Genomic DNA, 55,146 nt, shown 5'->3' with positions numbered 1-55,146 from the left:
CGGATATGCGGGCCGAAATGGCGGTGCTCCAGCAGGCGCGCCTCCAGCGCCGGGCTCGACCGCGCGAAGCAGAAGGCCGCCAGGATCATGAACGGCACTGTCGGCAGGAGCGGCAGGAAGGCTCCGACCGCCCCTACCCCAAGCGACAGGAAACCGCAGGCAAGATAGAGATGCCGCCGCATCAGGCCGCGGGCAGCCGCAGCCGGACCAGCACTCCGCCCAGATCGTCGCTTTCCTCCAGCGCGACGGACCCGCCATAGATTTCCGCGACGTCCCGCACGATGGCGAGGCCAAGGCCTGTTCCCGGCTTCCCCGAATCCAGCCTTACGCCCCGGTCGAAAATGCGCGTGCGGTCTGCCTGCGGAATGCCCGTGCCGTCATCCTCCACCAGGATTTCGACCATCGCCCCCTTGCGCCCTACGGTCGCGAACACGCTGCCCCCGCCATATTTGGCGGCGTTCTCGATCAGGTTGCCCAGCATCTCGTCCAGGTCCTGCCGTTCGACCCGCACGGCGGCTTCCTTGTCGCCATCCATGTCGATGCGGACTTCGGGATAGAGCCGCTGGACGGCCCTTTCCACCGCATCCAGGCTGGCCCATACTTCCGCCCGGCTCTGCGCCGCGCCGCGCCGTCCGACCGCGCGCGCCCGCGCCAGATGGTGGTCGACCTGCCGTCGCATCGTCGTCGCTTCCCGGATGACCGTATCGCCCAGATCGGGCGATTGCGCGGTCGCGGCGTTCATGATCACGGTCAGCGGCGTCTTGAGTGCATGGGCGAGATTGCCCGCATGGGTCCGCGCTTCCTCCGCCTGCCGCTCATTATGAGCGAGCAGGGCATTCAGTTCCTCGACCATGGGCAGCACCTCGGCGGGCATCGGCTCGGTCACGCGATTCTTCTCGCCCGCGCGCATCCGCACGATTTCATGCCGCACCTTGCGCAGCGGCCGCAGCCCGTAAATGGTCTGCAACGTCGCCAGCACGATCAGCCCCAGCGCCAGCAGGGCAAAGCTCTCGAACAGGGTCGATCGCAGCGTCTTGATCTGCGCGTCCAGTCCCTCGCGCGCCTGCGCCACCATGAACATCCAGCGCGTGTCCGATCCGGGCAGGATGATGCTGCGTTCCATCACGCGCAGGTCTTCGCCCGGAAACTGGTTGCTGTCATAGATGTGCGGGGCGTCGTCATGATGCTCCGGATTGACCTTCAGCGCCCGGTCCCACAGCGAACGCGACCGCCAATCCTCATGCCCCTTGCCGCTGATCTGGTAATAGATGCCGCTATTGGGCTCCAGGAAACGCTGGTCGGCAGGCTCGCGGTTGAACAGCACCTCTCCGTCCGGCCCGATCTCGGCCGACGCGATCATGGCGGTCAGGACATAGTTCATGCCGTCGTCGAAATTGCGCGTGATCGCGTCGGACAGCACCCGATCCAGTGCCAGCCCGCCGCCCAGCAGCAGCAGGCTGATCCACAGCGCCGCGATGCCGATCATGCGGCGGCTGAGCGATCCGGTCGAGCTAACTTGCGGCTGGTCAGTCAAAGACGCAAAAGCCTTTGTTTCCGTTCGCCCGAAGCCCGAACGGAAGATGAGCGATTACCGCCCCGGTTCATCCAGGCTGTAGCCCAGGCCCCGGATCGTCGTGATGACGTCCGCGCCCAGCTTCTTGCGGATGCGGGTCACGAACACTTCGATCGTATTGGAATCGCGGTCGAAATCCTGATCGTAGATATGCTCGATCAATTCGGTGCGGCTCACCACCTTGCCCTTGTGGTGGAGGAGGTAGGACAGCAGCTTATATTCCTGCGCGGTGAGCTTCACCGGCTCGCCCTTCAGCGTCACCTTGCCCGAGCGCGTATCCAGCCTTACGTCGCCCGCCGTCAGTTCGCTCGACGCATTGCCCGATGCGCGGCGGATCAGCGCGCGCAGGCGGGCGATCAGTTCCTCGCTCTGGAAAGGCTTGGCAAGATAATCGTCGGCGCCCGCGTCCAGCCCGGCCACCTTGTCTGACCAGCTGTCGCGCGCCGTCAGCACCAGCACCGGGAAGCTGCGTCCCTCCTTGCGCCAGCGGTCCAGCACGGTAAGGCCGTCGATGGTGGGCAGGCCGAGATCCAGGACGACCGCGTCATAGCTTTCGGTCGCACCCAGAAAATGCCCGTCCTCGCCATCGTCGGCCAGATCCACGGCATAGCCCGCGCCTTCCAGCGTGTTGCGGAGCTGTTGCCCAAGGCTAGGTTCATCTTCGACGATCAGCAGACGCATATGGCCCCGTTTCTGTTGTTATGCCCGACGCGCGCCTGTCAGCGCGCCCAGCCGATTATATCGCCCGTGCGACCGTCCGCATCAACCCATAGCACCTTGCCGTCCTTCACATATTTCAGGCGGTATCGATTGGTGGACGGGTTGAATTCGCTGCCCAGATAGGTGGCGCCGCCCATGGCGGCATCCACCCGGCGCTTGATGACGGAAAATGGCATGACCTGCCCGTCCAGCATCGCGCGGCGCGCGGCATCCTGCTCATCGCGCTGGCTGCTGGCATAAGCGGAAGGATTCGCGGCGAAAAGCACCGCCATGGCCCCCAGGCCTGCTATCAGTCTGAACCGCTTCATTTCCATGACCTTGGCATAGCCGGGAGCCATTGAACAGGTGGTGAATGACGATGAAGGGTGGGTAGCGCGCGTTCCGCCTGCCGCCCTCTTCCTGGGGCGCACCCTGCCCTGCCCGCGCAGGAGCCCGACACGGTCGATGATGGGGATTGACCTGAAAGCGGCCATGCGGCGGCTCTTGCGATCTCGGCCTTGCCTCCAAAGGAAAAGGGCTCCCTCCTTATGGAGAGAGCCCTTTTCATCATCCTTATGCGTTGGCCGGTCAGGCGGCGAGCTTGCGCAGCACATATTGGAGGATGCCGCCGTTCAGGAAATAATCCAGTTCGTTGACGGTATCGATGCGGCAAAGCGCGGTGAAGGTGAAGGTGGAACCGTCCGCGCGCTTCACGATCACTTCGACATCCTGGCGCGGCTTCAGGCCGGCGACATTCTGGATGGTGAAGGTTTCGTCGCCGGTCAGACCGAACGTGTCCTTGTTCTGGCCGTCCTTGAACTGGAGCGGCAGCACGCCCATGCCGACCAGGTTCGAACGGTGGATACGTTCGAAGCTCTCTACGATGACGGCGCGCACGCCCAGCAGGTTGGTGCCCTTCGCCGCCCAGTCGCGCGACGAACCGGTGCCATATTCCTTGCCGCCGATGACGACCAGCGGGGTGCCGTCGGCCTTGTGCTTCATCGCCGCGTCGTAGATCGGCATGACTTCGCCTTCATAGCGGGTCATGCCGCCCTCGACGCCGTCCAGCATCAGGTTCTTGATGCGGATATTGGCGAAGGTGCCGCGCATCATGACCTCGTGATGGCCGCGGCGCGCGCCGTAGCTGTTGAAGTCGGCCTGCGCCACCTGACGCTCCTGCAGCCACTTGCCCGCCGGGCTGGTCGCCTTGATCGAACCGGCCGGGGAGATGTGGTCGGTGGTGATCGAGTCGCCGAAGATCGCCAGCGGCTTGGCCTCCACGATGTCGGTGACCGGCTTCGGGGTCATGGTCAGGCCCTCGAAATAGGGCGGGTTGGCGACATAGGTAGAGCCGGCGCGCCAGCTATAGGTGTCCGAACCGGTGACGTCGATCGCCTGCCAGTGGGCGTCGCCCTTGTAGACATTGGCATAGCGCGCCTGGAACATCTGGCGGTCCATGCAGCCCGCCATGGTCGAGGCCACTTCGTCGTTGGTCGGCCAGATGTCCTTCAGGAACACCTGCTGACCGTCCTTGCCAGTCCCGATCGGCGTGGTGATGAAGTCTTCGACCACCGTGCCCTTCAGCGCATAGGCGACGACCAGCGGCGGCGAGGCCAGGAAGTTGGCGCGCACGTCGGGCGACACGCGGCCCTCGAAATTGCGGTTACCGGAGATGACGGCGGCGGCGACCAGGCCGTTTTCGTTGATCGCCTTGCTGATCGGCTCGGCCAGCGGGCCGGAGTTGCCGATGCAGGTGGTGCAGCCATAGCCGACGAGGTTGAAGCCGACGGCGTCGAGATGCGACTGGAGCCCTGCCTTTTCCAGATAGTCGGTGACCACCTGCGAGCCAGGCGCCAGCGAGGTCTTGACCCAGGGCTTGGGCTTCAGGCCCAGTTCGTTCGCCTTCTTGGCGACGAGGCCCGCGGCGACCAGGACGCCGGGGTTCGAGGTGTTGGTGCAGCTGGTGATCGCGGCGATGGTGACGTCGCCGTCGCCAATGTCGAAATCCTTGCCCTCGACCGGAACGCGCGCCTGGGCCTTCTTGTAGACCTTTTCCATGTCGGCGTTGAACACATCGTCCACTTCCGGCAGAGAAACGCGGTCCTGCGGGCGCTTCGGCCCTGCGAGGCTGGGGACGACGGTGCCGAGGTCCAGTTCCAGCGTGTCGGTGAAGACCGGTTCGACCGATGGATCGATCCAGAAGCCCTGCTCCTTGGCATAGGCTTCGACCAGGGCGATATTCTCTTCGGTGCGGCCGGTCAGGCGCATATAGTCGAGCGTCTTGTCGTCAATGCCGAAAAAGCCGCAGGTCGCGCCATATTCCGGCGCCATGTTGGCCAGCGTCGCACGGTCGGCCAGCGACAGGGTGGCAAGGCCGGGGCCGAAATATTCGACGAAGCGGCCGACCACGCCACGGGCGCGCAGCATCTGGGTGCAGGTGAGGACAAGGTCGGTGGCGGTGACGCCTTCCTTCAGTTCGCCGGTGAAGCGGAAGCCGACGACTTCGGGAATGAGCATGGAGACGGGCTGGCCCAGCATCGCGGCCTCAGCCTCGATGCCGCCCACGCCCCAGCCCAGCACGCCCAGGCCGTTGATCATGGTGGTGTGGCTGTCGGTGCCGACGCAGGTGTCGGGATAGGCGACGGTGACGCCGTCGGGGCCTTCGCTCGACCAGACGGCCTGCGCGATATTTTCCAGGTTCACCTGATGGCAGATGCCGGTGCCCGGCGGCACGGCGTAGAAGTTGGCGAGCGACTTCGAACCCCATTTCAGGAAGTCGTAGCGCTCCATATTGCGCTGATATTCGATTTCCACATTCTGTTCGAACGCCTTGGGCGTGCCGAATTCATCGACCATGACCGAGTGGTCGATGACGAGGTGGACGGGAACCTGCGGGTTGATCTTGCCGGCGTCGGCGCCCAGCGCGGTCATCGCGTCGCGCATGGCGGCCAGGTCGACCACGCAGGGGACGCCAGTGAAGTCCTGCATCAGCACGCGGGCGGGGCGATACTGGATCTCCCGCTCCGCCTTGCCCTTGTCATTCTGCCAGTCGACGATCGCCTGGATGTCGTCGGTGGTGACGGTGACGCCGTCCTCGAAACGGAGCAGGTTCTCCAGCAGCACCTTCATCGAGAAGGGCAGGCGCGAAACGTCTCCAAGCTTCGCGGCCGCCTTCTTCAGCGAATAATAGGCGATGTCCTTGCCGCCGACCTTCAAAGTGTCGCGCGTGCCGAGTGTGTCCTGTCCGATGGCGGTCATGAGTCGTGCGTCTCCTCGCAGTTGCCCGGCCAGGAGCAGGCAGGATGACGCTATTCCACCAGAGGCTCGCCGGACGGCGAAAAAAGACCGGACGGCAAGGTGGCGGGATGCGCCCCAACTCACGGCCGAAGCGGATATGTCCCGATGCGCGCCGCCATAGCGCCTGCGCGCCTCAAGTCAAATGCGAAGGCGCGAAAATGGGACGGTCCTCGATAATCTTTCTTGTAGACGCGGTCCTCCGGGGCGGGATACATTGGGTTGCAGCCGCGTTCTGGTGCAAGGAGCGGGCTTTGCAGAGATGATAAAGGGTCGCTCGCTCTGACGTTCGTCGTTGCATCAATGCTGATGTGAAGCTCGGGGGAAATTTCCGAATTTTACGTCGATGCCGAGATATATGTCTGAGGAGGAAGAGACGATGCGCCCAGTTTCCAGCCTCGCGACCGGCAAGTCTTTCGACCCGGCCTTAAGGGGTTACATCATCCACTATCATCCGGGGGAAGCCAATCACTGCCCCAGTTGCGGCCGCAGCCAGTGGATGGTCGGCCGGCTGATGGCCGAATGCGCCTATTGCGAAACCGCCCTGCCCCTGGAGAACAACCGTGGTTTCGGAGCCTGCGCCCGTTTCGTCAGCACGCATGACGTCATGGCGTCCGGCGATCCGCGCGACTCGATCAATCCCTGATCGGAGGAGGGCTGCGCGCCGTCAGGCCGCGGCCACCCCCTCCACCTCCACTATGCCGTCGCCGGCATAATAGCCCTGAACCCGCACCCGCTTTTCCACATGGTCGACGGGCACCCGCAGCAACACCAGGCGGAAACTGCCGCCCAGATCGCGCTGGAGCAGAAAACCCGCCTCGTCGCGGACCAGCCGCCCGGTTTCATCCACTCCAGCACCGATCTCCGTCATGGGTCATCGGTCTATCGCGTTCTTGATCCCCTTGCCAGCCATCAGGCCAAGGACGAGGAAGATGACGAACAGTGCGATCGCCAGCACGAACAGGAACTTCGCGATACCCACGAAGGCGCCCGCCGCGCCGCCGAAGCCCAATATGGCCAGCACGGCGGCGATCACGAGCGAAATAATGGCCAGACGGATCATGCGACACTCCTTCCGGTGAAAGACCTGCTCCTTCCAACGGATGGCGGGACCGCCGGTTCCTGACCGCGGTCAGGCGATCAGAACCAGAAGCGCACGCCCATCACCAGGCTCGTCGTTGCAGCCCGCTCTCCATCCCGCCGGGTGAAGCGGGCGGTGTCGCCCAGCTTGCGTTCCCAGTTGACCCCGACATAGGGCGCGAATTCACGCGCGAATTCATAGCGCAGGCGCAATCCCAACTCGATGTCGGAAAGACCCGAACCGATGCCGAGTTCCGGCACGTCCTGCGCCGCGAGGTTGATCTCCACCGCCGGTTGCAGGATCAGGCGCTGGGTAATGCGCTGGTCGTAGCTGCCCTCCAGCCGCAGATGCGCGTCGCCCTTGTCGGACAGAAAGGCCTGCGCGCCGACCTCGAACCAATAGGGGGCGAGGCCCTCTATCCCCACCACCGCATAAGTCCGCTGCGGATCGGGGCGAATGTCGTGGCGGACGCCGGCTTCCAGGTTGAACCAGGGATCGATGGCGCGGCTGTAAAGCGCCTGCACCTCCGCGCTTTCCAGCGGGCCGCCGAATTCGCCCTCTCCTTCGGTCTTGAAGGCGAAACGGTCGATGTCGCCGCCTATCCAGCCCTCCCCTTCCCAATGATAGCCGTCGGCGCCCCTGCCCATGCGATATTCGAGCCGGTCGAGCATCAGCCGGGAGAAGGTCATGCCGCCGCTTTCCTTGAGCATGGCGGCACGGGCGCGCGCCATTTCGGCGGGGTTGTAAAAGGCTTCCGAGGCATGATCGGACGGCATGGGAGGGGCTACCCCCTCGGGCGCGCCGTCATCGGGCGCGGGCTGGCCGTGACCGGCATGGGCGTCCCCGGCAGGCGGATGGTCGGAATGATCCTCCTGCTGCATGGCGCCGTGGTCCATCCCGCCATGATCCTGCGCCCAGGCCGGCAAGGCGCCGGAAGCGAGCAGCAGCGCGGCCAGGCAAACCGGCGCCTTCATGCCGCGTCCCCCGCGTACCGCACGGTCACGACGCGCATCATCCCCGTGTGCATGTGCATCAGCATATGGCAGTGAAAGGCCCAATCGCCCAGCGCGTCGGCGGTAAGGTCGAAACTCACCTTTCCCCCCGGCAGCACGTTCACCGTGTGCTTGAGCGGATTATGGTCGCCCGCGCCAGTCACCAGTTCGAAGAAATGGCCATGCAGATGGATCGGGTGCGGCATCATCGTGTCGTTGATCAGGTTGACGCGCACCCGCTCCCCATGGCGGAAGGGAATGGGGTCCGCCCCATCCGACAGCTTCACCCCGTCGAAGGACCACATATAGCGCTCCATGTTCGCGGTCAGGTGGATGTCGAGCGTCCGGGTCGGCGGACGCCTGTCCGCATGGGGAGTCAGCGATTTGAGATCGGCATAGGTCAGCACGCGATGGTCGACGGTCTCCAGCCCCGTCGGGCGGTCGGCGGTCCTGTCGGCCGGCATGGGCGAGAGCGTCGCGACGCCGGGCCCCATCTTCACCTGCGGCGCCACCGACCTGTCGCGCATCTTCATCGAATGGCCGGCCATGCCTTCATTGGCGGGCTGGCTGAGATCGATGACTCCGCCCTGCCCCATGTCCATTCCGGACATGTCCATGCCCATGTCCTTCATGCCCAGCAGCGGTCGGGCGCGCAGCGGCGGCACCTCCGCCGCAAGGCCCATGCGCGGCGCCAGGGTCGCCCGAACGAGGCCCGATCGGTCTATCGCTTCCGCGATCAGGGCGTAGGGCTTCGCTTCCCCGGGCTGCACCACCACATCATAGGTTTCCGCGATGCCGATCTGGAACTCGTCGGTCTCGACCGGCTGCACATGCTGGCCGTCGCACTGCACCACCGTCATCGGCAGGCCCGGCAGCCGCAGGTTGAAGTTGGTCATGGCCGCCGCATTGATGATGCGCAGCCGCACCCGCTCGCCCGGCGTGAAGAGGCCGGTCCAGTTCTCCGCCGTGCCATGGCCGTTCACCAGAAAGCTGTAGGTCGATCCGGTGATGTCGGATATGTCGGTCGGGTCCATCCGCATGGCGCCCCATTCCATGCGCTCCTTCGCGTTCTGGTCCTTCCCGGCCAGCAGCCCCGCCAAGGTCTGCTTCTGCATGTTGAAATAGCCGCCCATCTGTTTGAGGCGCTTCAGCAGGACGTGCGGGTGGACCGGGCTCCAGTCGGACAGGATGAGGACATGCTCGCGCGTGGCTTCCACCGGATCGGTTCCCGCCGGATCGATCACGATCGGCCCATAATGGCCGACGGCCTCCTGCATGCCGGAATGGCTGTGATACCAGTAGGTGCCGGACTGCCGGATGGGGAATTCATAGGTGAAGGTCTCGCCGGGGCGGATGCCGGGAAAGCTGATCCCCGGCACCCCGTCCATCTGGAAGGGCACGATCAGGCCGTGCCAGTGGATCGACGTATCCTCCCGCAGCCGGTTGGTGACGGACAGGCGGACATTCTGCCCTTCCTTGAGGCGGATGAGCGGCGCGGGCAGCGTGCCGTTGATCATCACCGCGTGCGCCGAACGCCCGCCGGTCGAAAAATGCCCCTCCGCCACGGTCAGGGCGATGGCCTCGCCGCTCAGCACTTCCGGGGCTGGGGCCGGGGCCGGGGTCAGGCCGGCCGTTCCGCTCCGCGCCCAGGCGGGGAAAACCCGGCTCAGCGCCAGCGCGCCGCCCAGTCCGCCAAGATTGCGGACGAGGGTGCGGCGATCGACATCGGGAAGGGTGAAGGCCATGGACAGCTCTGCAATAAGGACGGTTTCCCCCTATACGCGGCCCGTCGCCCCATCCCTCAATCCTTCGGCCAATTTGTTGCGCGCCCTGTAGAGGCGTGTTTCGACGGCTTTCTCGCTGATGCCCAATATCTGCGCCGCCTCCGCCTGGCTCATTCCCTCGATGGCGCGCAGAACCAGCACGTCCTTGAGATTGCCGGGCAATGCGGCGATGGCTGCATGGATATGCGCCAGCTCCGCCCGGGACTGGACAGCCTCCTCCGGCGTCGGCATGCCGTCCGCCACGGCGCCTGCTTCCTCGATCGGCCGGGCGAAGGTGAAGAAGCGCCGCACCGCCCGCCGCCGCGCCCAGTCACGGCATTTATTCACCGCGATCCGCGCGATCCACAGCCGGAAGGGCCGCGCGCCATCATAGCGGCCAAGCGCGGCGAAGGCGGAGATGAACGTCTCCTGCGTGATGTCGAGCGCCTCCGTCGCATCGCCCGCATGTCCCCGCGCCAGACGGAACACGGCGTCGCGATGGCGGCGCATCAGCTCGCCATAGGCGCTCTGCTGCCCGGCGAGCGCCAGCGCGGCCAGCTCTGCATCGCCGCGTTCGGTGAGCGACGGGCTCACCGCTCCGGCGGGACGGGGGCTGGCCGGGTCAGCGCCTTGACGATGGCGGCGTCGAACTGCGCCGCCTGATCCGGCCGCAGCACGGCGCGCATCGCGAAGATATGCTTCAGCGTCTCCTTCTGAAGCATGCCCATGACGTGATGCGACCGGTCGACGGCCTCGGCCACTTTCGGGCCATAGCCATGCTCCGCCGCGATCGCCTGCGCCAGTCGCGCATTGTCGGCGCGCATCTCCGCCTCCATGGCCTCGCGCCGCCTCGCGAAATCAGCCTCCAGCGCGTGAATGCGCCGTTCCTGCGCCGCATCCAGTTCCAGCTTCTGGTGGATCAGGGCATGAACCTCGCTTTCGACGCGCGGTTCCGGCGCGATCCAGGCCCGCGCCACCAGCACCGCCGCCAGCGCCGCTGCAAAGGCGACCAGCGCGACCAGCCCATAGCGTGCGGTTCCCCTCATGCCCTTACCCCCCGCATGACTCACTGCCCCAGCAGGCGGGAGGGTGCGTAATCCGACATGCCGATGATGGCGGGCCGGGACGCCGCCTGCGCCGGGCTGCCGGGCACCACGCTGCCGATCCACCCGATGCCGACCGCGACGATCCCCGCCAGCGCGAGGCTGCGCCGCGCCACGGCCCGTTCGCGGCGCGAGACGACGCCTGCCATCACCGCGTCCTCCAGCCTTTCCAGACGCGGATCGGCGGGGGCGTTCCGCATCTGGGCGGCCACCTGGCCCAATAGCTGATCGAGGTCGCTCATCACTTTCACTCCACATAGCGGCTTCAAGCCGGCGGGCATCATCCGCCACGCCGGAAATCACCACAAACACCATGTCCTGTCGCCTGCAATACGCAGGGCGCTTACCGACCCCTCATGCAAAAATTCCTGCGCTCCGGTCGAGGGGTCGGAAAGCGCAATGCGTAATGGTCCGTAACCGCAATCTATCGGGAGCCTATCATCATGCGTCGCAACCTGTTCACCCCCGCCATGCTGGCCGCCGCCTTCGGCCTTGCCGCCCTCCCCTCCGCAGCGCTGGCGCATCCGAAGCTGCTTTCCTCCAGCCCGGCGGCGGACGCCACCGTCTCCAAACCCACCCGGCTGACGCTCAGCTTTTCCGAAAAGCTGCTCGCGCCCTTGAGCGGCGTGGACCTCACCATGACCGGCATGCCGGGCATGGCCGATCATGCGCCGATGCCGATCAAGGGCTTCAAGACAGCGGTCGACGGGGACGGGAAGACCATGATCGTCACCCTGCCCCGGGCGCTGCCGGCCGGCAGCTACGACCTCAACTGGCACATCGTCGGCGCCGACCAGCACAAGATCGCGGGCAAATACAGCTTCTCGGTCAAATAAGGTCGATGGACTGGCTTCTCGTCACTGCCCGTTTCGCCCTGTACGCCGATCTTGCAGCGCTTGCCGGCCTGCCGCTGTTCTGGTGGAGCATGGGCGGAAGCGCGCGGCGCGGGGCGATCGGCGCGCTGGCGGTGGCCGGGCTTGCGCTCTCCGCCCTGTGGCTGCTCGCCAGCGCGGCGGCCATGGCGGGAACCCCGTTCCTGCCCCCCGACTGGGGCGTCGTCGGGATATTGCTCAAGGAAACGCCGCTTGGCATGGTGCTGGCGGTGCGGGCCGTCGCGCTGCTGTCGATCCTGCCGCTGCTGCTCCGGCAGGGCGCCGGATGGAACGCCGCCCTGGCCCTGCCCGCCGCCATCGCCGCCGCAACCCTGGCCTGGTCGGGCCATGCCGCCGCCAGCGAAGGCCTTGCCGGCAGCGCCCACCGCATCGCGGACGCGCTGCATATGCTGGCCGCCGCCGGATGGTTCGGTGCGCTGCTGGCCTTGCTGCATGCCGTGCTGTCGGGAAGGGAGAGCGGACGAACCGCCCATATGCTGGAGCGTTTCTCCCTGTTCGGCACGATCTTCGTCGCGACGCTGATCCTGACCGGCGCATTCAACGCAGTGATGATCGTCGGTATAGCCCAACTGCCCGCGCTTCTGCATGGCCTTTATGGCTGGCTGCTTCTCACCAAGCTGGCGCTGTTCGCCGGCATGCTGCTGCTCGCCGCCGCCAATCGCTGGTGGTTGACGCCGATGCTGGAGAGGAACGGAGGCGTTGCCCATCTGCGCCTGTCGCTGCTGGCGGAAACCAGCCTGGCGGTCCTCATCCTGGGACTGGTCGCGGCGCTTGGGACCCTGGATCCACTGGCTTGAAATGTGGGTGATGAGGGGAGGATTGGGATTGGCGATTTCAAGACCTTCCTTCTCCTTGAGGGAGAAGGATGGAAGCCTTGGCGACGAAGGAGCCTGGGCTGATTTAGAGGAGGGAAGCGGGCTTGCGGTCCGCGCGATCCGTTGGATCGCGCTCCCCTCACCCAGCTACGACCAGGCAGCAAGCTGCCAAGTCTGCGCAGCCCTCTCCCTCAAGGGAGAGGGATAAGGTGGGCGTCAGATTACCACCCATTTCCCCGTCGCACCGGCGGTTGCTTCAGACCCAACCTTCCAGCACCTGATTGGGCGGCCGGTGGCCGTCGACCCAACTGCGGATATTGGCGATCACCCGTGCCCCGGTGGCGTCGCGCCCTTCGATTGTCGCGGACCCCATATGCGGCAGCAGCACCACATTGGAGAGGTCCAGCAACCGGGCGTCGACCGCCGGTTCATGCGTATAGACGTCCAGCCCCGCCCCTGCGATCCGTCCTTCCGCAAGCGCCCCGATCAAGGCCGGTTCATCCGTGATCTCGGCTCGCGAGGTGTTGATCAGATAGGCGTCGGACCGCATCAGCGCGATCCGCCGGGCGTCGATCATCCCGCGGCTGTCGGCGTTGAGCGGGCAGTGGATCGACACGATGTCGCTGCCCGCCAGCAGAGACTCCAGATCGCCATGCCAGTGCGCCTGCAATTCCTGCTCCACTTCGAAGGGAAGGCGGTGGCGGTTGTGATAGGCGATGGAAAGGCCGAAGGCCGCCGCCCGGCGCGCGACCGCACGGCCGATGCGGCCCATGCCGATGATGCCCAGCTTCTTGCCGCCGATGCGGTGCCCCAGCATGCCCGACGGGCTCCAGCCGGTCCACGCGCCAGAGCGCACCAGCTTCTCCCCCTCCGCCAGACGGCGCGGCACCGACAGGATCAACGCCATCGTCATGTCGGCGGTGTCTTCGGTCAGCACGCCGGGCGTGTTGGTGACGATGATCCCCTTCTGCCGCGCGGCATTGAGGTCGATATGGTCGACGCCGCTGCCGAAGCTGGCGATGAGTTGCAGCCTCTCCGGCGCGGCCTCGATCAGCGCGGCGTCGATCTGGTCGGTGACGGACGGCACCAGCACGTCGCATTGCGCCATGGCGCGGGTCAGCGCGGCGCGATCCATCGGCACGTCACCGATGTTGAAGACCGTATCGAACAGATCGGCCATGCGCGCCTCGACATTGGGAGGCAGGCGGCGCGTAACGATGACGCGCGGCGTGGCGGGGCGCGGTTTCTTGGCCATGTCTGGCCGCTATTCCCCGTGAGGACGATGGTCAAGCGCTTATCCATATCCGCAAGAGAGCGGTTGTCGGTCATGGCTGCGAGCGGCTATGGTCCGGCAGTCAGGCAACGGGGACGATATGGGCATGAAGGGCTATCTGGGCGCGGGCATGATCGCGGCGCTGTGCTGGGCGGGCGGGGCATGGGCCGCGCCTGCGAAGCCGGTGCCCTATTGGGCGTCGCTGACCCAGGCCGAGGCGCGCATGCGCGTGGGCCCCAGCCTCGATTACCCGTCCAACTGGGTCTATCGCCGCCGCGACCTGCCGGTGAAGGTGGTGCAGGTGCTGGGCCTGTGGCGCAAGGTGGAGGATTCGACCGGCACGCAGGGGTGGATGCATGTCCGCCTGCTGAGCGACACCCCCACCGCCATCGTCACGGCGGACATCGCTCCGATGCGCGATTCCCCCAGCGAGGACGCCCGCGCCCTGTTCCGCGCGCAGAAGGGCGTGGTGGGGCGGCTTTCCTCCTGCGGCAAGGGCTGGTGCGCCTTCGACGTAGGGGGGCAGAAGGGCTTCATCCGCGCCAGCGACATATGGGGCGCGACGGGGTAGCGCCGCTCACTCGCCCTCTTCGTCGAACCGGTCGGCGTGCATCAGCCGCTTCACCAGCGGCGCCAGCGCCATGACGACCAGCCCCGCACCGACCGACCACCAGCCGATCCTGCCATAGACCGCCAGCACATCGCCGCGGGAGGCCGCGCCGCCCTCTCCGCCCGTCGCCGCCGCAATCAGCCCGGCGGCATATTCGCCCAGCGCCATGGCCAGGAACCAGATGCCCATCATCAGGCCGATCATCCGCGACGGCGCCAGTTTCGACATGGCGGACAGGCCGACAGGGGACAGGCAGAGTTCGCCCAGCGTGTGGCAAAGATAGAGCAGGAAGATGAACAGCACCGGCGTCAGCGTGCCGGGCGCGCCGGTCCCCGCCACCAGGATCAGGAAGCCCGCGCCCACCAGCGCCAGCGCAATGCCGAACTTGGCAGGAGTGGAGGGTTCCCACCCCCGCTTCGCCAGCCAGATCCACAAGCCCGCCATCACCGGTCCGAACATCAATATATAGGCGGCGTTGACGGACTGGAACATCGAGGCAGGCACGTTGAAGCCCCAGATGTTCCGGTCCGTATAGCGATCCGTGAACAGGCTGAGCGACGATCCCGTCTGTTCGTACAGGCCCCAGAAGAGCGGGTTGATGACCAGCAGGAACAGCGCCGCCAGCATCCGGTCGCGGCCGATCCGCTCCATCCGGCCGAACGCTTCCCAGAGGATGTACAGCACGACGGCGACGCTTGCCGCCGCCAGCATCCAGCCGACGATCACATGATTCTGGATCAGGAACCAGCACAGCGCGATGAACGCCAGGCTGGAGAGATAGACCAGCCATTCGCGGCTGAGGATGCCGCCGACACGCTGCCTGAGGCGCTCGGGATCGCGCGGCTCGCCCTTGCCCTGAAGCAGCGGCCTGCACAGCATGAAGCCGATCACGCCCGCGATCATGCCGACCGACGCCGCGCCGAAGCCCCAGTGCCAGCCCCATGTCTGGCCCAGATAGCCGCAGATGACCGGGCCTATTGTCGCACCCAGGTTGATGCCCATGTAGAAGATCGTATAGGCCGGGTCGCGTCGCATGTCGTCGCGCGGATAGAGCTGCCCCACCAGTGCCGAAACGCTGGATTTGAGGAAGCCCGTACCCGTGATCACCGTCGCCAGGCCGAGCCAGAACAGGCCAAGGCCCATGGCCCCCGCATCGTCGCTTTCCATGCCCAGGATGATGTGCCCGGCGGCGATGACGACACCGCCGAACAGCACGGCCTTGCGCTGGCCGAGATAGCGGTCCGCCAGATAGCCGCCCATCAGCGGCGAGATGTAGATCAGCGACATATAGGCGCCATAGGCGTAGCTGGCGTCGCGATCGGAAAAGAGGAAATGCTGCGTCAGATAGAAGATCAGCAGCGCACGCATGCCGTAGAAGGAGAAGCGTTCCCACATCTCCACGAAGAACAGCAGGAACAGCCCACGCGGATGGCCGAGCCAGGTCCTGCCCGCTCCTGCCCCGGCGGGCGTTGAAATGGAGGTCGCCATCCGGCCCCTTATCCTATCTTGTTGCGGGCCCTGCGAAACGCATCCCTTGTCGCCGCCAGCCTAGAACCGAAATTATTCGTCTGTCAAAGAGCGGCCCTGCCCTTGCGTCCTGCCCGCCGCCGGGCCATCTGGACGGCCATGTTCAACGACCGCAGTTCTCCGCTCTCGCTTCTCCAGACCCGCCGATCGGGCAAGCCGCGCGACCTGATCGCGCCGGGACCGGACGAAGGCCAGCTCCGCAAGATATTGGAGGTGGCGCAGCGCACGCCCGATCATGGCAAGCTGGCGCCCTGGCGCTTCGTGATCGTGCCGCTGGAGAAGCGGGACGCTCTCGCGGCATTGCTCGAGACGGCGTATCGCGCCGAAAAGCCCGATGCCGGGCGGCTGGAGATGGAGTCAATGCGCCAGTTCGCGCATCAGGCGCCCACGCTGGTCGTCGCGCTGTCCGCGCCGGTAGAGGGTAGCAAGATCCCTGTGTGGGAACAGGAACTGTCGGCGGGCGCGGCGATCATGAATCTGCTCCATGCAGCGCATGCGCTGGGCTTTGCGGCGGGCTGGCTGACGGGCTGGGCCAGCTATAATGAGGATGTGCGCGCCGCCTTTGCGAAGGCCGGGGAGCGGATCGCGGGCTTCGTCTTCATCGGCACTGCGGGACGGGAACAGGAAGAGCGTCCTCGGCCAGAATATGACAATATAGTTTCTGTCTGGGACAGATAGTTACATGTTCAGCCGGATATGGCGCAAGGGCGTCGCTTGACCTGCCACGCTGTATTATGGCACTGATGCACCATGGCCGACGACTCAAAACCCGTCTATCTCCGCCTTCGGGAGATCATCGCCGCTTCTATTCTGGACGGGGAGTTTCGCGATGGGGACATGCTGCCTTCGGTGCGTGCCCTGGCCGCGCAGCAGGGCGCCAATCCGCTGACGGTAGCGAAGGCCTATCAATGCTTTCAGGACGATGGGCTGATCGTGGTGAAGCGCGGCGTCGGCATGTTCGTCGCCGACGGCGCGACGCGGCGGTTGCGGGAAATGGAACGGGCGCGCTTCATGGAGACCGTATGGCCGCCTGTGGCGGAGCAGATCAGGAGGCTGGGAATCAGCGCGGCGGATCTGGATTTGCAACGAGCCTAGGATCGCGCTGCGTTTTTCCATGAGTGCAGTGGGTGCGGGTGACGTGATAAGTTCGTGAGCCGCCGGGCTGGCTGATTTGGGTGGTTTCCTGCCATCCCCCCTCCCGCAAGCGGGAGGGGGCTAGGGGGTGGGCTGGCGCGACATCAGCGGGAATTTGCAACGGCTAAGCTGGAAGCTCGCTGCGCTCGCACCCACCCCTAACCCCTCCCGCCTGCGGGAGGGGAATGTCTTGGATTGGCCATTTCCCCGCACTCCAATGGACGCGGCGCGCTTTGGTACAATCAGGGCCTTCAATTCTGCATCCGATATTGCTTCAGCAGATCGTAGAGCGTCGGCCGGCTGATCCCCAGCATCTTCGCCGCGCCGGAGATATTCCCGTCCGTCCGCGCAATCGCCCGGCGGATCGCGCGGCGGTCGGCCATTTCCCGCGCCGCCTTCAGGTTCACCACATCACCGCCTTCGGCGCGATCTCCGTCCAGATCGAGATCGGCCGCGGTCACATGCTTGCCGTCGGCCATGATGACGGCGCGCTTCATGCGGTTTTCCAGCTCTCGCACATTGCCCGGCCAGCCCCAGGCGTCGAGCGCCGCCAGCGCATCGGGCGCGAGCCCCTTGACCTGCGGATTCATCTCCTTGGCGAAGCGGTGGAGGAAATGCCGCGCCAGCAGCGCCGGATCGCCCGGCCGCTCCCGGAGAGCGGGAATGCGCACGACGATCTCCGCCAGGCGATAATAGAGGTCCTCCCGGAAAGTGCCCGCCGCGATCATGGCTTCCAGATCCTGATGCGTGGCGCAGACGATCCGCGTGTTGACCGATATGGGCTGGCGTCCGCCGATCCGTTCGATCACCCGCTCCTGCAGGAAGCGCAGCAGCTTCACCTGCAAGGCCAGCGGTATGTCGCCCACTTCGTCCAGGAAGAGCGTGCCGCCCTGCGCCTGCTCGATCTTGCCGGGCGTGGTCTTGATCGCCCCGGTGAAGGCGCCCTTCTCATGGCCGAACAGTTCGGCCTCCAGCAATGTTTCGGGAATCGCCGCGCAGTTGATCGCGACGAAGGCCCCGTCCCGGCGCGGGCTGGCATCGTGCAGGCCCTGCGCCAGCAATTCCTTGCCGGTGCCGCTTGCGCCCAGCAGCAGGACGGAGACGTCCGCGGCCGCCACCCGTTCTATGGTGCGGGCGACCTTCATCATTTCCGGCGCGGCGGTGATCAGCCGGCCCAGCACGCGCCCGCCCTCCGGCGCGGTTTCGGCCAGCCGGGCATTTTCCCGCTCCAGCGCATGAACGTGGAAGGCGCGGCGGACGATCAGCCCCAGCTCATCGATGTCGACCGGCTTCTGGTAGAAATCATAGGCGCCGCCGGAAATGGCCTGCAGCGCGCTTTCCCGCGCCCCATGGCCGGACGCGACGATGACCTTCGTGTCCGGCTTGATCCGCAGCATTTCCGCCAGCGTCGCGAACCCTTCGCTGGTGCCGTCGGGATCGGGCGGCAGGCCCAGGTCCAGCGTCACCACATCGGGCGCCTGCTCGCGCAGCATCTCTATCGCTTCCTCCCGGTCGCCCGCGATGAAGAGCTGATATTCCTCATAGGCCCAGCGCAATTGCCGTTGCAGGCCCGGATCGTCCTCGACGATCAGCAGTTTCGGTCGCATGTCGCTCATCAGGCGGCCTTCCCCCTAAGATCCTGTTGCGCCAAAGGCAGGCGCAGCGTGAACCGGCTCCCCACGCCGGGCTTGCTTTCCACATCGATCCGCCCGCCCATCGCCTGGGCCAGGGCCCGCGCCTCGAACGCACCGATGCCAAAGCCCCCCGCCTTGCTGGAGGAGAAGGGCTTGAACAATTCGCGGCGGATGAATTCCGCGGTCATCCCCCGGCCCTGATCGACGACATCCAGCAGGGCGCAGCCACCATCGGCGGACAAGCGCAATTCCACGGGGCTGTCCGGCCGGCTGGCGTCGATGGCGTTCTGGAGCAGGTGGGTGACGATCTGCTCGACCCTGGCGGGATCGGCCAGCACGGGCGGCGCGTCGCCGGTCACGCCTATTTCGTGCTGGCGCGAGCGGGTGCGCGCGACCTGCTCCGCCACTTCGCGCAGCGCCATGGGCCGGGGTTCCTCCGCCCGGCCCTTGTTATGCTGCGACAGGCGGGCGAGCATGTCGTTCATCTTGCCCACCGATTCCTTCAGCGTCAGCACCATGTCGGTGCGGAAATCCGGATTGTCGGCGTGCCGCTCCGCATTGCGGGCGAGCAGCGAAAGCTGGCTCACCAGATTCTTGACGTCATGGATGATGAAGGCGAAGCGGCGGTTGAACTCCTCGAAGCGCTGGGCGTCGTCCAGCGCCTGCTGGCCCTGCGCCTCGCTCAGATAGCTGGCCGCCTGCCGTCCGGCGGCGCGCAGCATGTCGAAATCCTCCCAGTCGAGCCGGCGGTCGATCGGCGGGCGGGCAAGCAGGATCGCGCCGATCAGCCGGCCGAAATGGATCAGCGGCACCAGCGCCCAGGCGCGGCGGTCCAGGCTCATCCAGCCCGGCGCACTGATTTCCCCGGCCCCGGAAGGCGGGCGGTCGATGTCGATGATCCAGCCGCTCTGTTCGATGAGGGCGGCGAGCGGGGCGGGCACGACCGATCCGTCCGGCCTGTCCCCCTGCCAGTTCCAGTGCGTTTCGAACGCCAGCGCGCCGTCGTCCGCACGCAGCATCAGCAGGGCGGCGGGAGAATCGGTGATGTCGGCCACCGCCTTCGCCACGCGCTCCCCCAAAGGCAGGGCATTGTCGCCGGGGCGGCCTATGGTGTCGCCGAAGCGCATCCATTCGGTGCGATAGTCATAGCGGTGCTGGAAGAAATGCTTGGCCACCTGCACCTTCCAGAAGGCGCGGAGCCGGCGGGAAGGCAGCAGCACGAGCGCGCTTACCGCCAGGAAGAAGACGCAGCCGATCTCGACCGCGCGGGCATAGGGCCCGGCGACCAGTTCCACCAGCACCGCCGCCGCCGCCAGCACCACGATGTAGAGCGCGATGGCCGCGAGGGAGAGCGACTGGAATGTCAGGGCGCGGGACAGTTGCAGCCGTCCGGCCATGTCGGCGCGCATTCCCGCCGCGATCACCGGGGCCAGCAGCGCCATCATCGGCCCGCGCAGCGCGTAGAGATCGCTTGCCCGGTCGATGGCGAAGGTGGCGATGGCATAGAGATTGAGGTCATATGTCCACATCGCCGCCAGCGCCCCCAGCAGCAGCGCCACCCGCTCCCGTTCCCGCACCGGCCAACTGATATAGAGATGATGGACCAGCATCAGGCTGCCGATGGCGGTCATCAGGTGCAGCACCAGCGAGGCATGAAGAAGCGCGCGGTGCAGGTCGCTAGGCTCCGGCAATTGCCGCCAGATGAGGTCGGTGAAGGTCTGAAGCAGGATGATTCCCGCCACGGCGGCATAGACCGATCCGATCGCCAGCAGGGATTCTCCCCGCACCGCGCCGTTCCGCCGCAGCATCGCGAACAGCAGCAGCAGCCAGGCCGCGTTTCGGATATTTTCTCCGATGCCGGTCAGCGGCTTGCCCACCCCGCCGAAGGAGACATAGAGCGACCAGCAGGCGGTCAGCAGCAGCGCCGCGGCCAGCAGGCGCTGTTCGGCGGCTTCTTCCCGGCGGCGCAGGACGAAAATGCCGAGCGCCGCGAACAGCACGGCGGCCAGCGCATGGCCCCAGTCCCCGACGAATTGCAGCAGGCCGCTCACCGCGCCCCCTCCGGCCAGAGGATGACGCGCAGCGTCTGGATGAGGATCAGCAGATCGAGGAAAGGCGTGTAGTTCTTGGCGTAATAAAGATCATATTCCAGCTTGTTCCGGGCATCCTCTATCGACGCGCCATAGGGATAGTTGATCTGCGCCCAGCCGGTGATGCCGGGCTTCACCATGTGCCGCTCCGCATAATAGCGCAGATGCTGTTCCAGATCCTCGACGAACTGACGGCGTTCGGGGCGCGGGCCGACGAAGCTCATCTCGCCCTTCAGCACCGTCCATGTCTGCGGCAGTTCGTCGATGCGCAGCTTGCGCAGCCAGTAGCCAAGGCGGGTGATGCGCGGATCGTCCTTTTCCGCCCAGACCGCCTGGCCGGACAGTTCCGCGTCCTGCCGCATGGTGCGCAGCTTCACGATCCAGAATTCCTCGCCATAAAGGCCGACGCGCTGCTGGCGGTAGAATGCGGGGCCCTTGCTGTCGAGCTTCACCAACAGGGCGGCCAGCAGGATGATGGGGCCGGTCAGCAGCAGCAGGATCGAACTGGCGAGGACGTCGAACAGCCGCTTGGCGATGCTGGACAGGCGGCGGCCCGCCGAAAAGCCGTCGGAGAAGATCAGCCAGCTCGGATTCACGCTGTCCAGGTCGACACGGCCGGTTTCCCGCTCCAGGAAGGTGGAGATCTCGTTCACATGGACGCCGGTGGTCTTGATGCGCAGCAGGTCGCTCAGCGGCAAGGCGTTGCGCCGTTCCTCCAGCGCCAGCACCACCTCGCTCGCGGCCAGGCGGACGACGAAATCGGCGAGATTGTAGATGGCGCTGCGGTTGATCGCCTCCGGGATCACCTGCGCGCCGTCATTCATCGCGATGTAGCCGACGACGAGGAAGCCCGATCCCTTGCGCTGCTCGATCTCCCGGATGCGGTCGGCGCGATTGCCCGCGCCCAGCACGACCAGCCGCCGCTTGAACGCTTCGCCGCCGAGCATCGATCCCAAAAGGACGCGGATCGCCAGCAGCAGGGCAATGGCGAGTCCCATGGCGTAAAGCGAATTGGACCGCCAGAGCGTGATGTCCGGCAGCAGGAAATGCATGACCGACAGGAACAGCACGCCCAGCGAAATCGCGACCAGCAGCCGCGCCAGCGCGTAGCGGATCGATTGCAGCGCCTCCGGCCCATAGACGCCGACCGCGATCATCGCTGTCTGTATGGCCAGGCCGAAGCTGAGCAGCGGCGCGATGCGGGTCGACACATGATCGACCTCCATGCCGATCTGGCGGGCGCGCAGAATCCACCCGCCTTCAGCCGCCGCCATCAGCAGCATGAAGTCCAGAAGGCCGAGCAGCAGGACCGCATGCGGCACATAATGTTTGAACAATCTTATCATTCGTCGCGCGTTCCCGCTGCGCCCGGCGGGCAGGTGACAGCCGGATCAGCTTACAGGCGCTGTAAGGAAATCCGACACTGTCAGGGACAATGCACGACAATCACAAAGATTTTCTGAACGGGACCACCGACCATGCCGACGAAGCGGCAGGGGCGATCAATTCTGGTTGCGAAGCGCATCCGCGGCGTTCTTCGCCGCGTGCCCCACCACATGGGCGGCGCTGTCGACGGAACCGGCTGCCTTCATAAGGGCGTCGGCACGGCTATCGTCGCGTTCCTTCGTCATGTAGAAAAAGCCGATCGCCAGCACCAGCGCCAGGGCGACCAGAAGGAATATGATCAGGCTTCCCCGCGACCGGCCCGGCAAGGAAGCCGGTTCGAAGGGTTCGTCCTTACGACCTTCGTCCATTCTCCTTCTCCCGATCCTCGCATACCGAGGCGGAGAGTATAGCACAGATCACTCCACGTCGGAGTCGGTATCTTCACCTGTTTCCCGGGATTCCCGGCCCCGGCTCAACCGGTCGACATCGTCCATGATCTCGTCCAGCACCGCGGCGTCGCTGCTTTCCTGGCTGCGGCGGGATGGCAGTTCGCCATTTTCCAATATCTGCTCCAGCGCGGCGCGGCCGCGGGCGACGCGGCTCTTGATGGTGCCCACGGCGACGCCGCAGATTTCGGCGGCTTCCTCATAGGCGAAGCCGCCCGCGCCGACCAGGATCAGCGCCTCTCGCTGGGGCTGCGGCAATTGCAGCAAGGCGCGCTGCATGTCGGACAGTTCGACATGCTTGTCCTGCCCGGCGGGCGCGGCAAGCAGGCGGTCGGCCGCCAGATCGTCCCAATCGCCCCGGAAGCGGGAACGGCGCATCTGCGACAGATAATGATTGCGCAGGATGATGAAGGTCCAGGCACGCATGTTGGTGCCCGCCTGGAAGCGGCTGCGCGCGGCCCAGGCCTTCAGCAGCGTTTCCTGCACCAGATCGTCCGCGACATCGCGATTGCCGGACAGGGACCGTCCAAAGGCGCGCAGATGGGGGATGACCGCCGCCAGTTCCCGCTTGAAATCGGTGTCTGAAAGCGTTTCGCGCTCAACATCCTGGCCCACGCCGTCGCTCATGGTAACAACCCCTTCACCGGCTGTCGCCCTCGCTGCATGAACGGAAGTCGTCAAAGCCATATGTGCGTCCGCATCCCAATCTTTTTCTTCTCAAGGACCAATTGCCGCAACCGCGTTCAATGGCCCCACAATATCACAATCATCACGATGATCGCGAGTGTCAGTGAAACGCCGAGCACGTAACGCACGATATGCGGCGTCGAGCCCGCCCTGGCTTCTTCCGTCGCAATATGCTGCTCCTGTTCGACCATGGGTCGCTCCCGATCGTTACGCATCAATAACGCGGGTCGTGGACCGGGGTTCCCCTTCTTTCCAGCCTAATTTCAGAAAGCCGCGCGCGACGTCAGGCCGGCGCGGTCGCTTCGTCGAAGAACAGCGCCTGAGAAATCGCGGCCTTGACGGTCGAACGCTGGAAAGGCTTGGTGATGAGGAAGGTCGGCTCCGGCCGTTCGCCCGTCAGCAGGCGTTCGGGGAAGGCGGTGATGAAGATCACCGGAACGGAGAATTCGGCGAGGATGTCCTTCACCGCATCGATGCCGCTCGAATCGTCGGCAAGCTGGATGTCCGCCAGCACCAGCCCGGGCCGTTCCGCCATGGCTTCGCGCACCGCATCCTCGCGCGTGACGGCGATGGCGGTGACTTCATGCCCCAGGTCGCGAACGATGGTCTCTATATCCATCGCGATGATCGGCTCATCCTCGATGATCAGCACCTTGGCGCGGGTCTGCGCCTCGATCTCGCTCAGCGCTTCCTTGACCAGCGCTTCCACGTCGTCGCTGTCCAGGCCGATCAGATAGCCGACGTCATCGACGGTAAATCCCTCCAGCGCCGTCAGCAGCAGCGCCTGGCGCGGCAGCGGCGTCAGGCGGGCGAGTCGTGCCTGCGCGATCGCCTCCTGCCCGTCGGCGCCGGTCAGCACCGGCCCGTCTTCCAGATGGGACGAGGACCAGATCGCATGGAAAGTCTTGTAGAGGCCAAGGCGCGGATCGACATTCGACGGGAATTCGTCGGGCGCCGCCACGATCGCCTCCAGCGTGGCGCGCACATAGGCATCGCCGTGCGCCTGGCTGCCCGTCAACGCACGCGCGTAGCGCCGCAGGAAAGGAAGGTGGGGGTGCAGTTGCTGACCAAGCGACATCTGTAAAAATTCTCCCAGCCCATCGGGCGCCTTGTCCTATGTTAAAGCCACGCCTTAACCAAAATGCCGAAACATTCGCCGGAATGGGAGGATGGATGGACGATGCCGATGTGGCAAGCCCCCTTACCCCCTTTCAGAATGGAAATGCTTCGGGCATGACCGCCCGCGTCGCCTTCCATTCTCGCCACCGACCTCGTGCGGCGGGCAAAAAATGCTTCGCCAAGGGAACCAACGACCAACGGATTTGTTTCACTGCCGTTCGGTTTTTTCGAAAATCTTTGGAATTTTGTGTTTTGATTTCCCTGACGCCGAATTGACGTCATAGGGGAAAGCCGCAAAAAGAGCAGGCTGGCATGACATTGATGGCTGCAGAGGGGCGTGTTTTGGTTGCTTCAACGACGGAACGGGATGTGACGGGAGGGGACAAGAAAGATGTCGGCACCAACACTCCGGATTCTGGCGTGAAGGGCAGTGTCGCCCGCAAGAAACGCACATCGGCCGCGAAGGACGACGGCCAGGTCGCTAATGCCCTGCGATCCGTCTATCAGCGCGCGGTTGACGAGGATATTCCCGCGGAAATGCTTGACCTTCTCAGCAAGCTCGACTGACTCTCCCTGATCGGCCGGACCGGGGGGAGCCGGAAACAAGCGGAGGGGACATGGCGCATCTGGTAAAATCCGGCCGGCGAGCGACGCTCTCCCCGAAGAATCGGCGTTCGATGTTCAGCGTCAGGTAAATGGACAGAATATCCCCACCGCCGCCGGCCGAAGGCATGCCTCCCCCGGCCGCTTCCTTCATTCAGAGATTGAACGCGGTTTCCCATTCCACCGGCGTCAAGATGTTCCTCATCCTGACGCTGGCCCTGCTGCCGCTAGGCCTGATCGCCTTGGTCGCTTCGCTTCAGGCGATCCGCACCACCGACCTGGAAAAGGAAGCGCTGCTGCGCGTGGCGGTAACGCAAAGTGCGCGCAAATTGTCCGCCGATCTCGCGTCCGACCGAACGGCGCTGATGCTGACGGCCAATGCCTTTGCGACATCCGGCCCCGATCCGGCGATGTGCGCGCGCCTTTCGGCCTTCCTGACCTCTCACGACCGTGGCGGCGGCCGCTATTATATCTACGACCGCTCGGGCCGGCGGCTTTGCGGTTCCACCCTGCCTGAACCGCCGGGCCTTCCCCGGTCGGAACGTTTCGGCGATGCCGCCGCGCAGTTGTTGACGGATTCGCCCTATCTCATCAGCCGGGCGCGGAGCGCCAACGGCGCGGTGGTCGCCATCGCTTATTATCCGCGCGGCTATCTGGAGGCGATGACCAACCCGGCGGGCACGTTGCAGAACCGGCAGATCACCTTGAATGAGGGCGGCCGCAGCCTGCTCATCACCCGTCCGGCCGGCCTTTCGGGCGGGCATAGCACCACGCTTTCCGCCCGGCTCGACCCGCCTGACATCGTCCTCACCATGACGGTGCGCGATCCCCCGGTCACGATCGCGCGCATGTTGTCGCTGTTCCTGCCGCTGGTCATGTGGTTCGCCGCGGCGGCCATTGGCTGGTTCGTCGTCAACCGCCTTCTGATCCGGCCGCTGGTGCTGCTGCGCCGCACGGTGGCGGCCTATGAACCCGGTCAGGTGCTGGAACCGATGCGCCGCATCCGCACCCCGGCGCAGGAGATCGTGGCGCTGGGCGACACCTTCCGCGAAATCAGCGAGGATGTCGCCACCCATGAAGCGGAGATGGCGGAGGGCCTGGAAACCCAGCGAAAGCTGACGCGGGAGGTCCATCACCGGGTCAAGAACAACCTCCAGATCATTGCGAGCCTGATCAACCTGCACGCGCGATCCGCCCATGACGCCGAAGCGGTCGAGGCCTATGCGACTATCCAGCGGCGGGTCGATGCGCTGTCGGTCGTCCACCGCAACCATTATGCCGAGTTGGAGGAACATCGCGGCGTCGGCGTGCGGTCGCTGATCAGCGAACTGTCGGCCAGCCTGCGCGGCACCGCCCCGGCCGAGGCGCGCCGCTTCGCCATTCAGATCGACAGCGACAATCTGCACATCAGCCAGGACGTCGCCGTGCCCATCGCCTTCCTGCTGACCGAGCTGGTGGAACTTGCCATGCTGTCCAATCCGCGCACGGCGATGCGGATCTCCGTGCAACTGGAACCGGGCCGCACCGACCGGGCGGTGCTCCACATCCTCTCGCCGGCGCTGCGCGGATCGCCGGACATGACTGCCCGGCTGGAGGAGCGCTACGGACGGGTGCTCACCGGCCTGTCACGCCAGTTGCGCGCACCGCTGGACCATGATCCGGAGACGGGCGACTATGCGATCGTCATTACGGTGCTGGAATAGGCGTTCGGGGAGCTTACCCCCTCAGGCCCGCTGATAATCCCGCCGGAAATCCGCTGCGAAACCTTGAAAGCGCCCGATGGCGATGCTGTCCCGAATCCCCTGCATCAGCGCCTGGTAGAAATGGATATTATGCTGCGTCATCAGCATCGCGCCCAGCATCTCGCCGGCCTTGACCAGATGGTGCAGATAGGCGCGGCTCCAGGTCGTGCAGACCGGGCAACCGCAGCGCGGATCGAGCGGCCCCTTGTCCTCCGCAAAGCGCGCATTGCGGATATTGAGCGGCCCGGCCCAGGTGAAGGCCTGACCGTTGCGCCCGCTGCGGGTGGGCAATACGCAGTCGAACATGTCGATCCCCCGTTCCACCGCGCCGACAATGTCGTCCGGCTTGCCCACTCCCATCAGGTAGCGCGGCTTGTCGGCCGGCAGCATGCCGGGCGCGAAATCGAGCGTGGCGAACATCGCCTCCTGCCCCTCGCCCACGGCCAGCCCGCCGACGGCATAGCCGTCGAAGCCGATGTCGATCAGCTTTTCCGCCGAAATCCGCCGCAGGCCCTCGTCCAGCGATCCCTGTTGGATACCGAACAGCGCCGCCCGCTCCGCATGTTCCGCCCCTGCATCGAACCCGTCTCTGGAGCGTTTCGCCCAGCGCATGGAACGCTCCATGGACTTCGCCGCCTCGTCATGGGTGCAGCCGTTCCTGGTGCACTCGTCGAAAGCCATGACGATGTCGCTGTCCAGCAACCGCTGGATCTCCATCGAACGCTCGGGCGTCAGCATATGCCTGGAGCCGTCGATATGGCTGGAAAAGGCGACCCCCTCCTCGCTCATCTTCGTCAGCGCGCTGAGGCTCATCACCTGATAACCGCCGCTATCGGTCAGGATCGGCCTGTCCCAGCCCATGAAGGCGTGCAGGCCGCCCAGTCGCGCGACGCGCTCCGCCCCCGGACGAAGCATCAGATGATAGGTGTTGCCAAGAATGATGTCTGCGCCGGCTGCACGCACTTCGGCCGGACGCATCGCCTTCACCGTGGCGGCGGTGCCGACCGGCATGAAGGCAGGCGTGCGAATCTCGCCCCGGCGCATCTGGATGGCGCCCGTGCGGGCCTTGCCGTCGGTCGCGGCGATCGAAAAGGAGAAGCGGGGATTTGTCACAGCGCGCGCTGTACGGTCGAAAGAGGCGCCAGACAAGGCCGCAAAGCCGCGCTTCAGCCCTTCTTGCGCAGCCCGTCAAGCGCAACGATCGCGTCGACATCGAACCCTTCGACCCGGCGGTAATTGCCGATGAAACAAAGGCAATCCGCAGCCAGGCTGAGCTGCCATGACTCACCTTGCAGGTCGTGCAGCAGCAGGGTCACAAGCTGCCTGTCGGTTCGGGGCGTGTTCATGGCGATGATCGTAATTAATAAAGGTTAACAAAGGCCTGCGCCCGATTTGCGACAAGTTTTCAAAGAAGCTATTTGTTGCATAAATACAACAAAACTCCGCGATTGGCCAGTTTTTAGGCGACATCCCTGCAACAGTTGCTGTTAAAAATGGTTAATTGCGGGGCAATAGCTTTCGGCGCGATTGCATAAGCGCGGCAACCCTGTTCTGCTTAACATCTGTTGCAGTTTGGGGGCTCAGATGGTTGATTCCGGACGATTTAATTCCGGCCGTGAACATATGGACGATCTGACTCCCGCCCCTCTTCCGGCGGAGGAGGATGTCGTGGCTGCCGTTACGGAAAGCATGGCCTCGACGCCGGACGTCGGCACCTCGACCATGTTCGACCTCGGCCAGATCGACATAAGCTGGGAGGCGGATGCCGCTACGCTCTGGGCGTTCATGACGCCATCGAATCGACCGAATTTCAGCCCCGCCATGTTGCGTGACGTCCGCTATTGGTATGTGGAGACCAAGCGACTGTTCGATGCGGGCAAGCTGCCGGTCAAATATATGGTGGCCGGATCGCGTTTTCCCGGCGTTTTCAACCTGGGCGGCGATCTGGAACTGTTCGCCGGCTGCATCGAGCGTGGCGACCTGCCCGGTCTTGTCGACTATGGCCATGCCTGTATCGACGTGGTTCATCGCACCTGGCGCAATGGCGACCTTCCCGTTATTTCCATTGCGCTGGCACAGGGCGATGCGTTGGGTGGCGGCTTCGAAGCCTTGCTCTGCTTCGATGTCGTGATTGCCGAACGCAGTGCGCGCTTCGGTCTGCCCGAAATGCTGTTCGGCCTTTTCCCCGGCATGGGGGCTTATTCCATCCTCGCGCGCAAGCTGGGTCGGCTGGCGGCCGAACGGATGATCCTGTCCGGCAAGGTCTATACCGCGCAGGAGATGCACGACATGGGCATTATCCACACGCTGGTGGAGGATGGCGAGGGTGAGCAGGCCGTCCGCGACTATATCGCGGCCAGCCTGCCCCATCATGCCGGTCATGTCGGGGTGTTCCAGGCAGGCCGACGCGTCGATCCGCTGGAGTATGAGGAACTGAAGGACATCGTCGAGAATTGGGCGGCCACTGCACTCAAGCTCGATCTGAAGGACGTGCGGATGATGCGCCGCCTGGCCTCGGCCCAAACCCGCCTGCATAGATAGGATCAGGCGCGCCGCCGGTCCTGGAGCATGGCGACGCTGCCGCTATCGTCATCCATCTGCCGCATCATCTCCAACACCTGCACCGCAGGGACTGGCCGGCTAAGCACGAAACCCTGCACATTGGTGAAGCCCATTTCGCGGGCGCAACGCAGTTGATCGTCGGTTTCAATCCCCTCCGCCACGGTTTCGACATCCAGGGCGTGGGCCAGATAGGCGACCGACTGGGCAATCGCCCTGTGGCGTGAATTCTCCTCGACGCCACGCATGAAGCTCTGGTCGACCTTGATCGTGTCGAAGGCATAGTCGCGCAGATAACCCAGCGAGGAATAGCCGGTCCCGAAATCGTCCAGCGCCAGTCGCAGGCCGATCCGCTGGAGATCGGACAGGATCAGGTTGGTCCGGCCGCTATCCTCCAGGAAGATCGACTCGGTCACCTCCAGTTCCAGCCGACGCGCCCTCAGTCCTGATTGCATCAGCGCCGCGATGACCGCGCGGGGAAGGCTGTCGCTCTTGATCAACACCGGGGAGATATTGACCGCGACGCGGACATTCTCATCCCATTCCATCGCATCCTGGCAGGCCTGCTCCAGCGCCCAGGCCGTGATCGGTTCGATCATCGAGCAGCTCTCCGCGATGGGGATGAACTCCGCAGGGGAAATGCGGCCGAGCGTCGGATGATCCCATCGCATCAGGGCCTCGCAAATCGTGATCTTGCCGGTTTTCGTGTCGAAGATCGGCTGGTAGTGCAGCACCAGCTCATTATTCGCCATGGCGCCGCGCAGGCCCATTTCCAGATCGTAGGTGCGGTTCTGCCGCTCCTTCATCGACCAGGCGAATTGCGCATGGCGGTTTCGGCCCGCATGCTTCGCCTGATACAGCGCCATGTCGGCATGCTGGAGCAGTTCGTCGCTGTCCTGTCCGTCCCCCGGCGCAACCGCGATCCCCATGGACGCGGTCACGCCGAGACTATAGCCGCCGACGTCGAAATCATGCGTGAATTCGGCCATTACATCGTCCGCGATCCGCTCCGCTTCGGCCCGGCTGGCGCCGGGGCAGATCAGCACGAACTCATCTCCTCCGAATCGCGCGACATGGCCGCGCCCATCCAGCGCGCGAGACAGCCTTTCAGCGACCCTGCATAGAAGCTGGTCGCCGATCATATGTCCCAGGGAGTCGTTGATTTCCTTGAAGCGGTCCAGATCCATCCAGAACACCGCCATCGGATCCTGATCGGATCGTCGTCCATCGAACATCTCGCGCAGCCGCATCTGCATCGCCATGCGGTTTTCGACACCCGTCAGGCTGTCGAAGCGGGCCAAACGCTCAAACTTGGTGGCGAGCTGCGTCTTTTCATATTTGCCCTGCAATGCCTCCAGAACGATGCGATGCGTCGTCTTGGTAATGTCCGCCATGGCGAAGATCATCAGGAAGCAGAGAATTCCCAGAACCGTATAACTCAGTCCACCCGCGAGGACGAGGCCCAGCGAGGTAGGCAGCAGGGATAGACATGTCTGTCCCACCGCGACGTGAATGCGGCCAGCATTACGACCTGAAATACCGCCGGAATAGGACGCCACCAGGCAAACGGCCAATACGTGGAGCGTCGCGTCCTCCGAAAGCAGGAGAGTCGCGAAGGTCAATATTCCGAGGAGCGCGGCATAGGCCCAGGCACCCAATTCATAAGCCAGTCCCCAAATAGGCTGGGTTACACCGTTCTGATGGGCAAGCTGCCGCTCGAAATAAACGGCCGAGATCGACCGGCTGAGCCCGACGAGACAGATCAGGACCGCAATCGCGGTGATGGCGGGTAGCCGCGCATGCCATGCGATCACCAGCCCCAGCGCGCCGCCGGCAACCGCACCGATCATCAGCGAGGCGGGAGAGGCATAAAGGGATTTGACGAGATTCGCCTGCACTTCAGCGCTTTGCTGGGTGTCCGGCGTCATGCGCCCTCGCAGGGATGCGAGCAAGTTTCGTTCAGGGCGTGACACGTCATCGCCACCATTGCCGAAACATGATTTCCATTTGGTAAATCGCGCCGTCCAAAAGAAGCGGGAATTAGCGGATTGTTACGGAATCGACCGGCCATCGCGACCTATGCTCGCAAGGCAGGGCAAGAGGGGCTTGCTTTCCCCGATCGTAGCCGGAAAATAGCGTCATCGTGTCATATCATCCTCTGCATCGCCCGGTCTGGAACGCCCTCAACAGCGGCTGGAAGCCCTTGGCCGAAGGGGATGCGCTCGCGCTGCGGATCGATCCTCGCTACGGGCCCTTTGCCGCTGCGGCGGACGGCAGTCCGGCGGCGCGATCGGCGTTGGCTGCGCTTGTGCCCGAACAGGGGGAGCTGTGGATCGTCGAACCCGATGCGCAAACGCCGCCGGCCGGCACGCGCCTGGTCCGCGAAGCGATGCTGGCGCAGATGGTGGCGGAGGAGATTCCGGGCGATGCGCCGTCCTTGGAACCCGTCGTGCTGACAGATGATGATGCGACGGAAATGCGTGCTCTTGCATTGATGACGAAGCCTGGTCCCTTCCTGCCGCTGACCCATCGGCTCGGTCGCTTCATCGGCATCAAGGAGCGGGGCAGGCTGATCGCCATGGCGGGAGAGCGGATGCGTATGCCGGGCTTTGCCGAGGTCAGCGGCGTCTGCACTCATCCCGACCATCGCGGGCGGGGCTATGCGAAGGGTCTGATGCAGATCGTTGCCAGGGCCATGCTGGAACGCGGAGAAATGCCGTTCCTGCATGCCTATGCCGCACATGAGGCGACGGTGGCGCTCTACGAAACGCTCGGCTTTCGGATAAGGGCGCGGATGCACATGATGGTGGTCGCCCGGATCTGAGCCATCTCGCTGCGGAGCCTGCCCGAGGGCTCGCCCGCCCAGAATATGCGGGGATTCGGCCCATGACGGGCTGCAAATGGCGGCTTTCTGCGCCTCCGGTGCCCACATATTGAAGTACGCTGCGTCGAAACGAGTCGCGCGCCTCGTTCGAGTGCCTTCGCAGGAGCATGATGCGGCCTGGGGCGAACGTCAAAACTCTGTCGTGAAGCCCCTACTCAAGCTTACGCAACAGCGTTGCCCGTCGGTTCCGGCCAGACACTCAGCCGATATGCGTCAACCGCTCCAGCGTGATCCAGCCTTCCACATAATTGGCATAATAGAGGCCGAACAGAACCGCCGACAGGACCGTCGCCCGAAGGGCAACGACGCCCGGACGAAAATTGCTGGGCGCGCTGTCCGCCTGCCCCGGCCGCAGCGCCTCGCCCGTTTCATCGGGCGTGCGAATGCCGAAGGGCAGCACGATGAAGGCGCTGATCACCCAGAACAGCACGTAAATGGCAAAGATCGCATACCAATTCATGCGCAAAGGGCTTAGGCGCGAATGAGCAGCACGTCCACCACCGGCTTCTTGCCCGTCCAGCGGGTGGCCGTGCGCCGTACCGCCAGCCTGACCCGTTCACGCAGCGCCTCTTCCTCCTGCGATCCTTTGGGTACAGCGCCCGCAGCCTCCTCGGCCGCCTCCTCCAGAAAGGCGGCCTTGTCCTCTTCCACCGGCACGCCCTGGGTGCGCAAGGCGGGGGAACCGATCACCCTGCCCTTGCCGTCCAGCGCCACCGCGACGCTGATCTGGCCATGCAGCGCAACCTTGCGCCGCTCGTTCATCGTCGCTCCGTCAGCGGGCAGGATGACGTCGCCATCCAGCACCAGCCGTCCCGTCGTTTCGTTGCCGATGACCTCCGGCCCGTTGGGCGCCAGCCGCAGCACATCGCCATTGGACTGCACCACCGCATGGGGAACGCCGCTCGCCAGACCCAGCCGCGCCTGCTCGGCCATATGCCGCCGCTCGCCATGGACCGGCAGCAGGATTTGCGGCCGTACCCAGCGATACATGGCTTCCAACTCGGGACGACCCGGATGGCCGGAAACATGCACCTCCGCCTGACGATCCGTCACCATCAGCACGCCCTTGGCCGCCAGTGCGTTCTGGATGCGGCCGATGGCGATCTCATTGCCCGGAATCTGCTTCGAGGAGAAGACGACCAGATCGCCCTCGTCCAACTTGATGGGGTGGCTGTCGAAGGCGATGCGCGACAAGGCGGCCCGCGCCTCCCCCTGCCCGCCAGTGGCGATGATCATCACCTCATTATGCGGCAAGGCCATCGCATCGTCCCAATCGACGGTCGGCGGGAAATCCCTGAGATAACCCGCCGTCCGCGCCGTCGAGATGATCCGGTCGAGCGACCGCCCCGCCACGCAGAGCTTGCGCCCCATGGCATTGGCAACCTCCCCCAAGGTCTGCAACCGCGCGGCATTGGACGCGAAGGTCGTGACCAGCACGCGCCCTTTAGCGCCCTCGATGGTCTGCATAAGCCCCACGCGCACATCGCCTTCGGAGCCGCTGGCTTCGGGATTGAAGACGTTGGTGCTGTCGCACACCAGCGCCAGCACCCCCTCGTCGCCAATGGCCGCCAGTTCCTCGGGCGTGGAGGGCTGGCCCAGCAGCGGCGTTTCGTCCAGCTTCCAGTCGCCGGTATGGAAGATTTTGCCATAGGGCGTGTCGATCAGCACCGCATTGCCTTCGGGAATCGAATGCGCCAGCGGCACATAGCGGAAACCGAAGGGCCCCAGGGCGAAGCTGCCCTCATTGTCGATCACGTTGAGCTCGACATCCTGGGTCAGCCCCTCTTCCTCCAGCTTCAGCCGGATCAGCCCCGCGGTGAAGGGCGTCGCATAGAGCGGCACGCCCAGATCGGCCGCGAGATAGGGAATGGCGCCGATATGGTCCTCATGCCCGTGGGTCAGCACGATGCCCAGCAGATCGTCCTTGCGATCCTCGATGAAGCTCAGGTCCGGCAGCACCAGCTCCACGCCGGGATAGGCGGGATCGGCAAAGGTCAGGCCCAAGTCGACCATCACCCATTTGCCCTGGCAACCGTAGAGATTGACATTCATGCCGATCTCCCCCGAGCCGCCAAGGGCCAGGAAGATCAGCTCATTTCCGGGTATCATTCTGTTTTCAAACTCCGTTCATACAGCAATGCGAGGCCCTGGATCGTGAGATCGGGCGCGATCGCATCGAAAATATCGCTATTGTCGTCGAAGAGGACCGCCAGGCCCCCCGTTGCAATCACCTTGGCGGGACGGCCGATTTCCGCACGTATGCGGGCGACCAGCCCCTCCATCATCGCCACATAGCCCCAGAAGACGCCGATATGCATCTGCGCTTCGGTGGTGCGGCCGATAACCGACCGGTTCTCCGGCGGCGCAATCGCGATCTTGGGCAGCTTCGCCGCCGCCGCGACCAGCGCATCCAGCGACAGGTTGATGCCCGGCGCGATGATGCCGCCCTTGTAAGCGCCGTGATAGTCGATGACGTCGAAGGTCGTCGCCGTACCAAAATCGATGACGATCAAATCCTCGCGATAGAGATGGTGCGCGCCGATGGCGTTTACAACCCGGTCCGCTCCGACCGAGGCCGGTTCGGCCACGTCGAGTTCGATGCCCCACTCCACCGGCGCCTGACCGGCGATGAGCGCGGTCGTCCTGAAATATTTATCGGCCAGCACCTGAAGATTGTGCAGCGCGCGCGGCACGACGGTCGCGATGATGACCGCCTCCACATCGGCAATCTTATAGCCCTCCAGCATCAGGAGCTGGTTCAGCCATACCGCATATTCGTCGGCGGTGCGCCGCGGATCGGTCGCGATCCGCCAGCGGGCGCGAATCTCCCGCCCTTCGAGCAGCGCAAAAACCACATTGGTGTTACCCGCGTCGATCGCGAGAAGCATGGCCGATCCCCGATGTCAGATGAGAAGGATGTCGCCGGCATGAATGGCACGGCTCTCGCCATTCGCCAAGCGCAGGATCAGCATCCCATGGCGGTCGAGCGTGTCGAATGTGCCTTCCACCGTGTCGCCATCGGGCTGCACCACGCGCATCGGCGTGCCGGCAGGATGGGCATTGAGCAGCCAATGCGTCCGCACCGGCTCCAGCCCCTGCGCGCGCCAGATCGCCAGCCAATGGGCGAACAATTCCGCAAGCCGCACCTGCAGAGCAGCCGCGTCGGCCTCTGGCGCGCCCTGCGCGAATAGGCTCGTCACCGGCCGGTCGAACCCGGTCGGATGCCCGGCCACGTTGACGCCGATCCCCGCAACAATGGCATCGCCCGCCCGCTCCAGGAGGATGCCGGCGATCTTCGCGCCGTCCACCAGCACGTCATTGGGCCATTTGATCCGCGCCTGCCCCTTGCAAAGCGGCGCCACCAACGCATGCACGGCGTTGCCCGCGACCAGCGCCAGCGTATGCGGCAACGGGTCGCCCCCCCGCAACCGGATCAGCGTCGAACAATAGAGATTGCCGTCGGGACTTTCCCAGCTGCGCCCCATGCGCCCGCGTCCGCCGGTCTGCCGCCCCGCGCGCAACCAGCAGCCTTCAGAAACGCCTTGCTCCACCAACGCCAGCATGTCGGCATTGGTGGAGCCAGTCTCCTCGACGAAGCGAAGCTCGGTCAGAACAGCGACGCCGCGGCCGCCGCGCTCGCCTTGTCGAGGACGGGATTGAGGAAATAGCCGAAGACGATCACCACGGCGCAGGCCGTCAGGATGATATTCTCAACCGCACCGCCACGCGCTTCATAGGGCGCCGCCGGCTCGTCGAAATACATCGTCTTGATGATCTTCAGATAATAGAAGGCGCCGATCACCGACATGGCGATACCGAAGGCCGCCAGCGCCGTCAGGCCCGCCGCGACGGCCGCGTCGAACACCAGGAACTTCGCCCAGAAGCCGAAGAGCGGCGGAATGCCGGCCATGGAGAACATGAAGATCGCCAGCGCCGCCGCCAGACCCTGGCGCGAGCGCGAAAGGCCCGCAAGGCTGGCGATGGTCTCGACCGGACGCCCCTCCGCATCGCGCATCTGCAGGATGCAGGCGAAACCGCCGATGGTCATGACGACATAGATCGCCATGTAGCTCATCGTCGCCGCCGCGCCCGCGGGCGTGCCGGTGGCAAGGCCGATCAACGCGAAGCCGACATTGTTGATCGACGAATAGGCCATCAGCCGCTTGATGTTGGTCTGGCCGATGGCCGCCACCGCACCGAAGAGGATCGAGGCGAGCGCAACGAAGATCACGACCTGCTGCCAGTCGAGGCCCGCCGGCCCCAGCGCCTCTATCGCGACGCGGACGGTAAGGCCGATGGCCGCCACCTTGGGCGCGCTGGCGAAGAAAGTCGTGACCGGGGTGGGCGCACCTTCATAGACGTCCGGCGTCCACATGTGGAACGGCACGGCGCTGATCTTGAAGGCGAGACCGGCAAGCACGAACACCAGGCCGAAAAGCTCGCCCTTCGACACACCGTCGCTCAGCGCGACCGCGATGCCGTCGAAGCTGGTGCCGCCGGTAAAGCCATAGAGCAGCGCCGAACCATAGAGCAGGATGCCGCTCGCCAGCGAACCCAGGACGAAATATTTAAGGCCCGCTTCGGACGACCGCTCGTCCTGCCGCATGAAGCTCGCCAGCACATAGGCGGCAAGGCTCTGCATTTCGAGGCCGACATAGAGCGTCAGCAGGTCGCCCGCCGACACCATCATGCCCATGCCGATCGAGGAGAAGAGGATCAGCACCGGATATTCGGCCCGCAGCGCGCCACCCACCAGGAAGTAGCGCGGCGCAAGCAGGATGGCCGCCGCCCCCGCGCCATAAATTAGCGCCTTGGCGAAGACGGAGAAGGCATCGGCGCGCACCAGCCCGTCAAAGGCATCGGGCCCATGCGCCAGCGAAGTGGACAGCGCCAGGCCTGCGATAGCCAGCGTCAGCACCGACAGCCAGTTCACCAGCCGCGCCGTCGCATCGCCGCCATAAGCTGCGATCAGCATCAGGATCAGGCCGCCGGCCGTCAGGATCAGTTCCGGCAAGACCGCCAGAAGGGAAGCGGAATCAATCATCAGTGCGCCTCCCCGTGCGCAGGGGCTTCTTCATGATGGGCAGCCTCGGCAGCCGGAACGGCCGCCCCCATCTTGATCTGGGAATCGCCCGCCGGCCTGGCGGAGGCGACGCGCGCTTCGAGCGCGCGGATATCGGAACGCATGGGCGCCAGGAAGCTCTCCGGATAGACGCCCATCCACAGCACCGCCGCCGCGATCGGCGCCAGCAGCCAGATTTCGCGCGCGGACAGGTCCGGCATCGCGGCCGCATCGGCATTCTTCTGCTCGCCATAGGCGATCCGGCGGTAGAGATAGAGCATATAGGCCGCGCCCAGGATGATGCCGGTGGTGCAGACCAGCGCCACCCAGCTCGACGCCTGGTAGATGCCCATCAGCGACAGGAATTCACCCACGAAGTTGCTGGTGCCCGGCAGGCCGACCGACGCCATGGTGAACAGCATGAACAGCACCGCATATTTCGGCATGTTGATGCTGAGGCCGCCATAACGGCTGATCTCGCGGGTATGGAGCCGATCATAGATGACGCCGACGCAGAGGAAGAGAGCGCCCGACACCAGGCCATGGCCCAGCATCACCATCATCGCGCCTTCGATGCCCGCCTGGTTGAAGGCGAACAGGCCGACGGTGACGATGGCCATGTGCGCCACTGATGAATAGGCGATCAGCTTCTTCATGTCCGACTGAACCAGCGCGACGAGGCTGGTATAGACCACCGCGACCATCGACAGGCCCCAGACCAGCGGCGCCAGTTGCGCGGACGCCTCCGGGAACATCGGCAGCGAGAAGCGGATGAAGCCGTAGCCGCCCATTTTCAGCAGCACGCCCGCCAGGATGACCGAACCGGCGGTCGGCGCCTGAACGTGCGCGTCGGGAAGCCAGGTGTGGACCGGCCACATCGGCATCTTGACGGCAAAGCTGGCGAAGAAGGCAAGCCACAGCCATGTCTGGATATGCGGATCGAAATGATAGGCCATCAATGTCGGGATGTCGGTCGTGCCCGCTTCATGCACCATCCACATCATCGCGATCAGCATCAGCACCGAGCCGAGCAGCGTGTAGAGGAAGAATTTGTACGAAGCGTAGATGCGATCCGCGCCGCCCCAGATGCCGATGATCAGGTACATCGGGATCAGGCCGGCTTCGAACATGATGTAGAAGAGGTAGAGATCCTGCGCCGTGAAGACGCCGATCATCAGCACCTCCATGAACAGGAAGGCCGCCATATATTCCGGCACGCGCTTCTCGATCGCGATCCAACTCGCGCCGATGCAGATCGGCATCAGGAATACGGTGAGCGCGATCAGCAGCAGCGCGATGCCGTCGATCCCGAGCGCCCAGGCGAAACGGCCGAAGATCGGCGCATATTCCTGGAACTGCCATTGGGCGGCGGTCCCCGACTGGTCGAAATTCATCCAGAGGATGACGCCCAGCACGAGATCGACCAGCGTTGCGACCAACGCGATCCAGCGGGCCTGATTGGCGCCTGCGAACAGACAGGCGATGGCCCCCGCCATCGGCACTGCCATCATCAGGGAAAGGATGGGGAAGCCGCTCATTATCGTGTCATCGCCCAGGTTGCAGCCGCGGCGAGGCCGATCAGCATCACCAGCGCGTAAGTGTAGAGGTAGCCGGACTGAAGCCGACGGGTGACTTTGTTGCCCTGCACGACCAGCGCAGCCAGGCCGTTAGGCCCGAAGCGGTCGATCAAGCCCACGTCACCGAACTTCCAGAAGAAGCGGCCGATGGCGAAGGCAGGCTTGACGAAGATGAAATGATACAGCTCGTCGAAATACCATTTGTTGAGCAGGAACTGGTACAGCACGCCGAAGGTGGCGACGAAGCGCCGCGGCCAGTCGGTGTGCTTGATATAGGCCAGCCGGGCTATGACCAAGCCGGTCAGCATCACCGTGAACGGTCCGAACTTGACCCAGGTCGGCACTTCATGCGCGGCGTGCATCAGATGACTGTCGAACGCCAGCGCGCCCTTCCAGAACTCTATGCCGCCTTCCGGCCCGATGAACTGGTCATGGAAGAGGAAGCCCGCAAACACCGCACCCAGGCTCAGCACCACCAGCGGGATCAGCATCACCCAGCCGCTTTCATGCGGATGATAGCCGCCGGTGCCGGTCGGCAGGGCATGGGCATCGGTTTCATGCCCGTGCGGATCGTGACCCGCATGCTCCTGCGCCGGTGCGTTGTCGTCCTCCGCGCCATGACCGTGGGTGGCATGTTCGTCATGACCATGGCCATGTGCGTCGTGGACGGCATGCTGGATATGCTCCGATGCGGCCCAGCGGGGCTTGCCGAAGAAGGTCAGGAACACCAGGCGCCAGCTGTAGAAGCTGGTGAGCAGCGCCGCAAACACGCCGACCAGATAGGCGCCGACGCCCGCACCGCCAGACGCATAGGCTGCTTCGAGAATGCCGTCCTTCGAATAGAAGCCTGCAAAGCCATAGCCGACCAGCGGAATGCCGACGCCGGTGATCGCCAGCGTGCCCAGCGTCATCGTCCAGAAGGTGATCGGGATCTCCTTCCGGAGCGCGCCATAGTAGCGCATGTCCTGTTCATGGTGCATCGCGTGGATGACCGAGCCCGCGCCAAGGAACAGCAGCGCCTTGAAGAAGGCGTGGGTGAAGAGGTGGAACATCGCCGCGCCATAGGCGCCGACGCCCGCCGCGAAGAACATGTAGCCGAGCTGCGAGCAGGTCGAATAGGCGATGACGCGCTTGATGTCGTTCTGCACCGTGCCCACGGTCGCCGCGAAAAGGCAGGTGGCCGCGCCGGTGAAGGTCACGAAGCCAAGCGCCGTCGGCGAGGTTTCGAACATCGGCGACAGGCGGCACACCATGAACACGCCCGCGGTCACCATGGTCGCCGCGTGGATCAGCGCCGACACCGGGGTCGGGCCCTCCATCGCGTCCGGCAGCCAGGTGTGGAGGCCAAGCTGCGCCGACTTGCCCATCGCGCCGATGAACAGCAGCAGGCAGAGCACGGTCATGGTGTCGAAACGATGGCCCAGGAAGCCGATGGTCGAACCGGCCATCGATGGCGCGGCCGCCAGGATTTCCGGGATCGAGATGGTGTTGAACACCAGATAGGTGCCGAAAATGCCCATCATGAAACCGAGGTCGCCGACGCGGTTGACGACGAAGGCCTTGATCGCGGCCGCATTTGCGGAGGGTTTACGGAACCAGAAGCCGATCAGCAGATAGGAAGCAAGGCCGACGCCTTCCCAGCCGAAGAACATCTGCAGCAGGTTGTTCGCCGTCACGAGCATCAGCATCGCGAAGGTGAAGAGCGACAGATAGGCGAAGAAGCGCGGCTGGTCCGGCTCCTCCTCCATATAGCCCCAGCTATAGAGATGGACGAGGCTCGACACGCTGGTGATGACCACCAGCATGACCGCCGTCATGGTGTCGACGCGCAGCGCCCATTGCGCATCGAAGCTGCCCGACTGGATCCAGGTGAAGGCCGGGACCACATAGGGCTCGGCATGGCCGGTCAGGAAGCCGATGAAGATCGGCCAGCTCATCGCACAGGATGCGAACAGCGCGCCGGTGGTGACGATCTTCGCGGGCAGCTTGCCAAGGGCCTTGTTGCCAAGACCGGCGATGGCAGCAGCCAGCAACGGGAGAAGGACGATAAGCTGGATCATCGAGCTTTAGCCCTTCATCCGGTTGACATCGTCGACGGCGATGGTGCCGCGACCGCGGAAGTAGATGACGAGGATGGCAAGGCCGATGGCCGCCTCACCCGCCGCGACGGTCAGCACGAACATGCTGAACACCTGTCCCACCAGATCGCCCAGGAAGGCGCTGAAGGCGACAAGGTTGATGTTCACGCTGAGCAGGATCAGCTCGATCGCCATCAGGATGATGATGACGTTCTTGCGATTGATGAAGATGCCCAGCACGCCCATCACGAAGAGGATCGCGCTGACCACCATATAATGCTGAAGGCCGATCACAGCTCCACCCCCTGCCCGACGGGCTGATTGACGTTGCGCACCGCGTCTTCGGGACGGCGGCGGTTCTGGCGGGCGATGTTCTGGCCGCGCACGCCGCTACGGGCGCGATGGGTCAGCACGATGGCGCCGATCATCGCGACCAGCAGGACGATGCCCGCCGCTTCGAACAGGAAGATGTAGCGGGTGTAGAGCAGCGCGCCGATCGCCTGGATATTGCTGAGTTCCGGGTTCACCGGAGCCGCGCGTTGCGCCAGTTCTATGGGGCCCGCGCTCCACAGGCCGATGCCCAGCACGATCTCCGCCAGCAGCACCAGCGCAATCAGCAGCCCGAAGGGAAGGTAATCGACGAAACCGGCGCGCAGTTCGGCGAAATCGATGTCGAGCATCATCACGACGAACAGGAACAGCACGGCAACGGCGCCGACATAGACGATGACAAGGAGCATCGCGATGAATTCGGCGCCCAGCAGGACCATCAGCCCCGCCGCGTTGAAAAAGGCAAGGATCAGCCACAGCACCGAATGAACCGGATTGCGCGACAGGATCGTAAGCGCGCCGCTGCACACCACGATCGCGGCGAACAGGTAAAAGGCAAGCACGTGAATCACAGGATCATGTTCCCCTTCGGCGGCTGCGGCTTAACGGTAGGGCGCATCGGCGGCAAGGTTCGCGGCAATCGCCCGCTCCCACTTGTCCCCATTTTCAAGGAGCTTGGCCTTGTCGTAGATCAGCTCCTCGCGCGTTTCGGTGGAGAACTCGAAATTCGGGCCCTCGACGATGGCGTCCACCGGGCACGCTTCCTGGCAGAAGCCGCAATAGATGCACTTCGTCATGTCGATGTCGTAGCGCGTCGTGCGGCGGCTGCCGTCATCGCGCGGCTGCGCTTCGATGGTGATCGCCTGGGCGGGGCAGATCGCCTCGCACAGCTTGCACGCGATGCAGCGTTCTTCCCCATTGGGATAGCGGCGCAACGCATGCTCCCCCCGGAACCGCGGCGAAATCGGGTTCTTCTCATAGGGGTAGTTGATCGTCGCCTTGGGCTTGAAGAAATATTTCAAGGTCAGGGCGTGCGCCTTCACAAACTCCCAGAGGGTGAAGGATTTGACATAATAGCCGAGGCTCATTGAGCGCCTCCGTAACGCGTGAACATGAGGAAGCCCGACACCAGGAAGACGAACAGCAGCGAGGTCGGCAGGAATATCTTCCAGCCCAGCCGCATAAGCTGGTCATAGCGGTAACGGGGCACCGTCGCCTTCACCCAGGAAAAGACGAAGAAGAAGAAGAATATCTTGGCGAACAGCCAGATGATGCCGGGCACATAATAAAGCGGCGCCCAGTCGATCGGCGGCAGATAGCCGCCCCAGAACAGGATGGCGTTCAGGGCGCACATCAGGATCACGTTCGCATATTCGCCTAGCCAGAACAGCGCGAAGGCCATGGACGAATATTCGGTCTGATATCCCGCGACCAGTTCCGATTCCGCTTCGGTCAGGTCGAAGGGCGCACGCGCCGTTTCCGCCATGGCCGAGATCAGGAACATGATCGCCATCGGGAAGAGCAGCGGGTTGAAGCCGTTGCCGTTCAGGAAGCCATAATAGCCCTTCTGGCTCTCGACGATGGCCGAGATATTGAAGCTGCCGGCCCAAAGCACGACGGTGATCAGGATGAAGCCGATGGAGACTTCATAGCTGATCATCTGCGCGCTGGCGCGGATCGCCGAATAGAAGGGATATTTGGAATTGGACGCCCAGCCCGACAGCACCACGCCATAGACGCCGAGCGACGAGATGGCGAGGATGTAGAGCAGGCCGACATTGATGTTGGCCAGCACCACGCCCACCTGGAACGGAATCACCGCCCAGGCCATCAGAGCGACGGTGAAGGTGATGATCGGGGCGATCAGGAAAAGCGTGCGGTTGGCCGCCGAAGGGATGATGGTTTCCTGCAGGAAGACCTTGGCGCCGTCCGCGAAGGACTGGAGCAGACCGAAGGGACCGACGACGTTCGGGCCGCGGCGCAGCGCCATCGCCGCCCAGATCTTGCGGTCGGCGTAGATGATCATCGCCACCGCCAGCATCAGCGGCAACGCAATCACCAGAATGCCGATGATCGTCGAAAGCAGCCAGGCGCCCTCGAACGGCAGGCCGAGATTTTGGAAGAAAGCGGTCACTCTGCGGCCTCCGCATACGTCTCGCCGTGGATCAGTTCGGCCGAACATTGCTGCATCGTCGGACTGGCGCGGCAGATGGCGTTGGTCAGGTAGAAATCCTTGATCGGAAAGCCGAACTCACCGCTGGCGCCGGTCGGCAGCGACGGAACGGACCAGCCATAATCGGCCAGACCCTCAACGCCCAGCGCCGGAACCGCCCTGGCCATTTCGGCGCGAAGCTGCTCGAAGCTGTCGAAGGGGAGCGTCGCGCCCAGCACTTCCGACAGGGCGCGCAGGATCGACCAATCCTCGCGGGCGTCGCCCGGCGCGAATACGGCCTTTTCGCCGCGCTGCACCCGGCCTTCCAGATTGACGTAGGTGCCGGCCTTCTCGGCATAGCTCGCGCCCGGCAGGATCACGTCCGCCGCATGCGCGCCCTTGTCGCCATGGTGGCCGACATAGACCTTGAAGCTATCCTGGAAGGCCGAATAATCGACCTCGTCCGCGCCCAGCGAGAAGAGCAGCTTGGGCTTCGCCGCAGCCACCGCCTTGATGCCGCCCTGCGCCGCATAGCCGAGCATCAGCCCGCCCATGCGCGCCGCCGCGAAATGCAGGACATTATAGCCGTTCCAGCCTTCTTTCACGAGGCCCAGCGTCTCGACCAGCGCCAGCGTATCGCCATGGGCGCCGTCCTTCGCCAGCACGCCGCCGCCGACGATCATCGCCGGACGCGCGGCCTTGCCGAAGGCTTCCACCACCGCTTCGGGCAGACGGCCAAGCAGCGACGCGTCATTGCCCAGCCACTCGACCTTGTAGGTGAGGTCGACCTGCGGACCGAGCGCAAAGACCTTCGCGCCCTTCTTGATCGCCTTGCGGATGCGGGTGTTCACCAGCGGCGCTTCCCAGCGCAGATTGGTGCCCACCAGCAGGATCACGTCAGCGGTTTCAAGACCGTTGAGCGTGGTGTTGAAGTTGACCGCGCTCAGGCTCGACACGTCATAGGCGAGCCCGGTCTGACGGCCTTCGAGCAGCGAGCCACCCAGCCTCTCGACCAGCACCTTGCCCGCGAACATCGTCTCGCAATCGAGCAGATCACCGGCCAGCGCAGCCACCGACCCGCCATGCTTGACGGCGGCAATCGTCGCGAACGCCTCGTTCCAGGTTGCCGGAACCAGCTTGCCGTCCTTGCGGACATAAGGTTTGTCGAGCCGCTTGCGGACCAGACCATCGACATTGTGCCGGGTCTTGTCGCTGGCCCATTCCTCATTCACGTCGTCATTGATGCGCGGCACGGCGCGCAGCACCTGACGGCCGCGGCTGTCGAGGCGGATGTTGGTGCCGACCGCGTCCATCACGTCGATCGCGTGGGTCTTCTTGAGTTCCCAGGGACGCGCTTCGAACGCATAGGGCTTGGACGTCAGCGCGCCGACCGGGCAAAGATCGACCACATTGCCCGAAAGCTCGCTCTTGGCGGCATGTTCGAGATAGGTGGTGATCTGCATGTTCTCGCCGCGATAGATGGCGCCGATTTCCGGCACGCCCGCGACTTCCTCGGCAAAGCGCACGCAGCGGGTGCACTGGATGCAGCGGGTCATGACCGTCTTGACGATCGGGCCCATATATTTCTCGGTGACGGCGCGCTTATTCTCGTCGAAGCGGCTGCTGCCCTTGCCGTAGGCGACCGACTGGTCCTGAAGGTCGCATTCGCCGCCCTGGTCGCAGATCGGGCAGTCGAGCGGGTGGTTGATGAGCAGGAACTCCATCACTCCTTCGCGCGCCTTCTTGACCATCTCGGTCTGGGTGAAGATTTCCTGATTCTCCGCGGCCGGCAGCGCACAGGAAGCCTGCGGCTTGGGCGGTCCGGGCTTCACCTCGACCAGGCACATGCGGCAATTGCCCGCGATGCTGAGGCGCTCATGATAGCAGAAACGCGGGATTTCCTTCCCCGCCAGTTCGCAGGCCTGGAGGACCGTGGCGCCCGCCGGGACTTCGAGTTCTACGCCGTCTACTTTGACCTTCGGCATGGTTACTCCGCTGCCTCCATGACCGGGGCGCTACCCTTGTTTTCGTTGATCCGGCGCTCGATTTCCGGACGGAAGTGCCGGATCAGGCCCTGGATCGGCCAAGCCGCCGCGTCGCCAAGCGCGCAGATGGTGTGGCCTTCGACCTGCTTGGTCACCTGGAACAGCATGTCGATCTCGCTCTGGTCGGCATCGCCGGTGCGCAGCCGCTCCATTACGCGCCACATCCAGCCGGTGCCTTCGCGGCAGGGCGTGCACTGGCCGCAGCTCTCATGCTTGTAGAAATAGCTGAGCCGCGAAATGGCGCGGACGATGTCGGTCGACTTGTCCATGACGATGACGGCGGCGGTGCCAAGGCCCGAGCCGAGCGCACGCAGCCCATCGAAATCCATGGGCGCGTCCATGATCTCCTTCGCCGGGACCAAAGGCACCGACGAACCGCCGGGGATGACCGCCAACAGATTGTCCCAGCCGCCGCGAATGCCGCCGCAATGCCGGTCGATCAGTTCCTTGAAGCTGATGCCCATCGATTCTTCGACGACGCAGGGCTTGTTCACATGGCCGCTGATCTGGAAGAGCTTCGTGCCCTTGTTGTTCTCCCGGCCGAAGCTGGAGAACCATTCGGACCCGCGCCGCAGGATCGTCGGCGCGACCGCGATCGATTCCACATTGTTCACCGTGGTGGGGCAGCCATAAAGGCCCGCGCCCGCCGGGAAAGGCGGCTTCAGGCGCGGCTGGCCCTTCTTGCCCTCCAGGCTTTCGATCTGGGCGGTTTCCTCTCCGCAGATATAGGCGCCCGCGCCGCGATGGACGAAGACGTCGAAATCATAGCCGGACCCGCAGGCATTCTTGCCGAGGAAGCCCTTTTCATAGGCCTGCTCGACGGCGGCGAAGAGCACCTTCGCCTCATAGATGAACTCGCCGCGAATATAGATGTAGGCGGCGCGCGCCCGCATCGCGAAACCGGCGACCAGCGCGCCCTCGATCAGCTTGTGCGGATCGTGGCGGATGATCTCGCGGTCCTTGCACGAGCCCGGCTCGGATTCATCGGCGTTGATGACGAGGAAGCTCGGACGGCCGTCCCTGCTCTCCTTGGGCATGAAGCTCCACTTCATGCCGGTCGGGAAGCCGGCGCCGCCACGGCCGCGCAGGCCGCTGGCCTTGATGCGCTCTATGATGTCGTCCTGGCCGATTTCCAGCAGGGCCTTGGTATTGTCCCAATCGCCGCGTTTCATCGCCGCGTCGATGCCCCAATCCTGGAAGCCATAGACGTTGGTGAAGATGCGATCCTTGTCGCTGAGAGGCGCGATCACGTCGCTCATGCCCATTCGCCCCGATAGTCGTGATTTTCGTTGACCATATCCTTGAGCGTGGTCGGACCACCCTCCGGACAGCTGGTCTGACGATCGATCTGCGGCCCGATCTTGGGCTGCTTGCCAGCGGCGAGATCGTCGAGGATCGCGCTCATGCTGTCATAGGTCAGGTCTTCGAAATTATCGTCGTTGATCTGGACCATCGGCGCGTTGGCGCAGGCGCCCAGACACTCGACCTCGGTCAGCGTGAACAGGCCGTCGGGCGTCGTCCCGCCCTTCACCAGCCCCTTGTTCTTGCAGGCGGAGAACACATCGTCGGAGCCGCGCAGCATGCAGGGCGTCGTGCCGCAGACCTGCACATGATAGCGGCCCACGGGCGCGAGGTTGTACATGGTGTAGAAGGTCGCGACCTCGTACACGCGCATATACGGCATTTCCAGTTGGTCGGCGATATATTCCATCACCGGCACCGGCAGCCAGCCCTGGGTCTGCGTTTCCGCACCGACCTGGCGCTGGGCGAGGTCCAGCAGCGGCATCACCGCCGACTGCTGACGCCCGGCGGGATAACGGGCAATGACCTTCTTCGCCTGCTCGGCATTTTCGGCCGTCCAGGCGAACGCGCCCCAGCGCGCGCGCGTTTCGGCCTCGTCCGGGATATGAACTGCGTCAGCCATTAGCGGTCACATTCTCCAAACACGATGTCCATGGCGCCCAGGACAGCGGTGGTGTCGGCCAGCATGTGGCCTTTCATCATGAAATCCATCGCCTGAAGGTGGCTAAAGGCGGTCGGGCGAATCTTGCAGCGGTAAGGCTTGTTGGAGCCGTCCGCGACCAGATAGACGCCGAATTCGCCCTTGGGGCTTTCGGTCGCGACATAGACTTCGCCCGCCGGGACATGGAAGCCCTCGGTATAAAGCTTGAAGTGGTGGATCAGCGCTTCCATCGAGCGCTTCATCTCGCCGCGCTTGGGCGGCACCACCTTGCGGTCGAAGCTCGCCACCGGGCCTTCCGGCATTTCGCTGAGGCACTGCTTCATGATCCGCGCGGACTGGCGGACTTCCTCGACCCGGACCATGAAGCGGTCATAGCAGTCGAAATTGGTGCCCACCGGAACGTCGAATTCCATCCGGTCATAGACGTCATAGGGCTGCGCCTTGCGGATGTCCCAGGGGATGCCCGATCCCCGGATCATGGGGCCGGAGAAGCCCCATTTCAGCGCGTCTTCCTTGCTGACGACCGCGATGTCCACATTGCGCTGCTTGAAGATGCGGTTGTCGACCACCAGGCTCATCGCGTCCTCGAACAGGCGCGGCAAACGGGTGTCGAGCCAGTCGCCAATGTCGGTCAACAGCTTCAGCGGCACATCCTGATGCACGCCGCCCGGCCGGAACCAGGCCGCATGCATGCGGGCGCCCGATGCCCGTTCGAAGAAGTTGAGGCAATCCTCCCGGATTTCGAACAGCCACAGGTTCGGCGTCATCGCACCCACGTCCATCACGTGCGAGCCGAGATTCAGCATGTGATTGCAGATGCGCGTCAGTTCCGCAAAGAACACCCGCAGATATTGCGCGCGCAACGGCACTTCCAGGTTCAGCAGCTTCTCGATGGCGAGGACATAGCTGTGCTCCATGCCGAGCGGCGAGCAATAGTCCAGCCGGTCGAAATAGGGCAGCGCCTGCAAATAGGTCTTGTGCTCGATCAGCTTCTCGGTGCCGCGATGCAGCAGGCCGACATGCGGGTCGCAGCGCTCGACGATCTCGCCGTCCAGTTCCATGACCAGGCGCAGAACGCCGTGCGCGGCAGGGTGCTGCGGACCGAAGTTGATCGTGTAGTTCTGGATTTCCGTGTCGCCGTAGGACGGGTCCGCCGCGTCGGTCACATGGTCCAGCTTTTCCAGATAGTCGGACATCAGGCCTTATCCTCAGGCTTGGCAGCGCCTTTGCCTTCATCTGTGTGCTCTTCGGGCTTTACCGGAGCGTTGGGCGACTTTTCCGCACCCTTGCTGTTGGCGGGTTCACCTGCACCGGTATCCTCGGACTTTTCGGTGACCTTGGGCGTGGCACCGGCCGGTTCGCCCTTGGGAGCCGCAGCGGCCGGCAACGGGGCTGTGACAGGTGTCGGCGCTCCCGGCGCCTGCGGCGCCTTTTCGTCGCCCGGCAGCACATATTGCGCGCCTTCCCACGGGCTCATGAAGTCGAACTGCCGGAAATCCTGCGCCAGCTTCACCGGCTTGTAGACGACGCGCTTGTCCTCTTCGGAATACCACATCTCGACATAGCCGGTCAGCGGGAAGTCCTTGCGCTGCGGATGGCCCTTGAAACCATAGTCGGTCAGGATGCGGCGCAGATCGGCGTTCCCCTCGAAGATGACGCCGTACATGTCGAACACCTCCCGCTCCAGCCAACCGGCGACCGGCCAGATGTGCGTGACGGTGGGAACGGGCATGTCCTCGTCGGTCTGCACCTTCACGCGGACGCGGTGGTTCCGCGTGACGCTGAGCAGATGGTAGCAGACCTCGAAGCGCTCCGGACGATCCGGATAATCGACGCCTGCAATTTCCATGAGCTGCTGATATTGCGCGCGATCCCGCAGCAGCACCATCGCGTCGGCCAGCTTTTCCCGGACGACGGTGAAGCTCAGTTCATCGGCATGGTCGACGGTTTCGACCAGCATCGGTCCCAGCAGACCGGCGATTTCCTGCGCGATCCCATCGATGGCCGCGATCCTAGGAGCAGAATGACCCATATCAGCGCTCAACCGTTCCGATGCGGCGGATCTTCCGCTGCAACTGCATCACGCCATAAAGCAGGGCTTCCGCTGTCGGCGGGCAACCCGGCACATAGATGTCGACCGGCACGATGCGGTCGCAGCCACGCACGACCGAATAGCTGTAGTGATAATAGCCACCGCCATTCGCGCAGCTGCCCATAGAAATCACATATTTCGGATTGGACATCTGGTCGTAAACCTTGCGCAACGCCGGAGCCATCTTGTTGCACAGCGTCCCCGCGACGATCATCACGTCGGACTGGCGCGGCGAGGCGCGCGGCGCGGCGCCGAAGCGTTCCATGTCGTAACGGGGCATGTTGACGTGGATCATCTCCACCGCGCAGCAGGCCAGGCCGAAGGTCATCCACCAGAGCGAGCCGGTGCGGGCCCACTGGAACAGTTCCTCCGTCGAGGTGACGAGGAAGCCCTTGTCACTGACCTCGCTGTTCAGCGCGTTGAAGAAATCCTGGTCGGGCTGGGTCCCCGCGGGCAACAAGGTGCCGGGCGCGGGCCGCTCAAGTTCTACTCCCAATCGAGTGCTCCCTTCTTCCACGCATAGACGAGGCCGAGCACCAGCTCCGCTATGAAGATCATCATCGTCGCCCAGCCGGCCCAGCCGATCTGGTCGAGGCTGACCGCCCAAGGGTAGAGGAACGCCGCTTCCAGGTCGAAGATGATGAACAGGATCGCGACGAGGTAGAATCGCACGTCGAACTGGCTGCGCGGTTCTTCGAACGCAGGAAAGCCGCATTCATATTCGCTGAGCTTGGCCGGATCGGGCTGATGCGCGCCGGTCAGGCGCCCCACCAGCATCGGCAGGAACACGAATGCGCTCGAAAGCAGCAAGGCGATCCCGAGAAAGATCAGGATCGGCAGATATTGGGCTAGATCGACCAACGGAATCCCCTGGGCGAAAATGATTTACGGGCGCGCTTTAGGCCCGCTGCATATGCGAAGCAAGGCCCGGAGGCATGAGAATGATTCGCAACAATGGCGGCGACCTGATCACGCTACCAAAAGCAAGCCGTCAGCGCAGCGCTCCTGCCACCAACTTATGTAATTTGCTGTGGATCGCATCATTGCCCGCGATGACTTCCTTGCGCTCGATCGGCTGGTCGCCGCCGCGGAAATCCGACACGAAGCCGCCCGCTTCCCGCACCATCAGCAGGCCCGCCGCCACGTCCCAGGGTTGCAGGCCGCTTTCCCAAAAGCCGTCATAGCGGCCGGAGGCGACATGGGCGAGGTCCAGCGAGGCCGCGCCGAAGCGCCGGATTCCGGCCACCGAGGGCCCTACGGCCCCGAAGATGCGCGTCCATTGCGCGAAATCGCCATGCCCCAGGAAGGGGATGCCCGTGGCGATCAGGCAGTCGCCCAGATCGCGCCGCGCCGAAACGCGCAGCCGCTGGTCATGCCGCCAGGCGCCCCGGCTCTTTTCCGCCCAATAGCTTTCGTCGGTCACCGGCTGGTAGATGAGGCCGGTCGTCACCTCCCGCTTGCCGCCGTAGAGTGGCTCCTCGACCGCGATGGAGATCGCGAAGTGCGGGATGCCGTGCAGGAAATTGCTGGTGCCGTCGAGCGGATCGATGATCCAGCGCGGCTTGCCCGGATCGCCCGCGATCTCGCCGCCTTCCTCCAGCAGGAAACCCCAATCGGGCCGCGCCTTCTGCAATTCCTCGACCAGCGTCTTTTCCGCCTGCTGGTCGGCCTTGGACACGAAGTCCGCCGGCCCCTTTCGGGACACCTGCAGATGTTCGACCTCGCCAAAGTCGCGGCGCAGCTTGGAGCCAGCCTTGCGCGCGGCGCGTTCCATGACGGTCAAAAGGCCCGAGTGCGATACCATTTTTCTTGTCTCCCCCCTCCCGCAAACGGGAGGGACCGGGGGTGGGCATGCCGCAATAGCGGCACTCTAAAAAGGGAAAGGGCAGGAAGCTCGCTCATGCTCGCCACCCACCCCCTGACCCCCTTCCGCCTGCGGGAGGGGGTATCGAATATCAATCCGCGCGCTTCACATATTCGCGCTCATACACGTCGACGACGATGCGCGTGCCGGTGACGATGTGCGGCGGCACCATGACGCGCACGCCATTGTCGAGGATGGCGGGCTTGTAGCTCGCCGAAGCGGTCTGGCCCTTCACCACGGCGTCGGCTTCCACCACGGTCGCCTCGACCGTTTCGGGAAGCTGCACGGAGATCGGGCGTTCCTCATACATTTCCAGCATGACCATCATGCCGTCCTGCAGGAAGGCCGACGCATCGCCCACCAGATCCTGCGGCAGATTGATCTGCTCATAGGTTTCCGTGTCCATGAAGACGAGCATGTCGCCCTCTGCATAGAGATATTGGAAATCCTTGGTGTCGAGGCGGATGCGCTCCACCGTCTCGGCCGACCGGAAGCGGACGTTGTTCTTGCGCCCGTCGATCAGGTTCTTCAGTTCCACCTGCATATAGGCGCCGCCCTTGCCGGGCTGGGTATGCTGGATCTTCACGGCGCGCCACAGGCTGCCGTCATATTCGATGTTGTTGCCGGGACGAATCTCGACGCCGCTGATCTTCATGGGAAGAGCCTGCCTATATGTCTGAAGGTGAAAAGAGCCGGCCTCTGGAGGCTGGCCGCGCCCTTACATGGATGAGGGCGAAAGGGCAAGAGGCGGCGCCTATCGCGGTTTCGCCAGCAAAGGATAGGGATTGATCGCCCGCCCGCCATGCCAGGGCTCTCCCGGACGCAGTTCATGCACCGCGAAGTGCAGGTGCGGCGCTGCCGGATCGGCATTGCCGGTGCTGCCGACGGTCGCGATGCGCTGTCCGCGCCGAACCGCCTGCCCTTCCGCAAGGCCCGGCGCATAGCCGTCCAGATGCGCATAATAATAGATGCGCCGTCCGTCGGGCGAGCGTTCATAGATCGTGCGCCCGCCTTCCTCGCTCCAGAACAGCTTTTCGATCCGTCCGTCCGCCGCCGCCAGCACCGCCCTGCCCCGCGCCGCCATGATGTCGATGGCGTCATGGGCGCGCGCGCCGCTCGCCCGCGCCTGGGCGAATGTATCGCTCAGCGCGGAGGGCGGCACGCCCTCGACCGGGATCAGCAGGGCACCGGCTTCCGCCGCCGCAGGCCGGGAAGGCTCAGGCGCGTCCGCCGGCACGATCCGCACGAAGGTGCGCAGGAGGGCCGCGCCGATCAGGACGGCCAGGCCGATGCCGGCCCAACCGCGCGCCCTCATGGCTGGAACACCGCCTTCACGCCGGACTTCACCATCTGGGCGAGCCGCGCCGCGTCCCAATTGGTGAGCCGGATGCAACCATGGCTTTCCGTCCGGCCAATGGTCTGCGGCTCCGGCGTGCCGTGAATGCCGTAATGCGGCTTCGACAGGTCGATCCACACCACGCCGACCGGGCCGTTGGGACCGGGCTTCAGCACCGCCTTCTGGTCGGTGGAGGACGCATCCCAGAACAGGTCCGGATTATAGTGGAAGTCGGGATTGCGGCTCAACCCCTTGATTTCCCACGTTCCGATCGGCAGGGGATCATGCTGCGACCCCATGGTGGCTGGAAATTGCGCGATCAGCCGGTTCTGCGCGTCATAGGCCCGGAGCACCCCGTCCGACTTGTCCACGACGATATGGTCGGCCTGCGGCTGTTCCTTGGCCACGCCCAGGCCGGCAAGCGTCTCGCCCCAGCCGCGCTCGTCGCCTTCGATCCGGGCAACCGGCTGGTTGGCGATGGCAGGTACGCGGATCGTGGCTCCCGCGCCGAGCTTCGTGTTCGGAGGGTTGAGCGCGAGCAGCGCCTCCGGCCGGGTGTGGAAACGTTCGGCCAGCTTCTCCAGCAGGTTGCGATAACCAAGGGCGGGCAGCTTCGCCTGATCGTTGAGTTCCCTGGGCACCGCAAAGAACGGTCCCCTGGCGAAATCCGCCGGTATCTTCACCAGCCAGGTCGCGGGCTGCGGCCGGTCGCCCAGCAGCGCCTTGGCCGTCGCCTCATCATATTCCCCGGTGGTCGGCAGGCCCTTCGCCTCCTGGAAACCCCTGAGCGCGGTGGTGAAGGACATGCCTTCCTTCCCGTCCAATACGCCGGGCGAGAAGCCGGCCCGGTCCAGCGCCACCTGCGCCTGCAGCACCGATTCCACCCGCGCAGGCGCGCCTGTCGGCTCGGGCACCACGGTGAAGGCGTAGGGATCGCCGGCAGGCCGCGCAGCCTGGCCGGTCGCCTGGTTCGACGGTGCGCTCTCATTGGCTTCCGTCACCGTCATGTTGCAGGCCGCACAGAGCAGCGTCAGGATCAGCGGATTGGTTTTCAAGGCGATACTCTCCCATTTGTGGAAGGGAAAACGCCTGAAGTGCAGGAAAGCTGCCTGCCGCCTTATACCGTTATTCCTGCGCCAACACCGCCCGGAATGCCGCCACGCCGGCTTGCGGCCCATCCGAATGGCCCCATACCGCCCCGCTCACCGCCAGGAAATCCGCCCCGGCCTTCACCAGCGGCGCGGCATTGCCGGGCGTTATCCCGCCAATCGCCACGCAGGGCAGTTCGAACAATGCCGTCCACCAGCCCAGGATCGATGGGTCGGGGCGATGAATCGTTTCCTTGGTGGTCGTAGGATAGAAGGCCCCGAACGCGACATAGTCCGCCCCTGCTTCCCCGGCTTCCATCGCCAGATGGCGGCTGTCATGGCAGGTGACGCCGATCTGCACCGAAGGACCGAGCAGCTTGCGCGCCTCGCGAGGGTCGCCGTCGCCCTGCCCCAGATGAACGCCGTCGGCCCCCAGGCGCTTCGCCAGGCTCATGCTGTCGTTGATGATGAACGCGACATCCCGTTCCGCGCAGAGCTTTTGCAGCGGCGCGGCGGCTTGGGCGATGGCGTCGTCACCCACGCCCTTCAACCGCAATTGGAACGCCGCGACATCGCCCCCATCGAAGGCGGCGGCGAGACTGTCGACAAAGCCCGCATCGATCGCCGGCGGGGAGATCAGGTAGAGCTGACAGGGCGGCCGCCGGTCATCGCTGTCGAACCGGGCTGCGAAATTCGGGTCGAGAGCCAATTCTTCATCGGTAAATTCGGTCATGTGTCCCGCCTTAGCCGCTTTTGATGGCGTTGGAAAAGGGCGGAGCCGATCGGCCCTCACCCGCGTTCTCCCTGCATGATCAGGATCGGATGTTCGGGATGGAATTACCGGGATTGGCGCGGGCGCTTCTATCCGGAGAAGCTGGCGGCGAAAAACTGGTTCGCTTACTATGCCCAGCAGTTCGACACGGTAGAGATCAACAACAGCTTCTATCGCCTGCCCCGGCCGGAAACCGTCGACAAATGGCGCGAACAGGCGCCCGGGGCCTTTTGCTATGCGGCCAAGGCGAACCGCTATCTGACGCAGATGAAGAAGCTCAAGGATTGCGAGGAACCGCTGGCAAGGATGATGGAGTCCTTCGCGCATTTCGGCCCGACGCTGGGGCCGGTCCTCTATCAACTCCCGCCGCATTTCTCGCTCGACCTGCCAAGGCTGGAGGCATTCCTCCGCATCGCGCCGCGCGATCCCGTGCCGGTCTTCGAATTCCGCCATTCAAGCTGGTATGTGGATGAACTTTTTGCGCTGCTGGAGCGGTACGGAGCGGCTCTCTGCGTGCATGACATGCCCGGCTCGGCCAGTCCCCGGCTGGGTGTCGGCTCGACCGCCTATGTCCGCTTCCACGGCACGACGGGGAAATATCGCGGCGGCTATTCGCGTGAAAGGCTGGCGGACTGGGCCGAATGGATGAAGGCGCAGAGCAGCGACGGCCGGACCGTCTGGGCCTATTTCAACAATGACTATGACGCGCAGGCAATTGCCGACGCCCGGATATTGAAGGCGCTGACGGAGAAAGGCTAGGCAGTAGTGACATTTTAGGGATTCACGACGGTTTGGATTTGTGATTCAAGGCTGGCTTTTGGAGGCTGGCGTGGAAGGCGAAGTGCTGCGGGATGATCAGTGGGAGCGGCTGCGGGAGTTC

Annotated in this window: 59 protein-coding genes (1 of these 59 only partly in view); 12 read left to right on the top strand and 47 right to left on the bottom strand. The window is 64.4% G+C overall.

Annotated features, from left to right (window positions below; all coding sequences use genetic code 11):
* The 5 genes from EWH10_RS20280 to acnA all read right to left on the bottom strand — a co-directional run.
* Positions 1-182 carry the 5' portion of a YbaN family protein gene (locus tag EWH10_RS20280; protein ID WP_044662517.1) on the bottom strand. The gene continues 172 nt to the left of window position 1, outside the view, so only the first 182 of its 354 coding nucleotides appear in the window; it begins with the start codon at positions 180-182; its stop codon lies beyond the left edge, outside the window.
* On the bottom strand, positions 182-1,486 hold the full coding sequence (locus EWH10_RS20275; RefSeq protein ID WP_044662518.1) for a sensor histidine kinase: 1,305 nt from the start codon (positions 1,484-1,486) through the stop codon (positions 182-184). Before EWH10_RS20275 ends, EWH10_RS20280 begins: the two co-directional genes overlap by 1 nt.
* A gap of 102 nt (positions 1,487-1,588) precedes the next feature.
* The gene (locus EWH10_RS20270) at positions 1,589-2,254 is read right to left on the bottom strand and encodes a response regulator transcription factor (protein ID WP_044662519.1); all 666 of its coding nucleotides are present in this window, start codon (positions 2,252-2,254) and stop codon (positions 1,589-1,591) included.
* A gap of 38 nt (positions 2,255-2,292) precedes the next feature.
* Complete coding sequence (locus EWH10_RS20265) at positions 2,293-2,631, bottom strand: hypothetical protein (RefSeq protein WP_025551820.1); 339 nt, start codon at positions 2,629-2,631, stop codon at positions 2,293-2,295.
* Positions 2,632-2,860: 229 nt separating this feature from the next.
* Positions 2,861-5,530 carry an aconitate hydratase AcnA gene (acnA, locus tag EWH10_RS20260; protein ID WP_025551821.1) on the bottom strand — a complete coding sequence of 890 codons (2,670 nt, stop codon included), beginning with the start codon at positions 5,528-5,530 and terminating at the stop codon, positions 2,861-2,863.
* A 415-nt stretch (positions 5,531-5,945) separates the two neighbouring features.
* On the opposite strand from acnA, the gene EWH10_RS20255 reads away from it, so the two are divergent.
* Positions 5,946-6,212, top strand: a complete 267-nt coding sequence (locus tag EWH10_RS20255; RefSeq protein ID WP_044662520.1) for a hypothetical protein — start codon at positions 5,946-5,948, stop codon at positions 6,210-6,212.
* A gap of 21 nt (positions 6,213-6,233) precedes the next feature.
* On the opposite strand, the gene EWH10_RS20250 is transcribed toward EWH10_RS20255, so the two are convergent.
* The 7 genes from EWH10_RS20250 to EWH10_RS20220 all read right to left on the bottom strand — a co-directional run bounded on the left by EWH10_RS20250 (position 6,234) and on the right by EWH10_RS20220 (position 10,747).
* On the bottom strand, positions 6,234-6,437 hold the full coding sequence (locus EWH10_RS20250; RefSeq protein ID WP_044662521.1) for a DUF5818 domain-containing protein: 204 nt from the start codon (positions 6,435-6,437) through the stop codon (positions 6,234-6,236).
* A gap of 3 nt (positions 6,438-6,440) precedes the next feature.
* Complete coding sequence (locus tag EWH10_RS20245) at positions 6,441-6,629, bottom strand: DUF1328 domain-containing protein (RefSeq protein WP_025551823.1); 189 nt, start codon at positions 6,627-6,629, stop codon at positions 6,441-6,443.
* Positions 6,630-6,706: 77 nt separating this feature from the next.
* Positions 6,707-7,621, bottom strand: a complete 915-nt coding sequence (locus EWH10_RS20240) for a copper resistance protein B (protein ID WP_044662522.1) — start codon at positions 7,619-7,621, stop codon at positions 6,707-6,709.
* Positions 7,618-9,384, bottom strand: a complete 1,767-nt coding sequence (locus tag EWH10_RS20235) for a copper resistance system multicopper oxidase (RefSeq protein ID WP_065846206.1) — start codon at positions 9,382-9,384, stop codon at positions 7,618-7,620. The genes EWH10_RS20240 and EWH10_RS20235 overlap by 4 nt, the downstream gene beginning before the upstream one ends.
* Before the next feature lie 30 nt (positions 9,385-9,414).
* Complete coding sequence (locus EWH10_RS20230; protein ID WP_025551829.1) at positions 9,415-9,996, bottom strand: RNA polymerase sigma factor; 582 nt, start codon at positions 9,994-9,996, stop codon at positions 9,415-9,417.
* Positions 9,993-10,448 carry a periplasmic heavy metal sensor gene (locus EWH10_RS20225; RefSeq protein ID WP_025551831.1) on the bottom strand — a complete coding sequence of 152 codons (456 nt, stop codon included), beginning with the start codon at positions 10,446-10,448 and terminating at the stop codon, positions 9,993-9,995. The genes EWH10_RS20230 and EWH10_RS20225 overlap by 4 nt, the downstream gene beginning before the upstream one ends.
* Before the next feature lie 20 nt (positions 10,449-10,468).
* On the bottom strand, positions 10,469-10,747 hold the full coding sequence (locus EWH10_RS20220; protein WP_044663174.1) for a hypothetical protein: 279 nt from the start codon (positions 10,745-10,747) through the stop codon (positions 10,469-10,471).
* Positions 10,748-10,948: 201 nt separating this feature from the next.
* Here EWH10_RS20220 and copC point away from each other — a divergent pair, with 201 nt between their 5' ends.
* Together copC and copD are read left to right on the top strand one after the other, a co-directional pair.
* Positions 10,949-11,341, top strand: coding sequence for a copper homeostasis periplasmic binding protein CopC (copC, locus tag EWH10_RS20215; protein WP_044662524.1), 393 nt, complete (start codon positions 10,949-10,951; stop codon positions 11,339-11,341).
* Between the two features lie 5 nt (positions 11,342-11,346).
* The gene (copD, locus tag EWH10_RS20210; RefSeq protein WP_044662525.1) at positions 11,347-12,195 is read left to right on the top strand and encodes a copper homeostasis membrane protein CopD; all 849 of its coding nucleotides are present in this window, start codon (positions 11,347-11,349) and stop codon (positions 12,193-12,195) included.
* A gap of 274 nt (positions 12,196-12,469) precedes the next feature.
* Here copD and EWH10_RS20205 read toward each other — a convergent pair whose 3' ends face one another.
* The gene (locus tag EWH10_RS20205) at positions 12,470-13,468 is read right to left on the bottom strand and encodes a 2-hydroxyacid dehydrogenase (protein ID WP_044662526.1); all 999 of its coding nucleotides are present in this window, start codon (positions 13,466-13,468) and stop codon (positions 12,470-12,472) included.
* Positions 13,469-13,586: 118 nt separating this feature from the next.
* Here EWH10_RS20205 and EWH10_RS20200 point away from each other — a divergent pair, with 118 nt between their 5' ends.
* Positions 13,587-14,057, top strand: a complete 471-nt coding sequence (locus EWH10_RS20200) for an SH3 domain-containing protein (RefSeq protein ID WP_044663175.1) — start codon at positions 13,587-13,589, stop codon at positions 14,055-14,057.
* Between the two features lie 6 nt (positions 14,058-14,063).
* On the opposite strand, the gene EWH10_RS20195 is transcribed toward EWH10_RS20200, so the two are convergent.
* Complete coding sequence (locus EWH10_RS20195; RefSeq protein WP_044662527.1) at positions 14,064-15,584, bottom strand: peptide MFS transporter; 1,521 nt, start codon at positions 15,582-15,584, stop codon at positions 14,064-14,066.
* Positions 15,585-15,722: 138 nt separating this feature from the next.
* On the opposite strand from EWH10_RS20195, the gene EWH10_RS20190 reads away from it, so the two are divergent.
* Positions 15,723-16,301, top strand: a complete 579-nt coding sequence (locus tag EWH10_RS20190) for a nitroreductase family protein (RefSeq protein ID WP_044663176.1) — start codon at positions 15,723-15,725, stop codon at positions 16,299-16,301.
* A 72-nt stretch (positions 16,302-16,373) separates the two neighbouring features.
* A complete protein-coding gene (locus EWH10_RS20185) occupies positions 16,374-16,718 on the top strand; it encodes a GntR family transcriptional regulator (protein WP_044662528.1) in 345 nt (114 codons plus the stop codon).
* Positions 16,719-17,008: 290 nt separating this feature from the next.
* Here EWH10_RS20185 and prsR read toward each other — a convergent pair whose 3' ends face one another.
* The 7 genes from prsR to EWH10_RS20155 all read right to left on the bottom strand — a co-directional run bounded on the left by prsR (position 17,009) and on the right by EWH10_RS20155 (position 24,078).
* A complete protein-coding gene (gene prsR / locus EWH10_RS20180) occupies positions 17,009-18,373 on the bottom strand; it encodes a PEP-CTERM-box response regulator transcription factor (RefSeq protein ID WP_044662529.1) in 1,365 nt (454 codons plus the stop codon).
* Entirely contained in the window at positions 18,373-20,442 is a 2,070-nt protein-coding gene (gene prsK / locus EWH10_RS20175; RefSeq protein ID WP_044662530.1) for an XrtA/PEP-CTERM system histidine kinase PrsK, read from the bottom strand. The genes prsR and prsK overlap by 1 nt, the downstream gene beginning before the upstream one ends.
* Complete coding sequence (locus EWH10_RS20170; RefSeq protein WP_044662531.1) at positions 20,439-21,827, bottom strand: TIGR03013 family XrtA/PEP-CTERM system glycosyltransferase; 1,389 nt, start codon at positions 21,825-21,827, stop codon at positions 20,439-20,441. Before EWH10_RS20170 ends, prsK begins: the two co-directional genes overlap by 4 nt.
* A 156-nt stretch (positions 21,828-21,983) precedes the next feature.
* Positions 21,984-22,235 carry a hypothetical protein gene (locus EWH10_RS20165; protein WP_044662532.1) on the bottom strand — a complete coding sequence of 84 codons (252 nt, stop codon included), beginning with the start codon at positions 22,233-22,235 and terminating at the stop codon, positions 21,984-21,986.
* Between the two features lie 48 nt (positions 22,236-22,283).
* Positions 22,284-22,940, bottom strand: a complete 657-nt coding sequence (locus tag EWH10_RS20160) for a sigma-70 family RNA polymerase sigma factor (protein WP_025549519.1) — start codon at positions 22,938-22,940, stop codon at positions 22,284-22,286.
* Positions 22,941-23,056: 116 nt separating this feature from the next.
* Positions 23,057-23,191 carry a hypothetical protein gene (locus EWH10_RS22165; RefSeq protein WP_025549520.1) on the bottom strand — a complete coding sequence of 45 codons (135 nt, stop codon included), beginning with the start codon at positions 23,189-23,191 and terminating at the stop codon, positions 23,057-23,059.
* A gap of 92 nt (positions 23,192-23,283) precedes the next feature.
* Positions 23,284-24,078, bottom strand: coding sequence for a response regulator (locus tag EWH10_RS20155; protein ID WP_025549521.1), 795 nt, complete (start codon positions 24,076-24,078; stop codon positions 23,284-23,286).
* 95 nt (positions 24,079-24,173) lie between these two features.
* Between EWH10_RS20155 and EWH10_RS20150 the strand changes: the two genes are divergently transcribed.
* The 3 genes from EWH10_RS20150 to EWH10_RS20140 all read left to right on the top strand — a co-directional run bounded on the left by EWH10_RS20150 (position 24,174) and on the right by EWH10_RS20140 (position 26,425).
* Positions 24,174-24,395 (top strand): hypothetical protein, encoded by a 222-nt coding sequence (locus EWH10_RS20150; RefSeq protein ID WP_130030177.1) that lies wholly within the window; start codon positions 24,174-24,176, stop codon positions 24,393-24,395.
* A 36-nt stretch (positions 24,396-24,431) separates the two neighbouring features.
* Complete coding sequence (locus tag EWH10_RS22070; protein ID WP_044662533.1) at positions 24,432-24,686, top strand: NepR family anti-sigma factor; 255 nt, start codon at positions 24,432-24,434, stop codon at positions 24,684-24,686.
* 230 nt (positions 24,687-24,916) lie between these two features.
* Positions 24,917-26,425 carry a sensor histidine kinase gene (locus tag EWH10_RS20140; RefSeq protein WP_130030178.1) on the top strand — a complete coding sequence of 503 codons (1,509 nt, stop codon included), beginning with the start codon at positions 24,917-24,919 and terminating at the stop codon, positions 26,423-26,425.
* Positions 26,426-26,446: 21 nt separating this feature from the next.
* Here the strand turns inward: EWH10_RS20140 and tgt are convergent, their stop codons facing one another.
* Both tgt and EWH10_RS20130 read right to left on the bottom strand, forming a co-directional pair.
* The gene (tgt, locus tag EWH10_RS20135; protein ID WP_025549523.1) at positions 26,447-27,577 is read right to left on the bottom strand and encodes a tRNA guanosine(34) transglycosylase Tgt; all 1,131 of its coding nucleotides are present in this window, start codon (positions 27,575-27,577) and stop codon (positions 26,447-26,449) included.
* Positions 27,578-27,630: 53 nt separating this feature from the next.
* Complete coding sequence (locus EWH10_RS20130; RefSeq protein ID WP_025549524.1) at positions 27,631-27,810, bottom strand: hypothetical protein; 180 nt, start codon at positions 27,808-27,810, stop codon at positions 27,631-27,633.
* Positions 27,811-28,048: 238 nt separating this feature from the next.
* On the opposite strand from EWH10_RS20130, the gene EWH10_RS20125 reads away from it, so the two are divergent.
* The gene (locus tag EWH10_RS20125) at positions 28,049-29,005 is read left to right on the top strand and encodes a crotonase/enoyl-CoA hydratase family protein (protein ID WP_025549525.1); all 957 of its coding nucleotides are present in this window, start codon (positions 28,049-28,051) and stop codon (positions 29,003-29,005) included.
* Between the two features lie 2 nt (positions 29,006-29,007).
* On the opposite strand, the gene EWH10_RS20120 is transcribed toward EWH10_RS20125, so the two are convergent.
* A complete protein-coding gene (locus tag EWH10_RS20120; RefSeq protein WP_025549526.1) occupies positions 29,008-30,951 on the bottom strand; it encodes a putative bifunctional diguanylate cyclase/phosphodiesterase in 1,944 nt (647 codons plus the stop codon).
* 215 nt (positions 30,952-31,166) lie between these two features.
* Here EWH10_RS20120 and EWH10_RS20115 point away from each other — a divergent pair, with 215 nt between their 5' ends.
* Positions 31,167-31,847 carry a GNAT family N-acetyltransferase gene (locus EWH10_RS20115; RefSeq protein ID WP_044662534.1) on the top strand — a complete coding sequence of 227 codons (681 nt, stop codon included), beginning with the start codon at positions 31,167-31,169 and terminating at the stop codon, positions 31,845-31,847.
* Positions 31,848-32,106: 259 nt separating this feature from the next.
* On the opposite strand, the gene EWH10_RS20110 is transcribed toward EWH10_RS20115, so the two are convergent.
* The 23 genes from EWH10_RS20110 to thiE all read right to left on the bottom strand — a co-directional run bounded on the left by EWH10_RS20110 (position 32,107) and on the right by thiE (position 54,227).
* Complete coding sequence (locus tag EWH10_RS20110; RefSeq protein ID WP_044662535.1) at positions 32,107-32,367, bottom strand: DUF1467 family protein; 261 nt, start codon at positions 32,365-32,367, stop codon at positions 32,107-32,109.
* Between the two features lie 11 nt (positions 32,368-32,378).
* The gene (locus tag EWH10_RS20105) at positions 32,379-34,016 is read right to left on the bottom strand and encodes a ribonuclease J (protein ID WP_044662536.1); all 1,638 of its coding nucleotides are present in this window, start codon (positions 34,014-34,016) and stop codon (positions 32,379-32,381) included.
* On the bottom strand, positions 34,013-34,795 hold the full coding sequence (locus EWH10_RS20100; RefSeq protein WP_044662537.1) for a type III pantothenate kinase: 783 nt from the start codon (positions 34,793-34,795) through the stop codon (positions 34,013-34,015). Before EWH10_RS20100 ends, EWH10_RS20105 begins: the two co-directional genes overlap by 4 nt.
* A gap of 15 nt (positions 34,796-34,810) precedes the next feature.
* The gene (locus EWH10_RS20095) at positions 34,811-35,518 is read right to left on the bottom strand and encodes a biotin--[acetyl-CoA-carboxylase] ligase (RefSeq protein ID WP_262857406.1); all 708 of its coding nucleotides are present in this window, start codon (positions 35,516-35,518) and stop codon (positions 34,811-34,813) included.
* Entirely contained in the window at positions 35,515-36,951 is a 1,437-nt protein-coding gene (nuoN, locus tag EWH10_RS20090; RefSeq protein ID WP_044662539.1) for an NADH-quinone oxidoreductase subunit NuoN, read from the bottom strand. The genes EWH10_RS20095 and nuoN overlap by 4 nt, the downstream gene beginning before the upstream one ends.
* Positions 36,951-38,507, bottom strand: a complete 1,557-nt coding sequence (locus EWH10_RS20085; protein WP_044662540.1) for an NADH-quinone oxidoreductase subunit M — start codon at positions 38,505-38,507, stop codon at positions 36,951-36,953. The genes nuoN and EWH10_RS20085 overlap by 1 nt, the downstream gene beginning before the upstream one ends.
* Positions 38,507-40,606: an NADH-quinone oxidoreductase subunit L gene (gene nuoL / locus EWH10_RS20080; RefSeq protein WP_044662541.1), complete on the bottom strand. Its 2,100-nt coding sequence runs from the start codon at positions 40,604-40,606 to the stop codon at positions 38,507-38,509. Before nuoL ends, EWH10_RS20085 begins: the two co-directional genes overlap by 1 nt.
* Positions 40,607-40,612: 6 nt before the next feature.
* Positions 40,613-40,918, bottom strand: a complete 306-nt coding sequence (nuoK, locus tag EWH10_RS20075; protein WP_004211745.1) for an NADH-quinone oxidoreductase subunit NuoK — start codon at positions 40,916-40,918, stop codon at positions 40,613-40,615.
* Complete coding sequence (locus tag EWH10_RS20070; RefSeq protein ID WP_044662542.1) at positions 40,915-41,526, bottom strand: NADH-quinone oxidoreductase subunit J; 612 nt, start codon at positions 41,524-41,526, stop codon at positions 40,915-40,917. Before EWH10_RS20070 ends, nuoK begins: the two co-directional genes overlap by 4 nt.
* 30 nt (positions 41,527-41,556) lie before the next feature.
* Positions 41,557-42,042: an NADH-quinone oxidoreductase subunit NuoI gene (gene nuoI / locus EWH10_RS20065; RefSeq protein WP_007684868.1), complete on the bottom strand. Its 486-nt coding sequence runs from the start codon at positions 42,040-42,042 to the stop codon at positions 41,557-41,559.
* Positions 42,039-43,088, bottom strand: coding sequence for an NADH-quinone oxidoreductase subunit NuoH (nuoH, locus tag EWH10_RS20060; protein ID WP_025549536.1), 1,050 nt, complete (start codon positions 43,086-43,088; stop codon positions 42,039-42,041). Before nuoH ends, nuoI begins: the two co-directional genes overlap by 4 nt.
* Entirely contained in the window at positions 43,085-45,091 is a 2,007-nt protein-coding gene (gene nuoG / locus EWH10_RS20055; RefSeq protein ID WP_044662543.1) for an NADH-quinone oxidoreductase subunit NuoG, read from the bottom strand. The genes nuoH and nuoG overlap by 4 nt, the downstream gene beginning before the upstream one ends.
* Positions 45,092-45,093: 2 nt before the next feature.
* Entirely contained in the window at positions 45,094-46,410 is a 1,317-nt protein-coding gene (gene nuoF, locus EWH10_RS20050) for an NADH-quinone oxidoreductase subunit NuoF (protein ID WP_025549538.1), read from the bottom strand.
* On the bottom strand, positions 46,407-47,075 hold the full coding sequence (gene nuoE, locus EWH10_RS20045) for an NADH-quinone oxidoreductase subunit NuoE (protein WP_025549539.1): 669 nt from the start codon (positions 47,073-47,075) through the stop codon (positions 46,407-46,409). Before nuoE ends, nuoF begins: the two co-directional genes overlap by 4 nt.
* The gene (locus EWH10_RS20040; RefSeq protein ID WP_025549540.1) at positions 47,075-48,310 is read right to left on the bottom strand and encodes an NADH-quinone oxidoreductase subunit D; all 1,236 of its coding nucleotides are present in this window, start codon (positions 48,308-48,310) and stop codon (positions 47,075-47,077) included. The genes nuoE and EWH10_RS20040 overlap by 1 nt, the downstream gene beginning before the upstream one ends.
* Positions 48,310-49,146, bottom strand: coding sequence for an NADH-quinone oxidoreductase subunit C (locus EWH10_RS20035; RefSeq protein WP_025549541.1), 837 nt, complete (start codon positions 49,144-49,146; stop codon positions 48,310-48,312). The genes EWH10_RS20040 and EWH10_RS20035 overlap by 1 nt, the downstream gene beginning before the upstream one ends.
* Position 49,147: 1 nt before the next feature.
* Positions 49,148-49,702, bottom strand: coding sequence for a NuoB/complex I 20 kDa subunit family protein (locus EWH10_RS20030; RefSeq protein ID WP_013847137.1), 555 nt, complete (start codon positions 49,700-49,702; stop codon positions 49,148-49,150).
* A complete protein-coding gene (locus EWH10_RS20025) occupies positions 49,693-50,067 on the bottom strand; it encodes an NADH-quinone oxidoreductase subunit A (protein WP_025549542.1) in 375 nt (124 codons plus the stop codon). Before EWH10_RS20025 ends, EWH10_RS20030 begins: the two co-directional genes overlap by 10 nt.
* 130 nt (positions 50,068-50,197) lie before the next feature.
* The gene (locus EWH10_RS20020) at positions 50,198-51,010 is read right to left on the bottom strand and encodes an inositol monophosphatase family protein (RefSeq protein WP_025549543.1); all 813 of its coding nucleotides are present in this window, start codon (positions 51,008-51,010) and stop codon (positions 50,198-50,200) included.
* A 151-nt stretch (positions 51,011-51,161) separates the two neighbouring features.
* Positions 51,162-51,725, bottom strand: a complete 564-nt coding sequence (gene efp, locus EWH10_RS20015; protein WP_025549544.1) for an elongation factor P — start codon at positions 51,723-51,725, stop codon at positions 51,162-51,164.
* 99 nt (positions 51,726-51,824) lie between these two features.
* Positions 51,825-52,385 carry a M23 family metallopeptidase gene (locus EWH10_RS20010; RefSeq protein WP_044662544.1) on the bottom strand — a complete coding sequence of 187 codons (561 nt, stop codon included), beginning with the start codon at positions 52,383-52,385 and terminating at the stop codon, positions 51,825-51,827.
* Positions 52,382-53,461, bottom strand: coding sequence for a L,D-transpeptidase family protein (locus tag EWH10_RS20005; protein ID WP_044662545.1), 1,080 nt, complete (start codon positions 53,459-53,461; stop codon positions 52,382-52,384). The genes EWH10_RS20010 and EWH10_RS20005 overlap by 4 nt, the downstream gene beginning before the upstream one ends.
* A 70-nt stretch (positions 53,462-53,531) precedes the next feature.
* Positions 53,532-54,227: a thiamine phosphate synthase gene (gene thiE / locus EWH10_RS20000; protein ID WP_044662546.1), complete on the bottom strand. Its 696-nt coding sequence runs from the start codon at positions 54,225-54,227 to the stop codon at positions 53,532-53,534.
* A gap of 75 nt (positions 54,228-54,302) precedes the next feature.
* Here thiE and EWH10_RS19995 point away from each other — a divergent pair, with 75 nt between their 5' ends.
* Positions 54,303-55,025: a DUF72 domain-containing protein gene (locus EWH10_RS19995; protein WP_044662547.1), complete on the top strand. Its 723-nt coding sequence runs from the start codon at positions 54,303-54,305 to the stop codon at positions 55,023-55,025.
* Positions 55,026-55,146 lie beyond the last annotated feature (121 nt).

Source organism: Sphingobium fuliginis, assembly GCF_004152845.1.
In the GTDB taxonomy this organism is placed as follows: domain Bacteria; phylum Pseudomonadota; class Alphaproteobacteria; order Sphingomonadales; family Sphingomonadaceae; genus Sphingobium; species Sphingobium fuliginis.
Note: the sequence above shows the minus strand (reverse complement) of the source record. Positions and strands in the feature narration are given on the sequence as shown.

Bases quoted from the DNA above. Each gene is read 5' to 3' on its own strand.
- nuoE (WP_025549539.1), bottom strand. From the start codon at position 47,075: ATGGCTGACGCAGTTCATATCCCGGACGAGGCCGAAACGCGCGCGCGC.
- EWH10_RS20165 (WP_044662532.1), bottom strand. From the start codon at position 22,235: ATGGACGAAGGTCGTAAGGACGAACCCTTCGAACCGGCTTCCTTGCCG.
- EWH10_RS20265 (WP_025551820.1), bottom strand. From the start codon at position 2,631: ATGGCTCCCGGCTATGCCAAGGTCATGGAAATGAAGCGGTTCAGACTG.
- EWH10_RS20235 (WP_065846206.1), bottom strand. From the start codon at position 9,384: ATGGCCTTCACCCTTCCCGATGTCGATCGCCGCACCCTCGTCCGCAAT.
- EWH10_RS20270 (WP_044662519.1), bottom strand. From the start codon at position 2,254: ATGCGTCTGCTGATCGTCGAAGATGAACCTAGCCTTGGGCAACAGCTC.
- acnA (WP_025551821.1), bottom strand. From the start codon at position 5,530: ATGACCGCCATCGGACAGGACACACTCGGCACGCGCGACACTTTGAAG.
- EWH10_RS20010 (WP_044662544.1), bottom strand. From the start codon at position 52,385: ATGAGGGCGCGCGGTTGGGCCGGCATCGGCCTGGCCGTCCTGATCGGC.
- EWH10_RS20185 (WP_044662528.1), top strand. From the start codon at position 16,374: ATGGCCGACGACTCAAAACCCGTCTATCTCCGCCTTCGGGAGATCATC.
- EWH10_RS20200 (WP_044663175.1), top strand. From the start codon at position 13,587: ATGGGCATGAAGGGCTATCTGGGCGCGGGCATGATCGCGGCGCTGTGC.
- EWH10_RS20140 (WP_130030178.1), top strand. From the start codon at position 24,917: ATGTTCCTCATCCTGACGCTGGCCCTGCTGCCGCTAGGCCTGATCGCC.
- EWH10_RS20125 (WP_025549525.1), top strand. From the start codon at position 28,049: ATGGTTGATTCCGGACGATTTAATTCCGGCCGTGAACATATGGACGAT.
- EWH10_RS20110 (WP_044662535.1), bottom strand. From the start codon at position 32,367: ATGAATTGGTATGCGATCTTTGCCATTTACGTGCTGTTCTGGGTGATC.
- EWH10_RS20190 (WP_044663176.1), top strand. From the start codon at position 15,723: ATGTTCAACGACCGCAGTTCTCCGCTCTCGCTTCTCCAGACCCGCCGA.
- EWH10_RS19995 (WP_044662547.1), top strand. From the start codon at position 54,303: ATGATCAGGATCGGATGTTCGGGATGGAATTACCGGGATTGGCGCGGG.
- efp (WP_025549544.1), bottom strand. From the start codon at position 51,725: ATGAAGATCAGCGGCGTCGAGATTCGTCCCGGCAACAACATCGAATAT.
- EWH10_RS20105 (WP_044662536.1), bottom strand. From the start codon at position 34,016: ATGATACCCGGAAATGAGCTGATCTTCCTGGCCCTTGGCGGCTCGGGG.
- EWH10_RS20085 (WP_044662540.1), bottom strand. From the start codon at position 38,507: ATGAGCGGCTTCCCCATCCTTTCCCTGATGATGGCAGTGCCGATGGCG.
- EWH10_RS20020 (WP_025549543.1), bottom strand. From the start codon at position 51,010: ATGGTATCGCACTCGGGCCTTTTGACCGTCATGGAACGCGCCGCGCGC.
- EWH10_RS20250 (WP_044662521.1), bottom strand. From the start codon at position 6,437: ATGACGGAGATCGGTGCTGGAGTGGATGAAACCGGGCGGCTGGTCCGC.
- EWH10_RS20275 (WP_044662518.1), bottom strand. From the start codon at position 1,486: ATGATCGGCATCGCGGCGCTGTGGATCAGCCTGCTGCTGCTGGGCGGC.
- prsR (WP_044662529.1), bottom strand. From the start codon at position 18,373: ATGAGCGACATGCGACCGAAACTGCTGATCGTCGAGGACGATCCGGGC.
- EWH10_RS20100 (WP_044662537.1), bottom strand. From the start codon at position 34,795: ATGCTTCTCGCGATCGACGCGGGTAACACCAATGTGGTTTTTGCGCTG.
- copC (WP_044662524.1), top strand. From the start codon at position 10,949: ATGCGTCGCAACCTGTTCACCCCCGCCATGCTGGCCGCCGCCTTCGGC.
- EWH10_RS20220 (WP_044663174.1), bottom strand. From the start codon at position 10,747: ATGAGCGACCTCGATCAGCTATTGGGCCAGGTGGCCGCCCAGATGCGG.
- nuoL (WP_044662541.1), bottom strand. From the start codon at position 40,606: ATGATCCAGCTTATCGTCCTTCTCCCGTTGCTGGCTGCTGCCATCGCC.
- EWH10_RS20035 (WP_025549541.1), bottom strand. From the start codon at position 49,146: ATGGGTCATTCTGCTCCTAGGATCGCGGCCATCGATGGGATCGCGCAG.
- EWH10_RS20225 (WP_025551831.1), bottom strand. From the start codon at position 10,448: ATGAGGGGAACCGCACGCTATGGGCTGGTCGCGCTGGTCGCCTTTGCA.
- EWH10_RS20130 (WP_025549524.1), bottom strand. From the start codon at position 27,810: ATGAACACGCCCCGAACCGACAGGCAGCTTGTGACCCTGCTGCTGCAC.
- EWH10_RS20170 (WP_044662531.1), bottom strand. From the start codon at position 21,827: ATGATAAGATTGTTCAAACATTATGTGCCGCATGCGGTCCTGCTGCTC.
- copD (WP_044662525.1), top strand. From the start codon at position 11,347: ATGGACTGGCTTCTCGTCACTGCCCGTTTCGCCCTGTACGCCGATCTT.
- EWH10_RS20150 (WP_130030177.1), top strand. From the start codon at position 24,174: ATGGACGATGCCGATGTGGCAAGCCCCCTTACCCCCTTTCAGAATGGA.
- EWH10_RS20205 (WP_044662526.1), bottom strand. From the start codon at position 13,468: ATGGCCAAGAAACCGCGCCCCGCCACGCCGCGCGTCATCGTTACGCGC.
- EWH10_RS20195 (WP_044662527.1), bottom strand. From the start codon at position 15,584: ATGGCGACCTCCATTTCAACGCCCGCCGGGGCAGGAGCGGGCAGGACC.
- EWH10_RS22070 (WP_044662533.1), top strand. From the start codon at position 24,432: ATGACATTGATGGCTGCAGAGGGGCGTGTTTTGGTTGCTTCAACGACG.
- EWH10_RS20040 (WP_025549540.1), bottom strand. From the start codon at position 48,310: ATGTCCGACTATCTGGAAAAGCTGGACCATGTGACCGACGCGGCGGAC.
- EWH10_RS20120 (WP_025549526.1), bottom strand. From the start codon at position 30,951: ATGACGCCGGACACCCAGCAAAGCGCTGAAGTGCAGGCGAATCTCGTC.
- nuoG (WP_044662543.1), bottom strand. From the start codon at position 45,091: ATGCCGAAGGTCAAAGTAGACGGCGTAGAACTCGAAGTCCCGGCGGGC.
- EWH10_RS20255 (WP_044662520.1), top strand. From the start codon at position 5,946: ATGCGCCCAGTTTCCAGCCTCGCGACCGGCAAGTCTTTCGACCCGGCC.
- EWH10_RS20245 (WP_025551823.1), bottom strand. From the start codon at position 6,629: ATGATCCGTCTGGCCATTATTTCGCTCGTGATCGCCGCCGTGCTGGCC.
- EWH10_RS22165 (WP_025549520.1), bottom strand. From the start codon at position 23,191: ATGGTCGAACAGGAGCAGCATATTGCGACGGAAGAAGCCAGGGCGGGC.
- EWH10_RS20160 (WP_025549519.1), bottom strand. From the start codon at position 22,940: ATGAGCGACGGCGTGGGCCAGGATGTTGAGCGCGAAACGCTTTCAGAC.
- thiE (WP_044662546.1), bottom strand. From the start codon at position 54,227: ATGACCGAATTTACCGATGAAGAATTGGCTCTCGACCCGAATTTCGCA.
- nuoI (WP_007684868.1), bottom strand. From the start codon at position 42,042: ATGAGCCTCGGCTATTATGTCAAATCCTTCACCCTCTGGGAGTTTGTG.
- EWH10_RS20240 (WP_044662522.1), bottom strand. From the start codon at position 7,621: ATGAAGGCGCCGGTTTGCCTGGCCGCGCTGCTGCTCGCTTCCGGCGCC.
- nuoF (WP_025549538.1), bottom strand. From the start codon at position 46,410: ATGAGCGACGTGATCGCGCCTCTCAGCGACAAGGATCGCATCTTCACC.
- EWH10_RS20155 (WP_025549521.1), bottom strand. From the start codon at position 24,078: ATGTCGCTTGGTCAGCAACTGCACCCCCACCTTCCTTTCCTGCGGCGC.
- nuoN (WP_044662539.1), bottom strand. From the start codon at position 36,951: ATGATTGATTCCGCTTCCCTTCTGGCGGTCTTGCCGGAACTGATCCTG.